This window comes from Rhizobium sp. WSM409, from assembly GCF_057653825.1.
This window is the reverse complement of the sequence record NZ_CM172794.1, coordinates 1,228,597-1,285,675: the sequence shown is the minus strand read 5'-3', so window position 1 is coordinate 1,285,675 and position 57,079 is coordinate 1,228,597. Positions and strand designations below refer to the sequence as shown.

Below are 57,079 nucleotides of genomic sequence, written 5' to 3'. Positions count from 1 at the left end.
CGGCGGCCTCGACGATAGGCGAGATCCTGAAGCGACACGGGCTGGTCGGGCGCCGGCGGCATCGCTGGCGGGCGGCTGGTTGCGGCCCGTTCGCGCCGGCCAACGGGCCCAATGCGGTGTGGAGCGCCGATTACAAGGGCTGGTTCAGGACCCGCGATGGGCGGCGCTGCGAGCCACTGACGGTGATGGATACGGCGAGCCGCTTTCTGCTGGCGCTGGAAGCCTGCGCGACGCCGGCCGAGGTAGAGGCCTGGCCGGTGTTCGAGCGGCTGTTTGCCGAGCACGGACTGCCGGAGCGCTTTCGCAGCGACAACGGTTCGCCCTTCGTGGCGATCGGCGTCACCGGGCTGACGACGCTTGCTGTACGGTTCATCAAGCTCGGCATCGGCCTGGAGCGCATCCAGCCGGGCAAACCGCAGCAGAACGGCCGCCACGAACGCTTCCATCTGACGATGCTGCCGCTGGCCATGGCGCCGGAGGTCGACCATGCCGCGCAGCAGGCGGTCTTTGACGCATTTCGCCAGAATTACAACGCCGAGCGTCCACACGAGGCGCTCGCTATGGACGTGCCTGCTGATCATTACCGACCATCACTGCGGCGCCTGCCCGACCGCCTGCCTGAACCGGACTATCCGGCCGAGGCGGCGGTGCGCCGGGTGCGCTCCAGTGGCGAGATCAAATGGAACGGTGACCTCGTCTATGTCGCAGCAGCGCTGGCCGGCGAGGTCGTGGCGATCGAGGAGAGTGAAGCGGGCATCTGGACGCTACGCTTCCATGCCCATCCGCTCGGCATCATCGACAAGAAGACCAAGCGGCTTGTCCGCCCCAGCGCCCTGCAACCCCGACCAGCCGGCGCAGGGGCGGACACTGGTTTACAAGGGGGAGAACTGTAACCCATCTATCCGGTTCAATCTGTTACCCATCTATCGGCTGGACACAGGCCAGAGGGGGGGGCACACACGGCACAACGGCCGCAAATCAGACCTACTCGAACCGAAACGCCAACCGCTTGTTCGTTAGCTTCGACAGCTGCTGCAGGCGGCCGTCCAGGCGTTCGCCTGCAAAGTCGCGATATTCGGGAGGCACGACGAATTCGAGGTCGAGGTCCGGGCTCGAGGATTTGCGGAAGGTCAGGTTCTTGACGATGCCGGGCATCGAGGCCGAGAAGAGGTAGACGACGCGCAGCATGCCGCCGAGCAGCTTGGCGCGCTCGATGAGCTGCGGCGTGGCGATCTGCGCCAGCTGACCGGTGGCGCCGTCGTCATGCAGGCCTTCGAAACGGTAATAGTTGGAAAGCGCGATGAAGGCGCGGCCGGGATGACTGATGCCGACGAAGGAAGAGTGGGCGATGACGTTCAGCGCCTGCAGGCCGCGATAGTCAGGATGGGCGCGCCAGCTGATATCGGCAAGCAGACAGGCGGCCTGGCGGTAGCGGCTTTCCTCTTCGGTTTCCTGGATGCCGAAGAGGGGCATCATGCGGCCGGTCCATTCCGCCAGCTCGCGGGCATGCTCCGGCGAACGGGCACGCAGGATCGCCAGTTCTCCGGCGGCGGCAAGCAGCGGATCGGCGCGGCGCTCGGCCTCCGACAGCAGCGAATAAAGATATCCCTCGCGCACACCCTGCGCCGAGAAGGAAATCAACGACGGCTTCATCGCGCTCAGCACTTCCTTCATGGCGACGGCGCCGAAAGGCAGCAGCGAACGGCGGTGCTTGGAAACGGCCTGCAGCGCCGGCTCCCTGGAGTCGCGCGCAGTCACCACCTGGTCGAGGAACTGCATCATTCCTTCGAACGACACCTCATACCCCTGCATCATGTGCAGCGGATAATGAGTGATTTCCATGTGCAGCTTGGCGATGTTTCGCCAGGTACCGCCGACAGCGTAGAAGGTTCGGCCCTCGCCTTTCGACAGCAGCTTTGCCGTCTTCAGCTGCTTTCGGGCAAAGCTCTGGGCTTTGGAGAGCGAACCGCCGGCATATTCCGATAGGCGCAGGCCGCCGAGCGGCAGCGTGATGCCCTTGCCGAACTCCTTGCCCTTGATATCGATCAGCTCCAGCGAGCCGCCGCCGAGATCGCCGGCAATGCCGTCAGGATTGTAAAAACCGCTGATGATGCCGAGCGAAGCGAATTTCGCCTCCTCCTCGCCGGAGAGCACGCGAACCTTGCGGTTAAGGATGGTTTCCGCCTGGTGGATGAAATCAGGACCGTTGCTCGCCTCGCGCGCGGCCGCCGTTGCCAGCACATACATGGTGGCAGCGCGCGCCTGATCGGACAAAGCCTTGAAACGGTGCAGCGCCGCCAAAGCCCGCGCGACGCTGTCTTCATCCATCTTGCCGGTAAGGGCGACGCCCTTGCCGAGGCCGCAGAGGACCTTTTCGTTGAAGAGGACGGTTGGCGAACGGGACATGCCTTCGTAGACGACAAGACGAATAGAATTCGATCCAATATCGACGACGGAGACCGGGGCGATCCCCGGAAGGCGCCCCTGGGCTTCAGATTCAACCATTTAGGTCCAGTTTTACTTGTTGTTGCGGCCTTCGAGCAGGCCGGCGATCAGCTTCGGCGCACTGGACTTCAGAGCTTCACCACGGCCCGACAGGCTCGGATTGGTCATGAAATACTGCTGCGCATTGAACGGTTCTTCGCCCCTGCGCACTTCCATGCGTCGCGACGTACCGTCGGGCAATATCTCGTAGCTTTGTTGATTGTCAATCACGTTGCCGAGCATAATCTGTGACAAGACCTGCTCGTGAACGGTCGGATTCGTCAGCGGAACCATGGTTTCGACGCGGCGATCGAGGTTTCTCGGCATCATGTCGGCCGAACCGATGTAAACCAGCGCCTTGTCGGATGGCAGGCCGTGACCATTGCCGAAGCAGAAGATGCGGCTGTGTTCGAGGAAGCGGCCGACGATCGACTTGACGCGGATCTTTTCCGAAAGGCCGGGCACCTGCGGGCGCAGGCAGCAGATGCCGCGCACGACGAGATCGATCTCGACGCCGGCATGGCTGGCGCGATAGAGCGCATCGATGATGTCGGGGTCGACAAGCGCGTTCATCTTCATCCAGATCGCGGCAGGCGCACCGTTCCTGGCGTGCTGGATCTCTTCCTCGATGTGGCGCAGGATGCGCGGGCGCATCGTATAGGGCGAGATGGCGAGCTGCATGCCCTGTTCGGGCTCGCCGTAGCCGGTGATGAAGTTGAAGATATTCGCCATGTCGTGGGCGATCACCGGATTGCAAGTGAAATAGGAGAGGTCTGTATAGATCTTCGCGGTGATCGGGTGGTAGTTGCCCGTTCCGAGGTGGCAATAGGTTCGCAGCTTGCCTTCCTCGCGCCGGACGACCATCGACATCTTGGCGTGGGTCTTGAGCTCGATGAAGCCGAAGACGACCTGCACGCCGGCGCGCTCGAGATCGCGCGCCCAGCGGATATTCGCCTCTTCGTCGAAGCGAGCCTTGAGCTCGACCAGCGCCGTCACCGACTTGCCGGCTTCGGCGGCGTCGATCAGCGCGCGGACAATCGGGCTGTCGTTGGAGGTGCGATAAAGCGTCTGCTTTATCGCCAGGACATCAGGATCGCGCGCAGCCTGGAGCAGAAACTGGACCACCACGTCGAAAGATTCGTAGGGGTGGTGGACGACCATGTCCTTTTCGCGAATGGCGGCGAAGCAGTCGCCGGCATGCTCGCGAACACGCTCGGGAAATCGCGCATTGTAGGGCGCATACCTGAGATCCTCGCGCGGCGCCTTGGTGATCTCGGACAGGGTGTTCAATGCCAGAAGGCCCGGCAAAACGGCGACGCGATTATCAGGGATATTGAGCGCCTGAACGACGAACTGACGCAGCGACGCCGGCATTTCCGAGTCGGTCTCGATGCGGATGACCTTGCCGCGACGGCGCCGCTTCAGCGCCGTTTCGAAGAAGCGGACGAGATCCTCGGCCTCTTCCTCGACTTCGATATCGCTGTCGCGGATGACGCGGAACGTACCGGAGCCCTGCACCTCGTAACCCGGGTAGAGCCGGTGGATGAAGATGTTGGCGACATCTTCGAGCGTGATGTAGCGGATGGTGTTTCCATCATCCGGCAGGCGGACGAAGCGGTCGAGTGCCACCGGCAGGCGCAGCAGCGCCGTCATCGGCTCGCGGCCATTCTTGCTGACCAGCTGCAGACCGATCGAGAAGCCGAGGTTCGGAATGAACGGGAACGGATGGGCGGGATCGATCGATAGCGGCGTTAAAACAGGGAAGATCGCCTGTTCGAATTCGGCGGCCAGCCATTGGCGGTCGGCATCGCTCAAGGCGCCGGGACGCACGATCAGGATGTCTTCTTTGGCGAGATATTGCTGCAGGACGGCGAGCGAGGCCTGCTGCTCCATCTGCAGATGGTCGATCTCCTGCAGGATCGAGTCGAGCTGCTCGGCCGGCGTCTTGCCGTCGGGGCTGCGGATGACGATGTTCTGGCGCACCTGACCCTCGAGGCCAGCGACACGCACCATGAAGAATTCATCGAGGTTGGCGGCGGAGATCGACAGGAAGCGGACGCGCTCGAGCAGCGGATGCTCGGTATTCAAAGTCTCTTCCAGAACACGGCGGTTGAACTGCAGCCAGGAGAACTCCCGGTTGATGAAGCGTTCGGGGCTCTTGAGCAGCTCTTCCAGCGGCGGGACGTTGTCGTTGATCTCAGGAGTAAGTTCCTGCTGTTCTGCGACTGCACTATCCATGGTCCGCTTACCCCGTTATCAACCGCAAAGGCAATTATATCAGTTTGACGACGGAACTGTGACAGTCAATCGGCCGGTTCCGAATTTCCCAATTCATTCAATACTTCGGCAGCAAGAGACCGGGTGATTTTCGTGCCCCGCGACAGGGCCAGCCGGTCAAGCCTTTCGACGATCGTCTGGGCCGCGTTCAGCGACCGCTCCATCCTGACAACGATATAGAGCACGAGTTTGTCATCTATATAAAGCTGCCGGTCGGCAAAGAGCTTGACGATCACCTGCGACAACAGCGCCTCATCGGGTTCGCCGATCTCGACGACGGTTGCCGCTTTCAGGCGCGAGCGCAGATCGGGCAGCAAAACCGGCCACGACATCGGCCAGAGGCGGCTGGTCATCAACAGGCTGGTGCCGTTTTCGCGGACGCTGTTGATGACGTGGAAGAGCGCGTTGTCGTCGAAGCCGAGGCGGTCGGCATCCTCGAACAGCACCGGGCCGGCGGCGGCAGCAATTGCGGCGTCGGAGCCAAGCTCGGGATGGATGTCGACGGCGCCGCTCAATTCCCGCCAGATGCGGGCGAGATGCGATTTTCCGGAGCCGACGGGGCCGGCGAGCACGACGACCGGCGACGGCCATGCCGGCCAGGCATCGACGATCGAAACGGCGGCGGCAAGACGCTCCGAAATCAGCAGGTCGTCGCGCCCGCTTGCGGCATCGTGCGAAAAGACCAGCGGCAGCTGCTCTCCGGCCTTGCGCTTCGGATCAGCGTTCTTCACGTCATTCATTGGGAACTGATTTCGTCTTCCGGGCGCGGCCACTGGGCGACCCGCCAAAATAAAGATCGCTCTGAAGGTAGCGCGAAAGCGCGAAACGAACAAGGACGCCGACGGCCGCAGCCGCCGGCACCGCAACCAGAAGCCCGACGAAACCGAAGAGCGCGCCGAAGGCAAACAGCGCAAACATCAGCCAGACCGGATGCAGGCCGACGCTGGAGCCGACGAGCTTCGGCTGCAGAATGTTGCCCTCGAGGAACTGACCGCTGAAGAAGACGACGAGCACCAGCCCGATCCACGGATAATCGGGCCAGAACTGCACAAGCGCCACGCCGATGGCGAGCACGAGGCCAACCATCGAGCCGACATAGGGAATGAAACTGATCATGCCGGCGAAGAGGCCGATCAGCAGGCCGAAATTCAGCCCGACGAGAGAAAGGCCGACGGCATAATAGATGCCGAGGATGAGGCAGAGCGAGCCCTGGCCGCGAATGAAACCGGCGATTGCCTGGTCAATCTCCTTGGCGATCTGGCGAACATCGCTGACATAATCGCGCGGGATCCACTGATCGACCTTGGCGACCATACGGTCCCAATCGAGCAGGATGTAGAAGGCGACGACGGGGGTGACCACAAGCAGCGATATGACGTCGACGATCGCCTTGCCGGAATTCCAGATCTGCGCAAAGAGCCCGGTGAGGAAGCCCATGCCCTCCGACAGGATGCCGGAGAGATTGTCCTTGATCGCGCCCATCTGGTTCTCGACCCAGTCCGGCAGCAGCGAATTCTGCGCCTGCGTGATGAACTGCTGCAATTGGCTGATATAACCCGGCAGACGTTGAGCGAAATCGTTGAACTGGCTGATCAGCACCGGAATGAGGATCATCAGCGCCAGCGCGAAGACGATGACGAAGGCAACGAGAATGCCGATGGTCGCCATCATGCGGCTCAGACCCAGCCGCTCCAGCCGGTCGGCCACCGGATCGAGGAAATAGGCGATCGCCATGCCGGCGATGAAGGGCAACAGGATCGAGCTGAAGACATAAAGGAAGGCGATGAAAAAGACGAGCGCCGCCAGCCAGAAGAAGATCTGACGCTTGAGAATGTTCCCACTGACTTGCTGTGGCATTGCCTTCCCCGCTGATCGCTCGCCGCCGCCGAACGCCGCATGCGATCCGAAGCGGCCATTCAGCACATAGGATGCAGGCGCAAAGATGGTCAACCCTGTCGCGCCAAATCCCGGAAAGGCCGGAAGAAGACGCGGGAAATTGGGGGCTTTTGCCATGCAGCGCTTGCATAAAAGCCCCTGTCATGCAATTGCGACCGGCAGATGACGCGGCACGTTTGCCGCCTGAAATAGCCATCGGAGACCAGCATGAGCCAGTCTGGGAAAAACGGCCTGACATATAGCGATGCGGGCGTCGACATCGATGCCGGCAACCTCCTCGTCGAGAAGATCAAGCCGGCGGTGCGCTCGACCCGCCGTCCCGGCGCCGACGGCGAGATCGGCGGCTTCGGCGGGCTTTTCGATCTCAAGGCGGCAGGTTTTACCGATCCGGTTCTCGTCGCCGCCAATGACGGCGTCGGCACCAAGCTGAAGATCGCGATCGATGCCGACTATCACGACACCGTCGGGATCGACCTCGTCGCCATGTGCGTCAACGATCTCGTGGTACAGGGCGCCGAGCCGCTGTTCTTCCTGGATTATTTCGCGACCGGCAAGCTCGACCCCGATCAGGGTGCGGCCATCGTCGGCGGCATTGCCGCCGGCTGCCGCGAGGCCGGCTGCGCGCTGATCGGCGGCGAGACGGCCGAAATGCCCGGCATGTATTCCTCCGGCGACTACGATCTCGCCGGCTTTGCTGTCGGTGCGGCCGAACGCGGCAAGCTCCTGCCATCCGGCGATATTGCCGAGGGTGACGTGATCCTCGGCCTTGCCTCCTCCGGCGTTCATTCCAACGGCTTCTCGCTGGTGCGCAAGATCGTCGAATTGTCCGGCCTCGATTGGGATGCACCGGCGCCGTTCGCCGAGGGCAAGAAGCTCGGCGAAGCCCTGCTCGAGCCGACACGCATCTATGTGAAGCCGCTTCTGAAGGCGATCCGCGAGACCGGCGCCATCAAGGCGCTGGCGCACATCACCGGCGGCGGCTTCCCGGAAAATATTCCGCGCGTGCTGCCGAAGCATCTGGCGGCCGAGATCGATCTTGCCGCCGTCAAGGTGCCGCCGGTGTTTTCATGGCTCGCCAAGACGGGCGGCGTCGAATCCAAGGAAATGCTGCGCACCTTCAACTGCGGTGTCGGCATGATCGCCGTTGTTGCCGGCGAGAATGTCGCGACGGTTTCCGCGGCTCTCGAAGCCGAGGGCGAGACAGTTATCACGCTCGGCCGCATGATCGCCCGCGAAGAAGGCGCTGCCGGCACGGTCTACAAGGGCACGCTTGCCATATGAGTTCGCCGCGCAAACGCGCCGTCGTCTTCATATCAGGCAGCGGCTCCAACATGATGGCGCTGGTTGCGGCGGCAAAGGCAGCCGACTATCCGGCCGAGATCGTCGGGGTGATTTCCGACAAGGCGGATGCCGGCGGGCTTGCCAAGGCCGCCGCCGAAGGCATTGCCACATTCGCTTTTCCCCGCAAGGACTACGCCAGCAAGGACGCGCATGAGGCGGCGATCTTTTCGGCGCTCGACGAGCTTAAACCCGATATTCTTTGCCTGGCAGGCTATATGCGGCTGCTGACGGCGACGTTCATCCAGCGTTATGAAGGCCGGATGCTCAACATCCACCCTTCCCTGCTGCCCTTATTTCCGGGCCTGCATACGCATCAGCGGGCGATCGACGCCGGCATGCGGATCGCCGGCTGCACGGTGCATTTCGTCACCGAAGGCATGGATGAGGGGCCGGTGATCGGCCAGGCGGCCGTACCTGTTTTTTCCGGTGACACGGCCGAAAGCCTTGCCGCGCGTGTGCTCACCATCGAACACCAGATTTACCCGCAAGCGCTGCGGCTCTTTGCCGAAGGCCGTGTGACGATGGAAGGCGGCAAGGCCGTCGGCGCGGAGGCTTCGACCGCCGCACCCAAGACCCAGCTTATTTCGCTGATCGGCGACCGCGCTTAAGCCGCCAGCGCCCTTAACGGATGCAGCGTGCCGTCGCTGTAGACGAAGCGGCCGGCGCGGAAGGTGGCGCGGATGCGATTGATATCACCCGGCTCGACCACGACCAGATCGGCGCGCTGGCCGATGGCGATCTCGCCGCGATCCGACAGGCCGGCGGAACGGGCCGCATTGCCGGTCGCCATGGCAACGGCTGCCGGCAGGCCGCCGTCCACCATGTCGGCAAGCTTGAAAATGCCAGGCACGAAGGCAGCTGGATGATAATCGGCGGCGATGACGCTCAGCAGGCCGGCCCTTGCGGCATCGAGCGCGCTGAGATTGCCCGACATCGACTGGCCGCGCAGCGCGTTCGGCGCGCCCATCAGCGTCCAGAGGCCGCGGCGGCGCGCCTCTTCGGCCGCAGGCGCGGTGACCGGAAACTCGCTGATTGTGACGCCAAGATCGTGCATCTCGGCGACTTTTTCGACGCTGTCATCGTCATGCGAGGCAAGCGACAGCTTGTGCTTCAGCGACAGCGCGACGATCTCCTTCAGCTTGGCCTCGATGTCAGCATTGTTGCGCATGGCAATGCGCTTGGCGACGATCTCCGCCGCCATTTCCTCGGAGATGGCGCGGCGCTCGGAGATGCTAAGGATGTAGCTTTGCAGGTTGTTGTACTGGCCCTGACCCGGCGTATGGTCGGTAAGCGAGACCATGTCGATCTGATCGGCATTCAGCAGGCGTTCGAGTGCAGGCGCTGCGCCGACATTGGTGATCTCGTAACGGGCGTGGACGCGGTGGTCGATCAGCAGATCATCACGCAGGCGGTTGATGCCTTCGATCACCGCCGATGTCGTCTCCAGCGAGCGGACGTGGCCGTAGACGCTTTCGGTCGCAAAAGAGACGGCGGCAAACGCTGTGGTGACACCGGCGGCGGCAAGCTTCTTGTCGAGTTCGTGGATGCCGAAATCGATCGGCATCGTCGCGTTCGGCCGCGGGGCGATCTCGCGCTCGATCATGTCGCCGTGGAGATCGACGAATCCCGGCATCAGCAGCCGCCTGCCGCCATCGATGGCAGCACCGGCGACCGGCTCCGGCCGGATCTCGGCGATGACGCCACCCTCAACACGCACGGAACCTTCACTCACCACCTCGTTTGGGAGAACGAGGGTGAAATTGCTGAGCCACATGGGCTTTCTCCTGACCGCATCCGATGATTGACAAACCGCAGCGCATAGAACTGCTACGTGACAGTCGTATGAAATTTCGCGCCGTATCATCTTAAAGCGGAAACTTGCGCTTTGGAAATGACCCGATGCGCTCGCTCCGCAGATTCACGCTGTCAGCTTTGCCCTGTTCAACAAGGCCCATTGCAGAAGCACGATCGTCTTGACGTCGAAGATCTCGCCGGTTTCGATCATCGTCGCCGCCTCGTCGAGCGGAATCTCGAGGACTTCGATATCCTCGTGCTCCTCGTCCAGGCCGCCGCCTTCGGCCACGCGGTCGGCGATGTCGACGAGGGCTGCGAAGAAGTGGACCACTTCGGTGACGGCACCCGGTGAGGTGTAGGATTTGAACAGGAAGCGCGCCTCGCGCAGGCGATAGCCGGTCTCCTCCATCGCCTCGCGACGGATCGCCGTTTCGGGATGGTCATCGTCGAGAAGGCCGGCCGGCACCTCGATTATCCAGCTGGGATCGCCGTTGAGATGAACGGCGAGGCGGAATTGGCGGACGAGAACGACGAGGTCGCGCCTGGGATCATAAAGCAGAATGCAGGCGGCGGGCGTGCGGTGGTAGACTTCCCGCTTCAACCGATGGGTTGCGCCCTTGCGGTCGATATAGTCGAGCAGATAGCTGCTCAGCCGCGTCCACCCATTCGACAGGGTTTCCTCGCCGGCGATTTTCACCCGGGATTTCGGCTGCATCATGCTGCGTCCCTGCGAAGCCAGACCTTGTTGTCGTGCACGGCCGCACCGCCATAAGGCGCGACGGGGTCGGCGCCGGTCAAGACGTTGATGCCCTCGCCGTCGACATGCGCCTTGTTCGGCCAAAGGCCCTCGGCAATCAGCACGCCTGATTTCACTTCAGTGGTGATGCGGGCGTGGATGCGCAGATCGCCGCGGCTGTTACCGATGCGGACGAGATCGCCATGGGTGATGCCGTTGGCTTCGGCGTCGGCCGGATTGATCATCACTTCAGGGCGGCCTTCTTTCTGCCGGGAGGTCTTGGTTTCCGAAAAGCTCGAATTCAGGAAGTTGCGCGCCGGCGACGTGGCGAGGCGGAAGGGATGCTCGGGATCGGCGACTTCGATGACATCGACCTGATCGGGGAAGTCTGGAAGCGCTGCGTGCGGACCGAGCGCGCCGATTGCCGCCGGCGGTTTGTTCGGCGCCGGCTGATTGATCCAGTCCGGGCGAAAGTGGAACTTGCCGTCCGGATGGGCAAAGCCGTTCAGATAATGCGCTTCCTCGAAAGCGGGCTGGCGATCGAACCATTTGTGTTCGAGGAAATGATCGTAATCCGGCAGGCCGCTCGATTCGAGGATGCGGTCGACCATCTCGCGGGCGGTAAAGCCGAAGCCTGGGCGATCGGCGACGCCGAGGCGTTTGGCCAGTTCCTCGATGACGAAGAGATTGGTGCGCACGGTGGGCGGTGGCTCGACCAGCTTCGGTCCCAGCAGGATATGGTTCTGGCCGCCGGCCCGGTAGATGTCGTCATGTTCGACGAACATCGTTGCCGGAATGACGATATTGGCGATCTCGGCCGTTTCGGTCAGGAACTGCTCGTGGACGGCAACGAAGAGGTCCTCACGGGCAAAGCCACGTCTGACGAGGCGCTGCTCGGGGGCGATGTTGGCGGGATTGGTGTTCTGGATCAGCATAGCCGTCACCGGGCCGCGATGGCGCAGCGCCACGGCATCGCCGGTCAGCACGCGGCCGATCTGCGACTGGTCGAGCATGCGGATATCGGCATCCTTCATCGACCGGCCGGTCAGTTCGGCGCTGTTCATGCGGAAGATATCGCTGTTCGAATGGAAGGCGCCGCCGCCCTCATATTGCCAGGAGCCGAGAACGGTGGCGACCGAGGCGGCCGCATGCATGGCGACCGCGCCGTTGCGCTGGCGGGTGAAGCCGTAACCCAGGCGGAAGAAGGTCTTCTTCGTCGTGCCGACGAGGCTGGCGAAGGCTTCGATCTCCTCGATCGAAAGGCCGGTGATAGCAGCGGCCCATTGCGGCGTCTTGGTTTTCAGATGCGCTTCGAGACCGGCGGGATCATCGGCGTATCTCGCCATGTAATCGCGGTCGGCGTAACCGTCGCGGAAGGCGATGTGCATGACGGCGCAGGCGAGCGCGGCGTCGGTACCCGGCCTGACGATCAGCGCCATGTCGGCCTGCTTCATCGTCGGATTGTCGTAGATGTCGATGACGACGATCTTCGCGCCGCGCTCCTTGCGCGACTTGATGGCGTGGGTCATCACATTGACCTGCGTCGACACCGCGTTGGTGCCCCAGATGACGACGCAATCGGTGCGGCCCATCTCGCGTGGATCGGGACCGCGCAGCGTGCCGGTCGCCATGGTGAAGCCGGTCCAGGCCGGGTTGGTGCAGATCGAAGAGAAGAAACCGGAGTAACGCTTGGCATGACGGAGGCGATCGATGGAATCGCGCTGCACCCAGCCCATCGTACCGGCGTAGAAATAGGGCCAGACCGCCTCGCTGCCGTCCCTTGCCTCGGCTTTCACAAAGGCTTCGGCGATCTCATCCAGCGCATCGTCCCAAGAAATCTGCTGCCACTGCCCTGCCCCCTTGGCGCCGGCGCGGCGCAACGGATGCATCAGGCGGTCGGGATGGTAGAGCCGCTCGGCATAACGGGCGACCTTGGCGCAGATGACGCCTGACGTGTAGGAATGGTCATTGGCGCCGCGCACGCGGCCGATGCGGCCATCCTCCGATATCTCGACCTCCAGTGCGCAGGTGGAGGGACAGTCATGCGGACAGGCCGTGTGGCCCACCCTGTTGTCCGGCTTTTCTGATTTGGCGTGGATGGGGGTCGCAATGTTCATGGCATTTGTATATTCCAAGGCTTGCACGGCCAAAAGCCACAAAAATTCCCCATGACGCGAATTCATACGGACATCAGCAAAAATGAACTACCGCCACATTTATCACGCGGGCAACTTTGCCGATGTGCTGAAACATGTCGTGCTGACGCGGCTGATCCGCTACATGCAGAAGAAGGATGGCGGGTTCCGCGTGCTCGACACGCATGCCGGCATCGGGCTCTACGACCTCTCCTTGGAAGAAGCGCAGAAAACCGGCGAATGGCTCGATGGCATCGGCAAGCTGATGGAGGCAGACCTCGGCCCTCAGGTTTCCGAACTGCTGGAACCCTACCTCTCCGCAATCCGCGAACTCAATCCGCAGGGCGGCATCCGTTTCTATCCCGGATCGCCGAAACTTGCGCGCATGCTGTTCCGGCCGCAAGATCGGCTGTCGGCGATGGAACTGCACCCCGAGGACTATGTCAGGCTGCACCGGCTGTTCGAGGGCGATCACCATGCCCGCATCACCGAGCTTGACGGCTGGCTGGCGCTCGGCGCGCATCTGCCGCCGAAGGAGAAGCGCGGCATCGTCCTCGTCGATCCGCCCTTCGAGGAAGAGGACGAATATCAGCGGCTGGCCGAGGGACTGGAAAAAGCCTACCGCCGCTTTCCCGGCGGCACCTATTGCCTGTGGTATCCGCTGAAAAAGGGCGCGCCGATCAAGGAATTCCACGAGACGCTGCAGGCGCTCGACATCCCGAAAATGCTCTGCGCCGAACTCGCCGTTCGCAGCGACCGCGGCATTACGGGACTGACGGGCTCAGGCCTCGTCATCGTCAACCCGCCCTTCACGCTGAAGGATGAGTTGCACCAATTGCTGCCCGCATTGAAGGATCATCTGGCGCAAGACCGTTTCGCCTCTCACCGCGCCTTCTGGCTGCGTGGCGAGAACAAGGCGGTCAAGGACGATTGACCGGGCAACTACAGCGCCGCGCGTCTTTTCAGACGCGCAAAGGACGCTGTAGCACTTTGAATTTGCGCATAATCCTTTCCGAAAATCGATTCCGATTTTCGGGGTTATGCGCTAGCTTCGGGAATAGTCCGCGCCGCAGCTCCACAATCTCATCAGGTGTCCCATGAAGCTCCTTTGTTCGCCCGCCTCACCCTATTCCAACAAGGTGCGGATGGCCGCGCATTTTCTAGGCCTGGAGTTGAACGCCATCCGGGTCGACACCAATACCGGACCTGCGATCCTGGTGGACAACAATCCGCTCGGCAAGATCCCGACGCTGCTGACCGATGACGAGGTCTCGATATACGATAGCGTGGCGATCATGCATTATTTCGACCGGCTGACGAAGGGCGGGCTCTACCCTTCCAAGAAGGGCAAGCGCACGGATGTGGAAATCCTCGAGGCGCTCTGCGACGGCATCTGCGATTGCCTGCTGGCGATCGTCTACGAGCGGCGCTTCCGCGACGAGGAAAAGGTCCATCAGCCGTGGATAGACCGGCAGTGGAAGAAGGCGACGAGCGGGCTCGCTCATCTCAGCGCCAATCCGCCGAAAACAGGCAAGAAGCTCCATGGCGGACATTTCGCGCTGGCGGCGACGCTCGATTATCTCGAACTGCGCTTCAAGGACCAGTGGGAAGCCGATCATGCGCCGCTGATCGACTGGCAGCTGCAGTTCGACAAGAAATTCCCGGCCCACAGCGAGCTCAAGTCCGAGGGCTGAGCGGGCTCAGCGTCTGGAGCAACGAGCAGACATCAAAAAGCCGGGCGACGTGCCCGGCTTTTCGATGTTCGGATATTCGACGAGCTTAGAACTTGACGCCGATACCGAGCTTGACGCTGTTCTCGTCGTAACCGCGCGAGAAGCTGCCGGAGTCGAGGTCGTAATCCTTGCTCTGGTAGTCGGTGTAGCGATATTCGAGGCGCGTCGTGATGTTGTTGGTCACGAAGGCTTCGACGCCGGCGCCGACCGTGTAGCCGAAGTTCGTCTTGCTTTCGTCCGAGGTGTCGTCGGAAACCTTGACGTCGCCGATGGCAAGACCGGCCGTGCCGTAGAGCAGGAAGGGGTTCATGTCGTAGCCGACGCGGCCACGGACGGAGCCGTTCCAACCATACTTGTTCTTGACGCCGCCCGAGGAGACGTCGTCGCCGCTGTAGCCGAGATCGGATTCAACACCGTAAACGATCTGGCCCTGCTGCCAGTTGTAACCGGTGAAGACCTGGCCGCCGAAACCGTAGGTGTGGCGGTCGGAACCGAAGTCACCCATGTTGTAGGTGCCGGCGCCGCCGAGGTAAAAGCCTTCCCAGTTGCCTGCCGGCTTGACTGGAGCGTCCTGGGCGACCGGTGCTTCCGGAATCTGGTCGACGGCATCGGCCGCCTGAGCTGCCGAGAGGCCGGCAATCGCAAAAACGGAGGCCATGAGGCCAGCAATGAGTACACGCATACTTAGTCTCCTTTCAGTCCCGCGCCGCTTGTCATCTGTCTATCAGTGAAGCATTGGCGGGATATTGCCAGATGTCCCTTCCGGATCGAGGCTGAAATTGGAACTCAAATGCGGATTTGAAAGAGCCAAATTGTGATATCATTGTGGCTTCCGCATGGCTGAAATTCGATGTTGCTTTGGCGCAACATACACTTCATTAACCATACTGAAGTGTTAAACTGAAAATACTTATTTTAAGAAATCGCATTCTTAAATAATACATAGAATATCCCTCTCCCCGAGGCAACCGCAACGGCCTATTTATATAATCACCGTCGGCGCCTATATAGTCTGCAGACAGACTCGCGGGATCAGAAGGCACGATTTTGAACCACAAAAGACTTCGCTCGGCCCTTATAACAGGGGCTGCTAAGAGAATAGGCCGAGCAATCGCCGAAGACCTTGCTGCAAATGGCTTTTCCGTTGCCATCCACGCGAACGGCTCGATCGGTGAGGCAGAAGAGCTGGTGGCGGAATTGCGGCGGAAGGGATATCGAGCGATCGCGCTGCAAGCCGATCTCACCGATATCGGCGAAACGGGCGCGTTGGTCGCGAAGGCGTCGGAAGCGCTCGGGCCGGTCGATCTGCTCATCAATAATGCGTCGGTTTTTCAGCATGATTCCGCGCGTAGTTTCAATGCCGCCACATGGGCATTGCACTTCGACCTGCATGTTCGTGCGCCCTCTATCCTTGCTGCGGCCTTCGCGCAGCAGATGCCGGCTGAGGCAGCGGGGCTGATCGTCAATATCATCGACCAGCGGGTCTGGGCGCTGAGGCCCAGCTTCTATTCCTATACCCTCTCCAAATCCGCGCTGTGGACGGCGACGCAGACACTTGCACAGGCATTGGCGCCACGCATCCGCGTCAATGCCATCGGCCCCGGCCCGTCGATGCCGAGCGAGCGGCAGGCGATGGAGGACTTCCAAGCGCAGGTCTCAGCCCTTATCTTGCAGCGAGGGCCGGCGCTGGAGGAATTCGGACAAACGATTCGCTTCCTTTACGACACGCCCTCGGTCACCGGCCAGATGATTGCCCTAGACGGCGGCCAGCACCTTGCCTGGCAGACGCCCGATGTGGCGGAGATTACGGAATGAACGGACGAAAGCTGCCGGATGGCGGCGTTCTCTACGACGAGACGGATGAGAGCGAAGACGATATCGAAGTGGAAGGCGACGCTTCCGTCGCCGTGCCGCTTGCGGCTGCTGTCGACTGGAATGCGGGCAGCCTCAATGAAACCGGGCTTCTCGGCGCGGAACTGATCGGCGAATTCGTCAAGCGGCTGCCGAACAGCCCCGGCGTCTACCGGATGTTCAATGCCGAGGGCGACGTGCTCTATGTCGGCAAGGCACGCAGCCTGAAGAAGCGCGTCAACAATTACGCCGTCGGCCGCGTGCATTCCAACCGCATCGCCCAGATGGTGCGCCAAACGGCGAACATGGAATTCGTGACGACGCGCACGGAAACCGAAGCGCTGCTCTTGGAAGCGAATCTGATCAAGCGCTTGCGGCCGCGCTTTAATGTGCTTTTGCGCGACGACAAGTCCTTTCCCTATATCCTCATCACCGGCGACCACCGGGCGCCGGCGATCTTCAAGCATCGCGGTGCGAGAGCGCGAAAGGGCGACTATTTCGGGCCCTTCGCTTCGGCCGGCGCGGTCGGGCGGACGATCAACTCGCTGCAGCGCGCCTTTCTGATCCGCACCTGCACCGACAGCGTCTTCGAAACGCGCACACGCCCCTGCCTGCTCTACCAGATCAAGCGCTGTTCCGGGCCGTGTACCCACGAGGTCAGCGATGGGGGGTACGGCGAACTGGTGCAGGAGGCGAAGGACTTCCTGTCCGGCAAGAGCCAGAAGGTGAAGTCGCATATGGCCGAGGCGATGAACCAGGCGGCCGAAGACCTCGACTTCGAGCGGGCGGCGATCTATCGCGATCGCCTCGCCGCACTGTCGCATGTGCAGAGCCATCAGGGCATCAATCCGGCCGGCGTCGAGGAGGCTGACGTTTTCGCCATCCATCATGAGGGCGGCATCTCCTGCATCCAGGTGTTCTTCTTCCGCACCGGCCAGAACTGGGGTAACCGCGCCTATTTCCCGAAGGCCGATCCGCAGCTTTCGAGCGCGGAAGTGCTGAATTCCTTCCTGGCGCAGTTCTACGACGACAAGCCGGTGCCGAAGCAGATCATGCTGTCGCAGACGGTCGAGGAACTGGAGCTGCTCGCCGCAGCACTCAGCGAAAAGGCCGGCCACAAGGTTTCCATCCTGGTGCCGCAGCGCGGCGAGAAGCGGGATCTGGTCGACCATGTCGTCGGCAATGCGCGCGAGGCGCATGGACGAAAGCTCGCCGAGACGGCGTCACAGTCGCGGCTGCTCGAAGGTTTCAAGGAAACGTTCGGGCTTGCCTACGCACCGCAGCGCATCGAGATCTACGACAACTCGCATATCATGGGCACCAATGCCGTCGGCGGCATGGTGGTCGCGGGGCCGGAAGGTTTCGTCAAGAACCAGTACCGCAAGTTCAACATCAAATCGACCGACATCACGCCCGGCGACGACTTCGGCATGATGAAGGAGGTGATGTCGCGGCGTTTCTCGCGGCTGATCAAGGAGGACGGCATTCCTGACCGGACGGCGCAGGTGGCCACACCCGACGCTGCCGACATGCCCTTCCCCACGTGGCCCGATGTGATCCTCATCGACGGCGGCCAGGGGCAGATGACGGCGGTGCGCGCCATCCTTGCCGAACTCGGCATCACCGACAGCGTGACGGCGATCGGCATCGCCAAGGGTGTCGACCGCGACGCCGGGCGTGAACGCTTCTTCCCGCCGGGACGCGAGAGCTTCACGCTGCCGCCGCGCGATCCGGTGCTCTACTTCATCCAGCGCATGCGCGACGAGGCGCACCGTTTCGCGATCGGCTCGCACCGGGCACGGCGCAAGAAGGAAATGATCAAGAACCCGCTCGACGAGATCGGAGGCATCGGCCCGTCGCGCAAACGCGCGCTGCTTCAGCATTTCGGCACGGCAAAGGCGGTTTCGCGCGCCGCCCTGTCCGACCTGATGGCGGTGGAAGGCATATCGGAAGCCGTCGCCAAGCAGGTCTATAACCATTTCCATGACGACGCCGCGAAATAACCGGCGTCCGTCGCAAATTCCACGCAAAGGCGGTGAAAAGACAGAAAGAATGTTGACGGTCCGCGGCCAAAGCCGTCATCTACCGCATCGGCCCGAAAATCGGAATCGACTTTCGGAAAGCTCGATGCGGATATTCTAAAGTGTTACAGCGTCCTTTGCGCGCCTGAAAAGACGCGCGGCGCTGCAGCGGCGCATCAATTCAGAGAAACGATCCCATGGCATCGCGTGCGTATAGCATTCCCAATCTTCTGACCTACGGCCGCATCCTCGCCGTACCGCTGATCGTTCTCTGCTTCTTCATCGAGGGCAGGCTGTCGATCAGCAATACGGCGCGCTGGGTGGCGCTGTGGATCTTCGTCATCGCCTCGCTCACCGATTTCCTCGATGGCTATCTCGCGCGCATCTGGAACCAGACGTCGAATATCGGCCGCATGCTCGACCCGATCGCCGACAAGCTGCTGGTCGCCTCGATCCTTCTCCTGGTCGCGGCCGACCAGACAATCGCCGGCTGGTCGATCTGGGCGGCGATCACCATTCTCTGCCGCGAGATCCTGGTGTCGGGACTGCGCGAATATCTGGCGGCGCTGAAAGTCAGCGTACCGGTGACGCGGATTGCCAAGTGGAAGACGACGCTGCAGCTCGTCGCCATCGCCTTCCTGCTCGCCGGCCCGGCCGGAGACGAGATTTTCCCCTATACGACGCAGACCGGCATCGCGTTGCTGTGGATCGCCGCACTGCTGACCATCTATACCGGTTACGACTATTTCCGCGCCGGGGTGAAACATATCGTGGATGACGAGGAATGACGCGGCTTGTCTATTTCGCCTGGGTGCGCGAGCGCATCGGCAAGGGCGAGGAGGAGATCGACCTCCCCTCCTCCGTCGTCACCGTCGCCGATCTGTTGAATCATTTGAAGACGCTGGGCGAAGAATATGAGACCGCACTTCAATATCCCGACGTGATCCGCGTGGCGCTCGACATGGAGCATGTCGAACATGACGAGCCGATATCAGGGGCGAAAGAGATCGGTATATTTCCGCCGATGACGGGTGGGTGATTACGATCATTCGGTCGGGCTTTGGAAGCTGACAATGGGTAGGACTGAGACTTCCTTTCTCTCCCGCATTCCTGTGCTTGTCACAGGAATCCAGCCATCGCGCGTCCGCGCGATGAATGACTCTTTCTTTTTGGCAATTGCTCCTCCCGCGCCCAAGGACTTGGGCGCACTGGATTCCTGTGACAAGCACAGGAATGAGGGCGGGTTGGGATGTGAATGCGCCTCACAGCAACAGGGGCGTTTGTCGTGATCATCACCCCCACCATCCGCGTCCAGCATGAAGACTTCGACCTGCAGGCCGAGGTCGATCTGCTCTCCAAAGGCAAACCCGGCATCGGCGCCGTCGTTACCTTTTCCGGCCTCTGCCGCGATGAAGGCGGCACGCTTGCTGCCCTCGAGCTCGAGCATTATCCCGGCATGGCCGAAGCGGAGATCCGGCGCATCGGCGATCTCGCCATCCAGCGCTTCGGACTTCTCGGCCTCACCGCTATCCACCGTTACGGAAAGATCGCAACTAGCGAGAATATCGTGCTCGTCGTCGCAGCGGCGCCACACCGGCAGGCGGCGTTCGACGGCGCGAATTTCGTCATGGATTTCCTGAAGACCGCAGCGCCCTTCTGGAAGAAGGAGCATGTGCGGGATGGCGCCACCGGCGACTGGGTCGCGGCGAAAGACGCCGACGATGCGGCGCGCGACAAGTGGAAATAATTAGAGCACTACTCGTTCTCTGCGGCTCATGACCAAGAGCAGGACGAGCAGCGAGAAGACGACCAGATCCCGCCAGACGAAGGGGCCGTAGGCGCCCCACATGGTTTCGACGACGGCAAGCCCGGCAGCGCCGCCTGCCGAGCGCAGCGGATCGGAATAGCCGCCGACGGCTGCGATCAGCAGCACCTTCAGCCCGAACATCAGGCCGGCACCGAAATCCATCGAGCCGTAATAGAAGGTGGCGAGGATGCCGCAGATGGTGGCGACAAGCGCCGCGGCCGTATAGGCGATGAGGAAGACGCGGTCGGCGCTGGTGCCGCAGAGTTCGGCGGCCAGCGGATCATCGGTGACGGCGCGCCAGACGCGGCCCCACGCCGTGCGCCTGAGGATCAGCGTACCCACCGCGACGATGGCGCACATCAGTACCGTGTTGATCAACTGGATATAAGTGAGTGTCACCTTGAACAGGCCATCGCTCCAGAAGACGACCGTGTCGTTCAGGAACGGCGGCAGCCAGATAGAGCGGGTATTGGCCGCAAGCCGGGCGGTCTCCATCAGCACGATCATGATGCCGAGGGCAGCGACGATGACCGTATTCGGCGATTTGTTGACCAGCGGCAGCATGATCGAGCGGCCGATCCATAGCCCCGCCGCCAGCGAATAGACGATGGAAGCGCAGGCGCCGACGGCAAGGGCGGCTGGCAGCACCAGCCAAAACCTGACATAGGCGAGTTCGGTGAAGAGCAGCAGGATCTGGCCCGCGAAGGCAAAGATCGCCCCATAGGTGATGTCGGCCCGCTTCGTCACGCCGAAGGCGACGGCATAACCGAAGGCAAGCGCGGCATAGAGAGCAGCGAGCGGAACCGCATTCGCCAGCTGCTGCAGAAGATAGGCCATTCACAGACACTCCGCGTCACCAAAATTATAACTGGTAAAAGTTATTTCACCAGTTATAATTTCATCATGAGCTTTTCCTGGACCCCTCACCGCTTTGCCGGCGGCGCACTGGCGCTCGATGTCGTCAACAGCGTCGTTTTGCGCCACGATGCAGTTCGGCGGATCGACCGCTTCGCAGTCAGGGACCAGATGCAGAGCTTTCCAAACGCTGCGGCCGAATTCTGCGCCGAACGCGCCCTTTTCGGCAACATCGCACCGGTGGCGGCGGAAAACGAAGCGGATTTCATCGTGCTGCGGGAAGCGATCGACCTCTATTTCCGCGAGCGTATACTGAATGGCGGCGACGACCAATTGCTGGCCAGGCTGCTGGAAGCGCTGGCGAAGGCGTTGCGCGACGCAAGCCCCGGCAGCCTGGCCGCGGCAACCGCCCATTCGGCACTGCGGCTGATCGCTATGCCCGATCCCCAGCGCATGAAGATCTGCGGCAATTGCGGCTGGCTGTTCATCGACCGCAGCAAGAACAGAAGCCGGGCCTGGTGCGACATGGCGGTCTGCGGCAACCGCGCCAAGGCGAACCGTCACTATCGCCGCAAGAAGGAGGAGACGCCATGAGAAAGCATTGGATCGTGATGGCGGCGGTGGCCGGGCTGATGCTGTCAGCCTGCCAGCGCCAGGCTGAAAACCTGGTCGAGGTCACCGGCCATCTCTTTGTCTTCAACTATCGGGTGGCGAGCGCCACCTATCTGCTGACGCTGAAGAAGACAGGGCCCATCCCCGACGGTTCGGTCATCATCGCCGAATTTGAAAATCCTGAAGGAGGCGATCCGCTGGTGCTGAACCAGAAAATCTACCCGATCGACGACAAGATCGCGCTGCAGAGCGAAAAACTGCACTGCGTGCGCAAGGACCGCCCCTATTCCGTGAGTGTCCGGCTGGTCGACAAGGACGGCAAGGTGCTGCAGGAATTGAAGACGCAGTTCCGGTCCGACCTCGACCAGACCGTCCTGCCGAGCAAGCCGCTCGTCCTCGGCGCGCTTTATGACAAGAACCCGGAGGTCTTCAAGCCTGATGGCAGCGTCGATTTCTCGAACACCGACAAATGCCCGGCATAGAAAAATGCATGGAAAAAGCCGGAGCAAGGCCCCGGCTTTCGAGAGTCAATTCAAAGCATTGCCGGCGAATGCCGAAGCGTGGCCTCAGCCGACGATTTCCGTATCGGAGAACCAGTACTTGATTTCCTGGGCAGCCGTCTCCGGAGCATCCGAGCCGTGAACGGAATTTTCGCCGATCGACAGAGCATGAACCTTGCGGATCGTGCCTTCGTCAGCGTTTGCCGGGTTGGTGGCACCCATGATCTCGCGGTTCTTGAGGATCGCGCCTTCGCCTTCCAGCACCTGGACGATGGTCGGGCCGGAGGTCATGCCTTCGACCAGTTCGCCGAAGAAGGGACGGTCCTTGTGAACGGCGTAGAAGCCTTCGGCTTCGCGACGGCTCATCCAGACGCGCTTGGAAGCGACGACACGCAGGCCGGCATCTTCGAGCATCTTGGTGATGGCGCCCGTCAGGTTGCGCTTCGTTGCGTCCGGCTTGATCATCGAGAAGGTGCGTTCAATCGCCATAGTCAAATCCTCTGTTTTCTCGGGAAAAGTGGGCGGTCTTTACCCGCCCCAACGCCCGAAAACAAGAGGTGGGCGGCAATTTCACGCCGCTGTCACAGTCCTGCCGCGGCTTTGGTGAAGATCGAGGCAGCGTTCGAACCAGGCCATGACGGGATCGTCGGTGGCTAGCATGGCGAGACCGGCGGAGACACGCAGCCATTGCAGCGCGCCGAAGACGATATAGTCGGCAAAGAGCGGCGTTTGCCCGCCGATGAAGGGCTGAAACTTCAGCATGTGCCGTAGCGGCTCCAGCTTGGCGCCGAAGGCGGCCTTCTCCGCCTCGCTGTCGGCGGCAACCACTTCCAACGGCTTGCCAAGCCGAGCCTCCCGGCTTTGACGGAAATAGGCCTTGTCTTCCTCGTCGAGGTTCGCATGGATATCGAGAAGGGCGATGCGCATGATCGCCGGATGGATGATCATTTGCGAATAGCCTTCCACCATCCTCGACAGAGACTTGCCGCCTTCGCCGTTGAACAGTGACGGCCGCTCGGGATAGGCCTCCTCCAGATAGAGGGCGATGTCGAAACTGTCGGGGATCAGCCGGCCATTGTCGTCGAGAACGGGCACGATCGACGAGACGCCGCCGCCGATCGCGCGGATGGGGGCGTAGGTCGTCGGAATCTCCTCGAAATCGAGCCCCTTATGCGCAAGCGCCATCACCGCCTTCCAGCAATGGGGCGAAAAGAAGCGCTGCTCGTCAGCGCCGCAGAGGGAATAGAGGGCTCTGGTCATGACAGTCCTTTCGAGATCGTAGCTCCATCCATTCCACGACAGAAAGCGGCTGCGATCAAATCAGGAAATTTCATGGGCGCATCACTGCGATTTCCGGGGAAAAGGGCTAGACTGCCGCGACCAATCCGGGAGGGTCTGAATGCTAAGACATTACAGGATGTTCGCCGCCTATAATCGTTGGGCCAACACGCAAGTTTATGCGGCTGCGGCCGAACTCAGCGACGCGGAATTCCGCAGCGACCACGGCGCTTTTTTCGGCTCGCTGCATCGCACGCTCAATCATCTGATCGTCGCCGACCGGATATGGATGAAGCGCTTCAGCGGTGCCGGCGAGGCACCGACGACACTCGATGCCCTGCTCTTCGAAGAACTGGATGCGCTTGCTGCCGCGCGCAAAGCCGAGGACGAGCGTATCATTGCCTGGATGGACACGCTGGACGAGGCAGCCCTTGCCGCCGACTTCACCTATGTGCCGGTGACGCAACCGGGCGAATTCACCCAGCCGCTGGCGCCAGCGCTCGCGCATCTCTTCAACCACCAGACCCATCATCGCGGCCAGTGCCACATGACGCTGACGGCGCTGGGCAAGCCGAGCCTCACGTTGGATCTCATCTACTTCCTCCGTAGCGAGGGCCGCGAGTGGATGTAAGACCTTCACCATCAAGACTGAATTAACCGCCTTCGCCGGTTCCACCCGTGAATCCCAGGCTTCCCGTCGAAAATTCAGCCTCTCTTAAACGCTTGCGGGCATAGCCTGATCTGAGAAATGAGGCCGGGTCGCGAGGGATCGTCATGCAGAATGGAAGCGCAAACGCACTGGTGCCGCGCGAGGCTGCGCGCCCGGCGCCGATGGCGGATATTCAGAAGATCGCCCAGCACATGGCGCGCCTGAACGTTGCGGCGCTCCCGCGCAATTACGAACTCTTTCATGAGGCGATCATCGGGCTCAATGCAGGCCTTGCGCAGGATATTGCAGCACTCGGCCCTCAGCCGCAGCAGCCGATGCTCGACGAACTCGGCCTGAAATACCGGCTCGTCGGCCATTGCGGGCTGGCGGGCGAGACGTCGCGGAACGAGGCGAGCCGGATGCTGCGCGACGTGGCGGATCGGCTTGCCGAAGGGCTGAAGCACAAGAACGCCTTTGCGCGCGCCTGCGGCGCCATCCTGAAATCCGTCTCCGGCCAAGACGACCAGAGCCTTGCCGCCTTCCTCAGCGAGGTCGATTATCTCACTGCCTCGCTTTCGACAGTTCTTGCAGCCGAGATGGAAATCGGCGCGAAGCTGCAGGACGATATCAAGACGCTGGAAACGCTGGAGCGCGGCATTTCGGCGATGCAATCGGCCGCGATCGCCGACAGGATCACCGGGCTTCCAAACCGCATCGCGCTGAACCGGACGATCGCCGATCTCTACAAGCGTGAAGAAGGTGCCGCCGGCAGCGCACTGATCATGGTCGATATCGACAATTTCACCGATCTCAACGACAAATACGGCACCCAGGCAGGCAACAAGCTCCTGAAGAAGCTTGCCGGCCTTTTCAGCAAGTCGGTCAAGAAAAACGATTTCGTCGCCCGCACCGAGGCCGACGAATTCGCCCTGTTGTTTTCCAATGTCGGCATGCAGGATGCGATTGCTATTGCCGAACGGCTGCGCGCCTCCGTCGAGGACAATCTGGTCTTCGCGACATCCGACAAGGCCGATCCCGGCAGGCTCACCATCTCGATCGGCGTGGCGCTCAGCACCGACGCGGCAACACCGGGACAATTGCAGGCCAATGCCCGCGTGGCGCTTCTCGCCGCGCAGTCGAACCCCCGACTGCCGGTGCAGGCTTTCGGCCGCTAGATCCGGCCGGAGGTCCGAAAACCACTCCCGCTTTTGGGCATCATGCTCCAGGACTGACAAGCGCTCTTGCCTTGGCGGGCGCTTTCGGCCAAAACGCCGGCCATGATCACGCTCACCGATATTTCCGCCCGCATCGCCGGGCGCCTGCTCCTCGACAATGCCAGCGTTTCGCTGCCTTCAGGCACGAAGGCGGGACTCGTCGGGCGCAACGGCGCCGGCAAGTCCACGCTTTTTCGCGTCATCACCGGCGATCTCGGTTCGGAGAGCGGAACGGTGTCGATCCCGAAGGCTGCACGCATCGGCCAGGTGGCGCAGGAAGCGCCGGCGACCGAAGACGCGCTGATCGAGATCGTGCTTGCCGCGGACAAGGAACGCACGGCCCTCGTTGCCGAGGCGGAAACGGCAACCGATCCGCACCGCATCGCAGAAATCCAGATGCGCCTTGTCGATATCGACGCGCATTCGGCCGAAGCGCGCGCGGCGAGCATTCTTGCCGGCCTCGGCTTCGACAAGGACGCGCAGGCCCGCCCCGCCTCCTCCTTCTCCGGCGGTTGGCGCATGCGCGTCGCACTTGCCGCCGTGCTGTTTTCCGAGCCGGATCTGCTTCTGCTCGACGAGCCGACCAACTATCTCGACCTCGAAGGCACGCTGTGGCTGGAAGATTATGTCAGGCGCTATCCGCACACTGTCATCATCATCAGCCACGATCGCGACCTTTTGAACAATGCCGTCAATGCGATCGTCCATCTCGACCAGAAGAAGCTCACCTTCTATCGCGGCGGTTACGACCAGTTCGAGCGACAGAAGGCGGAAGCCGACGAGCTGCAGACCAAGGCCAAGGCCAAGAACGACGCGGCGCGCAAACATCTGCAGGGCTTCATCGACCGGTTCAAGGCCAAGGCTTCCAAGGCCCGGCAGGCACAATCGCGCGTCAAGGCGCTGGAACGCATGGGAACGGTTGCCGCGGTGATCGAGGCCCACGTACAGCCGATCACTTTTCCCGAGCCGGAAAAGCAGCCGGCTTCGCCGATCGTCGCGATCCAGAGCGGCGCCGTTGGCTACGAGCCCGGCAATCCGATCCTGAAGAACCTCAATCTGCGCATCGACAATGACGACCGCATCGCCCTGCTCGGCTCGAACGGCAACGGCAAATCGACCTTCGCCAAATTCATCTCCGGCCGGCTGGCGCCGGAAAGCGGTGAAGTGAAGATCGCGCCGAGCCTGAAGATCGGCTTCTTCGCGCAGCACCAGCTCGACGACCTCATTCCCGAGCAATCGCCGGTGGAGCATGTGCGCCGCCTGATGCCCGGTGCGCCGGAAGCCAAGGTGCGCGCCCGCGTCGCCCAGATGGGGCTTGCGACCGAGAAGATGGCGACGGCCGCCAAGGATCTTTCCGGCGGCGAAAAAGCTCGCTTGCTAATGGGGCTTGCCGCCTTCAATGCGCCCAATCTGCTGATCCTCGACGAGCCGACCAACCACCTCGACATCGACAGCCGCCGCGCGCTGATCGAGGCGCTGAACGACTACGAAGGCGCCGTCATCCTGATCTCGCACGATCGCCATCTGATCGAAGCGACCGTCGATCGGCTGTGGCTGGTCAACGGCGGTACGGTGACGACCTTCGAAGGCGATATGGACGAGTATCGCGACCTCATCGTCAGTTCCGGTAAAAAAAAAGAAGAAAAGCCGCAGCTGACTGAAGATGCGACGTCGAAGGCCGACCAGCGCAAGCTCAATGCCGAACGCCGCGCCTCGCTAACGCCGCTCAGGAAAAAGATCAACGAAATCGAATCCTTGACGGCGAAGCTGGAGAAACAGATTCAGGCGTTTGATGCGGAACTTGCGGATCCGGCCCTTTACGAAAAGACGCCCGCCAAGGCCGCCGAAAAGGTGAAGCAACGCGGCGAGGCTGCGGCAAGACTCGCTGCTGCCGAGGAAGACTGGCTGATGCTGTCTGCCGAATACGAAGAAGCGATGGCGGGATAGCCACAGGCCTTAGAACAGGATGATTTTAGGCCGGATCGGCCTAAAATCTGAATCCTGTTCTAAATTAAACAGTTGGAGCATGATGTCGTCCGAAAACCGCTGACACTTTTCGGCATCATGCTCTATCGAAAGCGTGGCGAAGTGCCGCACATCAACGCAATTCCGGCCATTATCAACCGATCATTAACCATAATCCGAAAGGTTGTCTCAACATTCGTTACCGATTTGTTGAGCCCTTTCCATGTATCGTTTTTTCATTCTGTCCTGCATGGCCCTCACGGTCGCCCTCTCCGCCTGCAGCACCACCAGACAAGTAGCTCCCGATACCTCGATCAAGACCTCCTCGGTGATCGCGCCCGAGGGACGGGCGCTTGCCTATACCGGCGACGATGCGGCGCCGCGCCTTGCCGGCCCGCACCATCTCGCCGGACGGACGCTGGAGGTCTCCTCGCTCGCCGAGCTCAAGCTGCAGGACAAGGAAGTGATCCTGAGCTTCGACGATGGCCCGATCCCCGGCCGGACCGACAAGGTGCTGGCAATCCTCGACCAGTTCGGCGTCAAGGGCGCCTTCATGATGGTCGGCGAAATGGCCGAGATGCATCCGGCGCTCGCCCGCAAGGTCGCCCAGGACGGCAACACGATCGGCAGTCACACCTATGACCACGCCAACCTCGCTTCGCTGAGTTTCGACGCGGCGATGGCCGAGGTGATCAAGGGCGAATTGACGGTGACCAAGGCGACCGGAACCGATGTCTCCTTCTTCCGCTTCCCCTATCTTGCCGAGAGCCACAGGCTGCGTGCTGCGATCGCCATGCGCGACATGGTGGTCATGGATGTCGACATCGACAGCAAAGACTATTTCACCACGACGCGGGTCTCCGCGACGCAGCGGACGATGAACCTCTTACACAAGCGCGGCCGCGGCATCATCCTGATGCACGACATCCACAAACGCACGGTGGCGATGCTGCCGAGCCTGCTCTCGAGGCTCGAAGCCGAAGGCTACAAGGTGGTGACGCTGAAATTCAAGAAGACTGAGGTGCCGAACACCGTCGTTGCCTCAGCCGATTTCGTGACGATCCGCTAAGGCGGGTTGCCAAGCCCGGGTTGGCTGCCTAGATCAGTGCGACGTCAACGGAAGCCGGCAGGTCAGATATGAACCTTCATCTCGAAACGGACGACGATCCGCGCACCCGCCAGTTCATTGACGAGCACAACCGGGTTTCCGACGCGGCACTGAGAACACCTGAATTCGAGAGGGATCGCGACGCGATCAAGGCGCTGATCGAGCGGCAGGACAGGCTGATCGTTCCGATGCGCCGAGACGAGTGGCTGTTCGATTTCCGGCAGAGCAAGGACAATCCTCTCGGCATCTGGCTCCGCCTGCCGGCAGACCAGCAGCCGCTGCCGGACGCCGCCTGGGAGCCGGTCTTCGATCTCGACGCCTTCTGCGTCAGGGAAGGCAAGCGCTGGAACTGGCGCGGCGCCGTCACCTGCCCATGGGAGCCGACGCGGGTGCTGCTCACGCTTTCGGACGGCGGCTCCGACCTTCTCCGGTTGCTCGAATTCGACGCCGAACCGAAACAGGTCGTCGAGGGCGGCTTCGATACACCGGCCGCGCGATCGCATGCCACCTGGCTGAGCCGCGACGAAATCTGCTATTTCGGTTCCATCGACCGATTTTCGGCGACCCGCTCGGGATGGCCGCGCGTCGGACGGCGATTGAAGCGCGGGCAGCGACCGGAAGATGCCGCCGTCATGTTCGAAGCAGCAGACGAGGACGTCTATGGCTTCAATCTCGTCATCGACCCTGCCTTATCAGGCGCTTCAGCGGATCGCGGATTGATCGATATTTTCGTCGCCGCCCACGAGATCGGCGTCGCGAGCGCTTTCCTGATCGCCGATAACGGCACACAGCGACGCATCGATCTGCCTAAGGAAGCCGATTTCCAGTTCAATCATGATCATTGCCTTTGGCGGGCAAAGACCGATGAGCGCGTTGCGACCGGCAGCCTCGTGCTGCAGCGCTTCGATCCCGCCTCGGAGACGGCCCTGCTCGGGCCGGAGCGGATCCTGTTTGAGCCTGGCGAGGGCCAGTCGATCGCGCAGATGATGCTGATGCAGGAGTGGTGTGTCTTCATCATCTCCGATCGGCTGCGTCCGCGTCTCATGGTGCTAGACCTGACAAGGCCCGATGCCAAACAGCGCGAGATCGCGCTGCCGGCGGACATGCAGACGGCTCATTTCAGGCCGCTTCATGCGGATCTGCATCTTGGCGACGATACGCTCTACATCGTCGGCCAGGGCTTCCTGCAGCCTCCCGTCTGTTACCGCCTCGAGCTGTCGGATCGCAGCAAGCAAGCCGAGCCGATTTTCGTCGCCACGGCGCCGAGCTATTTCGATGCGACCGATATGTCATCCGAACTGCTGGAGGCTGTTTCCGAGGATGGAACGAAGGTTGCTTACCGGCTGGTCCTGCCGAAGCAGTGGACCAAGGGCGCGCTGCCGGTGCTGCTTTACGGCTATGGCGGCTTCGATGTTTCGCTATCGCCGAACTATTCCGGCGTGACGGGACGCTGGCTGGAACAAGGCGGCGCCTATGTGCAGGCCTATATCCGCGGCGGTGGCGAATTCGGGCCCGACTGGTATCGCAGCGCCAAGCGGCAGGGGCGAGACCGGGCGTTTGCCGACTTCGTCGCCATCGCCCGCGATCTCGTCGCCCGCGGCTATACAGTGCCGTCGCGGATCGCCTGCCAGGGCGGCAGCAATGGCGGACTGCTGACCGGCGTGATGCTGACGCGCTATCCCGACGATTTCGGCGCCGTCTGGTGCCAGGTGCCGGTCCTCGACATGACACGTTTCCACCTGTTCAGCGCAGGGCAAGCCTGGATGGACGAATATGGCGACCCGGAGACGCCGGCGGACCGGGACTTCATGCTCGGCTATTCGCCGCTTCACAATGTCGGGCCGGCGACCAAGGTCAGCTATCCGCCGATCTACATCGAAAGCTCCGCCAATGACGACCGCGTGCACCCCTCGCATGCGCGCCGCTTTGCCGCACGGCTGGAGGAAGACGGACACCGGCCGCTCTTCCATGAATTCGGCTCCGGCGGGCATGGCGGCGACGGCAATTCCGAAGAGCGCGCCGCCCGCGCGGCGATGGGTTACAGCTTCCTTCGCCAAACTATCATGCGGTAGAATGGAGGAGGAGAGCTTGTCGGCGCGCCTCTTTCTGATACAAACAGGTCAATAAATCATACTTTTATACAGGCTCGGAAAACACAATGTCTCCTATCAATCTCGCCATCGTCGGCGTCGGCAAGATCGTCCGCGACCAGCACCTTCCCTCCATCGCCAAGAACCCGGATTTCCAGCTCGTCGCCACGGCAAGCCGGCACGGCACGGTCGAAGGCGTCAAGAGTTATACGACGATCGAAGCGATGCTCGACGCCGAGCCGTCGATCGATGCCGTTTCGCTCTGCATGCCGCCGCAATATCGCTACGAGGCAGCCTATAAGGCGCTTGTCGCCGGCAAGCATGTCTTCCTGGAAAAGCCGCCCGGCGCGACGCTGAGCGAAGTGGCCGATCTCGAAGCGCTGGCAAACAAGCAGGGCGCGTCGCTCTTTGCCAGCTGGCATTCGCGCTATGCGCCGGGCGTCGAAGCTGCCAAGGCGTTTCTTGCCTCGACGACGATCAAAAGCGTGCATGTGATCTGGAAGGAGGATGTCCGCCATTGGCATCCGAACCAGGAATGGATCTGGCAGGCCGGCGGCCTCGGCGTTTTCGATCCCGGCATCAACGCACTGTCGATCGTCACCCATATCCTGCCGCGGCCGATCTTCATCACCGAGGCCGTGCTCGAATTTCCCGAGAATCGCGATGCGCCGATCGCGGCTGATATTCACTTCCGCAATGCCGACGGCATGCCGGTTCACGCCGAATTCGACTGGCGCCAGACCGGCAAGCAGAGCTGGGACATCGTCGCGGAGACGGCAGCCGGCCAGATGGTACTCGCCGAGGGCGGTGCCAAGCTTTTGATCGACGGCACGCTGAGGTTCGCCGAGCCGGAGCAGGAATATCCCTCGCTCTACCGTCGCTTCGCCGAAATCATCAAGGCCGGCAAATCGGATGTCGATCTCGCGCCGCTGCGCCACGTCGCCGATGCCTTCATGCTCGGCAAGCGGAAATTCGTCGACGCCTTCCACGACTGAGCGTCGCAATAACGTCATAGAAACCGGCAAGATTTGCCGGCCTATGGCAATAGTGTTCGGGGGCAGCCGCTCATGAGCAATAAAATTGGCCGCAAGGGCCGATTTTTCCGCGTGTTGAAGATTGGCATCCTTGTGGTACCGCTTCTCGGCCTTGCGGCATGTTGGAGCGAACAGGTCGCCATGCCGCCTGATGCACCGGGCCTTTCCCGATCCGAGGAATATTCCTTCGGATCGGCGACCCAGGCAGAGGATTGGCAGGCCACTCGCAGGGTGTTGGGCCAACTGGAAGGGCGGTTCGGAGAGAAGTCCATGCGCATCCTGGCGCGCAATCTCGCCAGCACCACCGAACCGCAGACCATCAAAGCCTATTATGCCGAACGCCTTGTCCATCAAGCCGGCTGGGCGGAAATGCCGGTCAGCACCTTTGCCGACAAGGCGTGGGCATTCGCTTTTGTCAGTCCGAATGGAAAGCATGTTTTGGCAGTCGAGGCGCTCGACGCGTCGGAAAGTGCTGGCGGGATCGTCCCCCTCAACATCCTGACGAACCTCGACGAGGACAAAGGGTCGAAAGGATAACGGCTACCGCCAGCCGGTGAGAGCGAAGCTGGACGGCTTCATGCAGCAATTCAAAGTGTTACAGTGTCCTGGCGCGTCTAAAAAGACGCGCCATGCTCTGGTGTCGGTAAAACGCTCAGGCCTTCTTCTCCCAACGCCCCTCTGACGTCTGCTGCCAATAGGTGAGGTTGTGCCCCTCGCCTTTCAGCTTCTTCCACTGCGCACGGGCGGCCTCCAGTTGCTCCTGGTCATGACCGTCGAACATGAAGACGATGCGCTCATAGGCATCGGCCGGCGGCGGCTCGGCGCCGTCGACGATGAAACGCACGGTCGCCGCATTGGCATTGTCCGGCGTCACCGTCAAAAGCACCGGCTGGCTTTCGGCGAAATCCGCCTCGTCGGTGCCGTGCGGCAGGAAGCTCTCCTCGCGGAAAGTCCACAGATGCTGATCGAGAGCATCACGCCGCGCCGGCTCGCGCGTCTGGACGGCAACGCGCCAGCCGCGCTCGACGCTTTTGTCGATGAGCGGCGGAAGCGCGTCCTCCAGCCTGGTTTCAGTCAGATGATAGAAGAGAACGTCCGTCATCAGGATTCATAATGGGCGCGAACGAGTTCGTCGAGCAGGCGCACGCCGAAGCCGGAACCCCAGGACTGGTTGATCTCGTCCTGCGGCGAGCCCATCGCCGTGCCGGCAATATCGAGATGCGCCCAAGGCGTGTCCTGCACGAACCGCTTGAGGAAATGTGCGGCGGTGATCGAGCCCGCCTGTCGGCCGCCGGTGTTCTTCATATCGGCGAACTTGCTGTCGATCAGCTTGTCGTAATCCCTGCCGAGCGGCATGCGCCAGAGTTTTTCGTTGCTCGACAGGCCGGCTGCCGTCAGTTGGGCGGATAGCTGGTCGTCATTGGAGAACAAGCCGGCATGCACGTTGCCGAGAGCCACGACGATCGCACCGGTCAGCGTGGCGAGATTGATCATGAACTGCGGCTTGAAGCGGTCGTTGCAATACCAGAGCGCATCGCAGAGCACGAGGCGGCCCTCGGCATCGGTGTTGATCACCTCGATCGTCTGGCCGGACATCGAGGTGACGATATCACCAGGACGCTGGGCGTTGCCGTCAGGCATGTTCTCGACCAGGCCGATGATGCCGATGGCGTTGACGGCGGCCTTGCGGGAGGCGAGCACATGCATGAGGCCGGTGACGGCTGCCGCACCGCCCATATCGCCTTTCATATCTTCCATGCCGGCCGCCGGCTTGATCGAAATGCCGCCGGTATCGAAGACGACGCCCTTGCCGATGAAGGCGACGGGACGATCCTTGCCCTTGCCGCCCTTCCACTGCATGACCGCCAGGCGCGGCGGGCGCACGGAGCCCTGGGCGACGCCGAGAAGAGCGCCCATGCCGAGGCGGCGCATTTCGCGCTCCGTCAGGATTTCGACTTCGACGCCGAGCTTTTCCAGTTCCTTCGCCTTGGCGGCGAACTCCACGGGACCGAGCACGTTCGGCGGTTCATTGACGAGGTCACGGGCCAGATTGACGCCGCCGGCGATCGCTTCGGAATCGGAAAACGCCTTCTTGGCACCAGCCGGATCGGCGGTGACGATCGTCACCTTGACGGACTTCGCCGGTTTTTCCTCCTCATCGCCCTTCTTCGTCTTGTAGGTATCGAAGCTATAGGTGCGCAGCAGCATGCCGAGCGCGAAATCGGCGGCTGCCCGCGCGCTGGTCGCGAGGCCAGGCACGTCGATGAAGACGGCGGCCTTGTCGGTGTTCTTGATTCTCGATGCCGCAGCACCGCCGGCCTTCAGCCAGTCATGGGCGGTGAGTTCGGCGGCCTTGCCGAGCCCGATGACGACGATGCGCTCGACGGGCGCGCCCTCGGGGGCGACAATATCGAGCCCGCTCATGGATTTCGCGGAGAATCGGGCGATCCTAGCAGCCTTGACGATCACGCCTGCCGGGTCGACCGTATCGGCGCCGGCAGCGCTGTCGGCCTCCGCAGTCTTCAACAGGATCGCCAGGCCGCCATTGGGCTTTGCCGACTTCGAGAATGAAACTTCCAACTTTGCTGACATGTCTTCTCCGCTGGGATTCTTTGAAATCCGTCCGTCGCGGATAATTTCGCCTTTGGCGGGTCTGTCAATGGCTTGCGACAATTGTTATGGTCGCCCGCAGCCATCAGGGCTCTCATGTTTTCGTCAGTTTCGTAGATATTAGCGTTGACAGTTTTTTCGAAAAATCGATGGCGGGACCTGGCAATCCGCCTGCCGAAAACGACTTTCGGTGCATTCATGCTGCTGTTTTGGACGTGGTGGGCGCTGCTTGCCGTCTTCCGGGCCTTCCCCGCAATAGACATCTATTTTTCCCAGCTTTTTTTCGTGGGCGCAGATTGCGACGCGGCTGCTGCTGCCGGGAGCATCTGCGGCGGCTTTCCCTATCGCGACGTCGCGGCCTTCGACCTGCTGCGCACCCTCTTCTTCCGCCTGCCCTATGTGGTGGCGATCGTGATGGTGTGGAAACTCGTCGAGTGCTACCGGCAGCATGGCGCGACCTTCAACGCTGCGCGGGCGCAAAAGCTCAAAGTCGCGCTCGGAACGCTGCTGATCGGGCCGGTGCTGCTCGTCAATGTCGTCCTGAAGGAACATTGGGGCCGGCCGCGGCCGATACAGACGGATATTTTCGGCGGTGCGCTGCATTTCGCCGAGGCAGGTTCGCTTGCCGGTAAATGCGTTTCGAACTGCTCATTCATCTCAGGCGAGGCTGCAAGCGCCGGCTGGCTCTTCTGCCTTCTGCTCTTCGTTCCGAAATCCCTGCGTTATGCGCTGGCGCCGCCCGTGGCGGCGATCTCGATCCTCACCCCGGCGATGCGGCTATCCTTCGGCGCGCACTACCTTTCCGACGTCGTTCTCGGATGGCTTTCCTCGCTTGTCGTCTTCGCCGCATTGCTGGCGTTAACTGAGTCGCAACAGCATCAAAAAAATTCTGAAATTTGAATGAATTTTTGACACCAGCTTGTCGCAAAAGCGCGACAAAGAGCGTAGAGGGATTCTCCTGCAAAGCCGTTTGGGCGTGCAGGTGCTTTCAAGGGCAGGCATGAAACTACTCGAGACATACATATTGCGGCGCGTCGGCCAGATGTTTCTCGTGGCGCTCCTGCCCGTTCTGGCGATCATTTGGACGACTCAGGTTCTGCAGCGCATCAATCTGGTTACCGACAGCGGCCAGTCGATCGGCTCGTTCGCCAAGCTGGCGACGATGATCCTGCCGTCGATCATTCCCGTCGTGCTGCCCTTCGCTCTCGTTATCGCGATCACCCAGACGCTGACGACGATGAACAATGATTCCGAGCTGACCGTCATCGATGCGGCCGGGGCGCGGCGCAGCGTGCTGATCCGTCCGATCCTGCTGCTTGCCGCCGCCATCAGCGTCTTTTCATTCTTCGTCGACAACGTCGTCGAGCCGCGCGCAAAGACCGTCGTGCGCCAGATGATCGCCGAGACCTATGCTGACCTCCTCTCTTCGGTGATTGAGGAAAAGACCTTCCGCAAGCTCGATGAAGGCCTGTATGTGCAGATCTCGAAGCGGATGGCCGGCCGCATGCTGAAGGGCCTTTTCGTCGCCGACGAGCGCGACCCGGCCTACGAACTGATCTATTATGCGAAGGAAGGCGCCGTCGACGATACGGGCACGACGCTGATCATGCATGAGGGCGAAGTGCACCGCAAAACGCCCGATGGCAACGTCTCAGTCATCAATTTCGATTCCTATTCCTTCGACCTCTCGGACATGACGGAGAATCGCGGTCAGGCGACGCTGCGCGCCAGCGACCGTGACCTGTGGTTCCTGATCAATCCGGATCCGGCCGACAAGGACTATACGATCCGGCCGCAGAGCTACCGCGCCGAACTGCATCGGCGGCTGACCGACTGGATCCTGCCCGTCGTCTTTGCGCTGTTTTCGCTGGCGATCGCCGGCGATGCGCGCTCGCACCGCGAAGCGCGGCTGCATCCGATGGTGAGCGCTCTCGCCTATGCCTTCGCGATGCGATGGGCGGCCTTCTACGCGGCCAATCAGATCGATACCGACCCTGAATATATCGCCGTCCTCTACGCCATCCCGATCGTCAGCAGCATCGTCTCGATCGTCTTCCTCGGCCTGCACAAACGACTGGTCATGCCGTCGTTCATCCGGGACCGGATTTCGTCCTTCTGGAGAGGGATGCAGGAAAGGCTGCTTGCCGTGACCGGCAGGACCGGCGGGGGCGCTGCCCAATGATGTTCGGGACATTGTCGCGTTATTTCTTTCGCCGCTATCTGGTGACGACGGGCTGGTTCCTGATCGGCGTCTCGGCGATCTCCTTCCTCCTCGATTTCAGCGAGACGGCGGGCCGCATGTCCGGCCTCCCCGGCTACACGATCGGCGGCGGCGTCCTGATGACCGCCGTGCGCCTGCCGCTCATCCTGCAGCAGACGGTGCCGTTCATAGCTCTCTTCGTCGGCATGACGGTGCTGATCGGCCTCAACCGCAAATATGAACTCGTCGTCACGCGCGCAGCCGGCATTTCGGTCTGGCAGTTCATGTTCCCCTTCATCGCCGGCTCGCTGGTGCTCGGCCTGTTGACGATGGCGGCGCTGAACCCACTTGCCGCCTGGGGACAGCGCCAGGCGCTGCTGGTCGAATCCGACTGGCGCGGCGAGAACGCGGTTCTGCGCAAGGCACCGCAGATTCCGTGGCTGCGCCAGATCAGCGGCCGGGACGATGTCATCATCGGCGCCCAAACGGTCCAAGAGAGCGGAACCAAGCTGATCGACGCGGTGCTGATCCATTTCGATTCAAGCGGTCAGGTCATTCTGAGACAGGACGCCGCCACGGCAAAGTTGGAAGATGGTTACTGGCAACTTAACAATGTTGTCGAGCGCAAGCCTGGCGAAATCCCCGTGCGTAAAGCTTCGGTTCAACTTCGCACCAATCTGAAACAGGACTTTGTCCAGGAGCGGCTGACAGCGCCGGAAACAATTGGTTTCTTTGACCTTTCCAACCGGATTGCGGCGGCCAAATCCTTCGGCATCTCGACCAAGGCGCTGGAGACGCAATTCAACTCCCTGTTGTCCCAGCCATTGCTGCTGGTGGCCATGACTTTCATAGCCGCAACAGTGTCCCTAAAATTTAGCCGGTTCAACCAATCCCGCTCCGTGATTCTGGGTGGCATCCTTTCGGGCTTCATGCTTTATGTCATCACCGTGCTTGTAAAGGCATTCGGAAGCAGTGGAGTTGTGCCCCCCTTCGTGGCGACGTGGATACCGGTGGTCGTCGCGCTGGCCTTGGGTGCGACTATTCTGCTTCATCAGGAGGACGGCTAGTGGCGGCAGGCGACCGCAAGTATTTTATTAGTAAACAGCTGGTTGCCCTGCTTGTCGGCGCGACTCTATGTTCCTATTTCGGCAGCGTCCCGGCCTCTTACGGCCAGGCCAGCGCGCCTGAACAAAATATCGAGACGAAGATCCCCGAAGGGGCCAAGCTTCTGCTTTCGGCCAATGAACTGGTCTATAACCGTGACGCCGATCTGGTGTCGGCGGTCGGCGGCGTGCAGATCAACTATGGCGGCTATAAAATGGTCGCGCAGAAGGTCGAGTACAATCAGAAGACCGGCCGGATGATGGCGCTTGGCAATGTCGAGCTGGTCAGCCCGGACGGCAACCGTATCTATGCCGACAACCTTGATGTGACCGACAATTTTGCCGACGGGTTCCTGAACTCGTTGCGCATCGAGACCGCCGACAATACCCGCATCGTCGCCGAAAGCGGCGAGCGCGTCGGCGGCACGAAGATGATTCTCAACAAGGGCGTCTACACGGCCTGCCTTCCCTGCGCCGAAGATCCGAAGCGCGCGCCCTTCTGGCAGGTCAAGGCCCAGCGGGTGATCCAGAACGGCGAGACGCATACGATCCGTCTGGAGAGAGCGCGCTTCGAGTTGCTCGGCCATCCGATCGCCTTCCTGCCGTTCATCGAAGTTCCCGACAATACGGTGAAGCGCAAGTCGGGCTTTCTCTTCCCGACGATGAGCCTGTCGCAAAATCTCGGCTTCGGTCTTTCCGTTCCTTATTATTATGTGATCTCGCCGAGCATGGACGCGACGGTCACCGCGACGGGCTACACGGCCCAGGGCTTCCTCATCGAAGGCGAATTCCGCCAGCGCTTCGAAAATGGCACACATATCCTGCGCGTTGCCGGCATCGACCAGGCAAAGCCGGGCAATTTCAGCTCCGGCACCACCGATGCCGAAGCTGAGCAGCGTGGCATGGTGGCATCGAAGGCCGAATTCCGCATCAATCCGCGCTGGACGTTCGGCTGGGACGTCATGATGCAGAGCGACAACAATTTCTCGAAAACGTACAAGCTGCGCGGCCTGACCGGTACCGATCGTACCAACCAGATCTACCTGACAGGGCTCGGGAAACGCAATTATTTCGACATGCGGGCGTTCTATTTCGACGTCCAGGATGCCGACCGGACGAATACCGCCGAAAAGCAGCAGGCGATCGTCTATCCGTCGCTCGACTATCACTATGTGGCGCCGCAGCCGCTTGCCGGCGGCGAGCTTTCGGCGGATGTCAACCTGACGAATATTTCGCGCACCCATGACGACTTCTATACCGTCGACGGCTTCGACCGCTTCCGCGGCCTGAAGGGCCAGACCTCGCGGCTGACTGCCGAGCTGCAATGGAAGCGCACCTATGTCACGCCGACCGGCCTGGTGATCACGCCGCTGCTGGCTGCGCGCGGCGATGCCTTCGCGCTGAATATGGATGATCCCACCGGCTACACCGGCAACTATGTCGACGGCAATTCCGCCACCCGCTCGATGTTCACGGCCGGACTGGAGATGCGTTATCCGATACTGATGACGACCGACAATAGCACCCATATCCTCGAGCCGATCGCACAGATCTATGCCCGCCCCGACGAGCAGCTCGCAGGGCGCCTGCCGAACGAGGATGCGCAGAGCTTCGTCTTCGACGCCACCTCGCTGTTCGACCGTGACAAGTTCTCGGGCTACGACCGGATCGAAGGCGGTACCCGCGCCAATGTCGGTATCCAGTACACCGGTACATTCGACAGCGGCTACAAGCTGCACGGCATCTTCGGCCAATCCTATCAGATCGCCGGCCAGAATTCGTTTGCGACCGATGACCTCGTCAATGTCGGTGCGGATTCGGGCCTTGAAACCGACCGCTCCGATTATGTCGGCCTTGGCGGCGTCGAAACACCGTACGGCGTTTCCGTCGCGGCCTCCTACCGCCTCGACGAGAAGGACTTCGAATTCCGCCGCGGCGACCTGACGACGGCCTACCAGAACGACACCTTCTCGACGCAGCTGACCTACACCCATCTCAGCGCTCAGCCGGCATATGGCTTCGCCGAGGACAATGACGAGATCCAGACCAACAGCAGGGTCAAGTTCAAGGATTACTGGTCGATCTTCGGCGGCATTGCCTGGGATCTGAACAATGATGTGATCAGCCGCCGGACGCTCGGCCTCTCTTATGAAGACGAATGCACGATCTTCACGATCGCCTATACGGACAGCAGGGATTCCGACGACGAGACGGCAAGCGACTGGACGATCGGCGCTCGACTGACCTTCCGCACGCTCGGCGACATCAAGATCGGCTCCGACACCCTGGAATGACGGGCGGACGGCGCAAAGATGGGCTGAAGCCATTCTTTCGCCGTAAGCCTATGCAGGACATTGCCGCCAGTCGATATCTGAGGCATAGGGGTTTCGCGCCGTGACGGAAGCGATTTCCGCGTGTCTCGCACTGTGGTAAGAACGCCGCGAACAACGTCTCGCGACGCTATCGGGAGGTCAACAGATGATTGACGCGAAAAAAGCCATAACCAAGTTCCTCGCCGGGGCAGCGCTTGCATTGCTGACAGGCTTTGCCGGTTCAGCGCTTGCGGCCAGTGAAGTCAAGGCCGTGGTGAACGGCACGGCCATCACCAGCGGCGATGTCGCCAAGCGTCAGGCCTTCCTGCGCCTGCAGCATACGAAGGCCGATGCCAAGGCCGCCGAGGAGCAATTGATCGACGAGGCGCTCAAGCGGCAGGAAGTCACCCGCGTCCATATGTCGGTTTCGCAGCAGGACGTCGATGCGTCTTTCGCGCGTTTTTCGAGCGGCAACAAGCTGTCCCCTGAGCAGATGTCGCAGATCCTCGATCGCGCCGGCGTCGGCGTCGATCATTTCAAGGGTTTCATCGCCGTGCAGATGAGCTGGCCGCGTGTCGTCAACGCCCGCTACGGCTCGACCTCACGGCTGTCGAACTATGATCTCGTCTCGCGCATGATGCAGAACAACAAGCAGAAGCCGGTGACGACGGAATATATGCTGCAGCAGGTCATCTTCGTCATTCCGCAAGCCAAGCGCGGCGCCATCACCGGCAAGCGCAAGGGCGAGGCCGAGGCGTCGCGCTCCAAATTTCCGGGCTGCGATCAGGCAAAGGTGTTTGCTGCGACGATGCGCGACGTTTCCGTGCGCGATCTCGGCCGCATGCTCGCCCCCGAGATCCCGCCGGATTGGAAGCCGCTGGTCGAGCAGGCCAAGGGCAACACGACAGGGACCCGCGTCACCGACAAGGGCGTCGAATATCTGGCAATCTGCAGCCAGCGGCAGGTCTCCGACGACCAGGCCGCCGAGATGGTTTTCCGCCAGGAAGATCTCGACAAGTCCAAGGGTGGCAAGGACGCCAGCCCGGAAAACGAAAACAGCAAGAAATACCTGGATGAACTGCGCAAAAAGGCGCAGATCGCCTATCGCTGACCGACAATGGCGATACCGTTTTCGCGACCGCTTGCGCTGAGCCAGGGCGACCCCGCCGGCATCGGGCCGGATATTACTTTGACGGCCTGGCTGAGGCGGCGTGAACTCGGGCTGCCACCTTTCTTCCTGATCGGCGACCCCGATGTTCTGGCGCTGAGAGCCCGCCAGCTCAATCTGGCGGTTTCGATTCGCGAGACCGATAAAGCCAGCGAAGCCGCTGGGATATTTGCCGACGCGCTGCCCGTCATGACCATACCTGCTGGTATCGAGGTCGTGGCCGGCGAACCGCATGAGGCGACCGCGAAAGGCACGATCGCGTCGATCGAGAAAGCCGTGTCGCTTGTCATCAGCGGCGAAGCGCTCGCGGTCGTCACCAATCCGATCGCCAAGGCCGTGCTTTACGAGGCAGGTTTCCGGTTTCCCGGCCATACCGAATTTCTCGCCGATCTCGCCGCCAGGGCGACCGGCCGGCCGGTGACACCTGTCATGATGCTGTCCGGACCGAAGCTCCGGGCCATACCCGTCACCATCCACATTCCGATCCGGGACGTGCCGGCGGCGCTGACGGGCGAACTGATCATGGAAACCTGCCGGATCGCCCATGAAGACCTGAAGCAGCGCTTCGGCATCGAGGCACCGCGGCTCGCCGTTGCCGGCCTCAACCCGCATGCGGGCGAAGGCGGAGCGATCGGCACGGAGGACGAAGACGTCATCCGCCCGGCGATCGAGCGCCTGCGCGACGAGGGCATCGATGCGATCGGCCCCCTGCCCGCCGATACGATGTTTCATGACGAGGCGCGGTCGCGATACGACGTCGCCATCTGCATGTATCACGATCAGGCGTTGATTCCGGCCAAGGCACTTGGTTTCGACGACAGCGTCAACGTGACGCTCGGGCTTCCCTTCGTGCGCACCTCGCCGGATCACGGCACCGCTTTCGGCATTGCCGGCAAGGGACTGGCGCGCGAGCACAGCCTCGTCGCAGCGCTGAAGCTCGCCGCGCAACTCGGCCGCAGTGTGGAAAGCCGTCGCTGATGGCACCACTCGATGGCCTGCCGCCGCTTCGCGACGTCATCCAGCGTCACGGCCTCGATGCGCGCAAGGCGCTCGGGCAGAATTTCCTGCTCGACCTCAACCTGACGCAGAAGATCGCCCGCACGGCGGGCACACTCGATGAGGCGACCATCGTTGAGGTCGGCCCCGGCCCTGGCGGATTGACGCGGGCGATCCTGGCGCTCGGCGCCAGAAAGGTCATCGCCATCGAGCGGGATCCCCGCTGCCTGCCGGCACTCGCCGAGATCGCCGATCATTATCCCGGCCGGCTGGAGGTGATCGAAGGCGATGCGCTGAAGATTGATTTCGAGACCTTGGTCCCGGAAGGCCCGGTCAAGACCATCGCCAACCTGCCCTACAATGTCGGCACGCAGTTGCTGGTCAATTGGCTGCTGCCGAAAGCCTGGCCGCCGTTCTGGCAGTCGCTGACGCTGATGTTTCAGAAGGAAGTCGGCGAGCGTATCGTCGCCAACGAAGACGATGACCATTACGGCCGCCTGGGCGTGCTCTGCGGCTGGCGGACGGAGGCACGCATGGCCTTCGACGTGCCGCCGCAAGCCTTCACGCCGCCGCCGAAAGTGACGTCGACGGTCGTGCATCTCATACCCCGCGACACCCCCATCCCCTGCGCCGTCGCCAACCTGGAAAAGGTGACGCAGGCCGCCTTCGGCCAGCGCCGCAAGATGCTCCGTCAAAGCCTGAAACCGCTCGGCGGCGAGAGCCTGCTCGTCAAGGCCGGGATCGATCCGGCGCGGCGGGCTGAAACCTTGTCCGTCGAGGAATTCTGCCTTCTCGCGAACAGCCTGTAGGGCAACTCCAGCGAGGTGCGAAGCGGTTTTCACAGGAGTTTACTCTAAAGCGACGGCGTCTCTTCCAGCAACTCGCGGACGAAGTCGAACATGCCGTGGCGGCGGTCGCGACGCAGGCGTTCGGCCTTGACGATCGACTGGACGGCGTCGAGGGCGGCGTTGAGATCGTCATTGACGATGACATAGTCGTATTCGCGCCAGTGGGCGATCTCGGCGCGGCTGTTGGCGAGGCGCGTCTGGATGACCTCCTCGGAATCCTCGGCACGGCGATGCAGCCGCGACTGAAGCTCGGTCATGGTCGGCGGCAGCACGAAGATCGAGACGACGTCGGCCGACATCTTCTCCTGCAATTGCTGGGCGCCCTGCCAATCGATGTCGAAGAGCATGTCGCGGCCTTCGCCCATGGCCTGCTCGACCGGCTCGCGCGGCGTGCCGTAGAAATTGCCATGCACCTCGGCCCATTCGAGCAGCGCGTCGCTATCGCGCAGCCGCTCGAACTCGCGCACACTCTTGAAGTGGTAGTGCACATCCTCGACTTCGCTCGGGCGGCGCTGGCGCGTGGTGACGCTGACGGAAAGGCCGATTTGCCTGTCGGTCTCCAGCAGCGTGCGCGCGATGGTGGACTTGCCGGCGCCTGACGGCGACGAGATGACAAGCATCAAACCGCGGCGGGCGATCTGCACGGGCGAGGATTTCGCCGGTTTCATGTCTTACTCCAAATTCTGGACCTGCTCGCGGAACTGGTCGATCACGACTTTCAGCTCGATGCCGGCAGCGGTGACCGCCGAGGCATTCGACTTCGAGCAGATGGTATTCGATTCGCGGTTAAATTCCTGTGCAAGGAAGTCCAGCCGGCGCCCGGCGGGGCCACCTTTCACCAGGAGATCGCGCGCTGCGGCGACATGAGCCTTCAGACGATCGATTTCCTCGCGCAGATCTGCCTTGGTCGCCAGCAGCGCGGCTTCGGCATGCAGCCTGTCGCGGTCGAGCGCGGCCATGCCGTCCATCAACAAGGCGACCTGCGCGGCAAGCCGCGCTGCGATCTCCTGCGCCGAGCGCGAGGGGTCGGCCTCGATCGTCCGTGTCAGGCCTTCGATCGTCGTGACGTGGTCGTGAAGAATGCGGGCCAGCGCCGACCCTTCCTGTTCGCGCATTGCTCTCAGATCGGCAAGCGCGGCCAGCAGGCCGGCAGCGATATCGGCGTCACGGGCGGCAAGCGCCTCCTCGCCATCCTCGCTTTCGCGGAATTCGACGATGCCGCGCACCAGAAGCAGCGTATCGAGCTTCAGCGGCGCCGGATCGATGACACCGTCCAACTGCTCGCGCATGGCCAGCACGGCGGCGAGCGCTTGTCTGTTCAGCACCGCCTCGAAACGGTTCTCGTCGGCGCTGACGGATAGCGATGCCTGCAGGTTGCCACGGCTGAAGCTTTCGCCGGCGAGGCGGCGGACGTCTGCCTCCATGCGTTCGAGGCCGGGCGGCAGGCGCAAGCGCAGGTCGAGGCCCTTGCCGTTGACCGAGCGCAATTCCCATGCCCAGCGCCAGCGGCCGCTCGTTCCCTCGCGCCGCGCAAAACCGGTCATGGACTGCAAAGCCATGCGTGCCTCCCGAAAGTCTCAGTTGATCTTCTTTTTCTTCGGCGGCGCGACGGTCGTGCCACTATCCGCCGGCTGCTCTTCCGGCTGGCCGTCGACTGCGATGTTCGGGTCCGACCCCTTGTCGGCTTCGAGCTTGCGCCAGCGCTTGACGTTGGCATTGTGCTCCTCGAGCGTCGCAGCGAAAACATGGCCACCGGAGCCGTCGGCGACGAAATAGAGGTCCTGCGTCTTCCAGGGATTGGCGACGGCTTCCAGCGCATCCTTGCCGGGATTGGCGATCGGCGTCGGCGGCAGACCCTTGATGACATAGGTGTTGTAAGGTGTATCCCGCTTCAGGTCCGACTGGTAGATCGGCCGGTCGGCCGGTTTGCCCTCGCCGCCGAAGAGGCCGTAGATGATCGTCGGGTCGGACTGCAGGCGCATGCCCTTGCCGAGCCGGTTCAGGAAAACGGAGGCGACGTGGGCTCGCTCGTCGGGAACGCCGGTTTCCTTTTCGACGATCGAGGCGAGTGTCACGAATTCTTCCTTGGACCGCAGCGGCAGCGACGAGTCGCGCTTGTCCCAGATCTGATCGACGAGCTTCTGCTGCGCAGCCGCCATCTGTTCGATGATTTCCGAGCGCTTGGTGCCGCGCGAGAATTTGTAGGTATCCGGACGCAGGCTACCCTCGGTCGGCAATGCCGCCGGCAAGTCGCCTTCCAGCACGGTATCCTGCAGCATGCGGTCGAACATCTGTCGGACCGTCAGTCCCTCAGGGAAGGAAACGGAATAGAGAATGGACTTGCCCGATTTCAGCAGCTCCATGATATCTCTCATGGATGCCCTCGCCTTGATCTCGTATTCGCCCGCCTTGAGGCTCTCACCGGCAGAAAGATGCGTTGCCGTGAGATAGCGGAAGATGCGGGCATCGCTGATGATCGCGTTGCGCTCGAGGTTCGAGGCGATTTCGGTCAGACCAGCGCCGTTGCGGACGATAAAATTGGTGTTGGTCTGCAGCGGACCGGGATTCCGATAGGTCGATGTGGCGTAGTAGAAGCCGATGATGGCGACGACACAGACCAGAACCGCCAACGTCATGATGAAGTTCAGGAAAAGAACGACCTGGCCGCGGGCTTTCTTGGACCGCTTCGGCGGCTCCGGAACGCGTTCCGGACGCAGGGCTTCGCTCGGCGACTTCGGGATGATCGGTCCCTTCTGCGCCTGGGTATCGTTGCTCTGGTTCGTCGTATCGCTCACCGGCAATCCTCTAAAACTTGACCCTCACTTCGCTATTTCGCGAAGCAATGCGGCAAAAGCAGGTTCTGCCGCCGTTCAACGACGCCGCTGCCGGTCGTTATGCTTTCGCACGCCCTGCCACGCAACGTAGAGGACGGCCGGCCTGCGGTGCAAGGGAGACCCATTACACCGCTTGCAGGACTCTTATTGCGCGTAACGGCGCAGTACGAGCGACGCGTTCGTGCCGCCGAATCCGAACGAGTTGGACAGCGCCACATTGATTTCCCGCTCACGCGCCTTGTGCGGGACAAGGTCGATCGCCGTCTCACGTTCGGGATTGTCGAGATTGAGCGTCGGCGGCGCGATATTGTCGCGAATGGCGAGCGTGGTGAAGATCGCCTCGATGGCGCCTGCAGCACCGAGAAGGTGTCCTGTCGCCGACTTAGTCGAGGACATGGAGATCTTCGACGCCGCATTGCCGACCAGCCGCTCGACGGCGCCGAGTTCGATCGTGTCGGCCATGGTCGAGGTACCGTGGGCATTGATGTAGTCGATATCGGCCGGCGTCAGCCCGGCGCGCTTCAGCGCCATCGCCATGCAGCGACCGGCGCCCTCGCCGTCTTCGGACGGCGCGGTGATGTGATAGGCATCGCCCGACAGGCCGTAGCCGACGATTTCGGCGTAGATCCTGGCGCCGCGCGCCTTGGCATGTTCCAGTTCCTCAAGCACGACAATGCCGGCACCCTCGCCCATGACGAAGCCGTCGCGGTCGCGATCATAGGGGCGCGACGCTTTCTTCGGGTCGTCATTGTGTTGGGTCGACAGCGCCTTGCAGGCGGCAAAACCTGCAAGCGAAATGCGGCTGACAGGGGATTCCGTGCCGCCGGCGACCATGACGTCGGCATCACCCAGCGCAATCAGCCGCGCTGCATCGCCGATCGCATGCGCACCCGTCGAGCAGGCGGTGACGACCGAATGATTGGGTCCGCGCAGCTTGTGGCGGATCGAGACCTGGCCGGAGACGAGGTTGATCAGGCGGCCGGGAATGAAGAAAGGGGAGATACGGCGCGGGCCCTTGTCGCGCAGGGTGTAACCCGCCTCGACGATGCCTTCGATGCCGCCGATGCCGGAGCCGATCAGCACGCCGGTGGCGATCTGGTCCTCATCGGTTTCAGGATGCCAGCCGGCATCGGCAAGCGCCATGTCGGCGGCGGCCATGCCGTAGATGATGAAGGGATCGACCTTGCGCTGCTCCTTCGGCTCCATCCACTGATCGACATTGAAGGTGCCGTCGGTGCCGTCACCGATAGGAATACGGCAGGCGATCTTGGCGGGAAGGTCATCGACCTCGAATTCGGTGACGAGGCGGGCGCCGTTCTGACCGGCAAGCAGCCGGGACCACGTCACCTCGGTTCCGCATCCCAAGGGTGATACCATGCCGGTACCGGTGATGACGACACGTCTCATCGCGTGCTTCCCCCCGTCTCTTATGTTCTATGGAGAAATATGCCGAAAAGAAAAGGGCGGACTCCAGGCCCGCCCTTTCTCAAATTCACAGGATCAGGCCTGGGCCTTCTCAATGAACTTCACTGCATCGCCGACCGTCAGGATCGAGTCGGCAGCGTCGTCAGGAATTTCAACGCCGAATTCTTCTTCGAAAGCCATGACAAGTTCGACCGTGTCGAGCGAGTCAGCGCCCAGATCGTCGATAAAGCTGGCGCTCTCGACGACCTTGTCGGCATCAACGCCAAGATGATCAATAACAATTTTCTTTACGCGTTCTGCGATATCGCTCATGTCGGTTTCCTCGACCTTATGTCCTGATCGGAATGCCATCGCGGCACCCCTACCCTGTTTCAGCCTGCGATGTTTTCAGACATCCTCGGCAAACTCGTTTACCCGGCTTCAGAGATGTCCCAGGCTTGCAAAAAGCCCGCCGGTCCGTCTGCTTTCTCGGGACGACTGTTCACAGTCATGGCCCGCTTAACATGCTTTATGTCTGCCGCAAAGCCAGAAAATCAACGGTTCGTGATTGCTCAACATGCTATTGGCGGAAATATTCCCATGCCAGCGGTTTGTCGTTTCAGATCATCGCCATGCCGCCGTTTACGTGCAGCGTCTGGCCCGTCATATAGGCAGCCTCGGAGGACGCAAGGTAAGCAACCGCCGAAGCCACCTCGCCACCCGTGCCCATGCGCTTCATTGGGATCGCCCCCATGATCGCTTCCTTCTGCTTGTCGTTCAGCTTGCCGGTCATGGCGCTCTCGATGAAGCCGGGTGCGACGCAATTGACCGTCACGTTGCGGGTGGCAATTTCCTGCGCCAAAGACTTGGTGAAGCCGATCATGCCGGCCTTGGAGGCGCAGTAATTGGCCTGGCCTGGATTGCCGGTGACGCCGACGACGGAGGTGATGTTGATGATGCGACCATAGCGGCGGCGCATCATCGGATGCGTCAATTCGCGCGTCAGGCGGAAGGTCGACGTCAGGTTCACTTCGATGACGCTGTCCCAGTCCTCGTCGCTCATGCGCACGAAGAGGCCGTCGCGGGTGATGCCGGCATTGTTGACGAGGATGTCGACGCCTTCGAGGTCGGCCTCGGCTTTCTGGCCGAGCGCCTTGACCTCATCGCGGTCGGAGAGGTTGGCCGGGAAGATCTTGACGCGCTCGCCGAGATCGGCGGCTAGCGCTTCCAGTTTCTCGACGCGGGTGCCGTGCAGGCCGACGACGGCGCCCTGCTTATGAAGAAGGCGGGCGATTTCCTCGCCGATACCGCCCGATGCGCCGGTGACGAGAGCCTTGCGGCCGGAAAGATCGAACATGGAAACGTTCCTTATAACAGGGACACCAAATCCGGTGTCCGGGGATACCAATCAGGCCATGAGGGCGGCGACGGCCGCGTCGATATCCGCCGGACCGTTGACGGAGATGCCGTTGATCGTCTTGTCGATGCGGCGGGCAAGGCCGGTCAGCACCTTGCCGGAACCGAGTTCATAAAGCGTCGTGACGCCGTTTCCGGCGAACCATTCCACCGTCTCACGCCAGCGGACCTGACCGGTCACCTGCTCGACCAGCAGGCTGGCGATCTCGTCGGCGCCGGTCACCGGCGCGGCACGGACATTGGCGATGACAGGCACGACCGGATCGGATTTGGCGACCGTTGCCAGCGCCTCGCGCATGGCCTCAGCGGCAGGCGCCATCAGCGTCGAATGGAACGGAGCGGAGACCGGCAGCAGAATGGCGCGCTTGGCGCCCTTGTCGGTCGCAAGGCCGGCCGCCTTTTCAACAGCTGCCTTCTCGCCTGAGATGACGATCTGGCCGCCGCCATTGTCGTTGGCGATCTGGCAGGCACCGATAGCGGCGGCTGCCTCACAGACGGCAGCGACGTCGGCATGTTCGAGGCCGATGATCGCGGCCATGGCGCCGACGCCGACGGGAACGGCCGCCTGCATGGCATTGCCGCGGATACGCAGCAGCCGCGCGGTGTCGGCGAGCGAAAAGGTGCCGGCGGCGCAAAGTGCCGAATATTCGCCGAGCGAGTGGCCGGCGACGTAAGCGACCTTCGACTTCAGATCCAACCCTTTGGCTTCAAGAACGCGGACGACGGCGATCGAGACGGCCATCAGCGCCGGCTGGGCGTTCGCCGTCAAGGTCAACGTATCCTCGGGACCGTTGAACATGACGTCTGAAAGCTTTTCACCGAGTGCCTCATCGACCTCTTGGAAAACGGCGCGGGCTTCGGCAAAATTCTCGGCGAGATCCTTGCCCATACCGACGGCCTGACTGCCCTGACCGGGAAAAGTGAAAGCAATGGTCATTCTCATATTCCCTGGCTCATGCCCCTGAATACGCCCCTTGAGGCTGTTTTGCCTCCAATTGACATTCTTTCCGGCAGAGTCAAGTGGCGGCTCATTCTGCGCAAAGCCTTTCGCACTGGCGCAAATGCCCGGTTTTTGCTCTTGCGCTCCGCCAAATCCAGCCTAGATTTGCGCGAACCCTCCCAAGGCTGTCACCTCTCTCCCAAGGTTTTTCCATGAAGTACAATTCGCTAGGCCGCACCGAGATTTCCGTTTCAGAGATTTGCCTTGGCACCATGACCTGGGGTTCGCAGAACAGCGAAGCCGATGCTCATGCGCAGATGGACTACGCCGTCGAAAAGGGCGTCAATTTCTTCGATACGGCCGAACTTTATCCGACCACCCCGATTTCGGCCGCTACGCAGGGCTGGACGGAAGACTATATCGGCAGCTGGTTCAAGAAGACCGGCAAGCGCGGCGATATCGTGCTCGCCACCAAGGTCGCCGGCCGCGGCCGCGACTATATACGTGGTGGCGAAGGTGCCGATGCAAAGAATATCCGCCTGGCGCTCGAAGCCAGCCTGGCGCGGCTGAAGACGGATTACGTCGACCTCTACCAGATCCACTGGCCGAACCGCGGCCATTTCCATTTCCGTCAGAATTGGAGCTACAATCCCTTCAACCAGAACCGCGACGAGGCCGTCGCCAATATGCTCGACATCCTGGAAACGCTTGGCGTGCTGGTGAAGGAAGGCAAGATCCGCGCGATCGGCCTTTCCAACGAAACCACCTGGGGCATACAGAAATATCTGACGCTCGCCGAACAGAAGAGCCTGCCGCGGGTCGCCTGCGTCCAGAACGAATACAACTTGCTCTACCGCCATTTCGACCTCGATCTCGCCGAACTCTCGCATCATGAGGATGTCGGGCTGCTCGCCTATTCTCCGCTCGCCGGCGGCATCCTCTCCGGAAAATATGTCGATGGCGGCAGGCCGAAGGGTTCGCGCGGCTCGATCAACCACGATATCGGCGGTCGCCTGCAGCCGCTACAGGAGCCGGCGACCAAAGCCTATCTGGAGATCGCTGCAACATACCGCCTCGACCCGGCAGCAATGGCGCTCGCCTTCTGCCTTTCCAGGCCCTTCATGGCCTCGGCCATCATCGGCGCGACCTCGATGGAGCAGTTGAAAATCGATATCGGCGCGGCCGACATTACGCTTTCGAACGAGATCCTGGCGGAAATCGCCAAGGTGCACCGGCAGTATCCGCTGACGCTTTGATCCTATTTGTTTGGCGCCTGCCCGATGCCGACCATTGGCCGGCATCGGGTTCGGGTGTCCGATTGCGCTTGCCTTTGCCCAAAAAATCCGTATAAGCCGCCCTGTTCGTTAACCCGGTCTTCTGGCTGGTGGCTGAACGGAGGGCCGGTTTCTTCACGGAAATCGTTCGGAACGGAAGCGTTCCAGCCTCCCGTGTCTCCGCTCTCGACCGTCTCGGAAACGCTTTCTTGCCTGGGTCCGCCCAATCAGGAGCAGTCGTTGAGGCTTAGCCGCCGAATATCGGGTTGAACCAAACGCAAGAAAGGCAAAGCTGTCATGGCTCTTTATGAACATGTATTCCTTGCCCGGCAGGATATTTCCGCTCAGCAGGTCGATGCCCTCGTAGAACAGTACAAGGGTGTGATCGAAGCGAATGGCGGTAAGGTCGGGCGTATCGAGAACTGGGGCCTCAAGTCCCTCACCTACCGCATCAAGAAGAACCGCAAGGCGCACTACGCCCTGATGGACATCGATGCACCGGCTGCTGCCGTCCAGGAAATGGAACGTCAGATGCGCATCAGCGAAGACGTTCTTCGCTACATGACGATCGCCGTCGAGAAGCATGAAGAAGGTCCGTCTGCCATGATGCAGAAGCGCGACCGTGACGACCGTCCGCGCGAAGGCGGCCGTGGCCCGCGTGAAGGCGGCTTCGGTGATCGTGACCGCGGCCCGCGTCCGCCGCGTGAAGGTGGCTTCGGCGACCGTGACGACCGTCCGCGCCGTCCGCGCGAAGACCGTGTATAAGGGAGATCTGAGATATGTCTGAAACTTCCTCCGCTCCGGTCCGCCGCCCGTTCCATCGCCGCCGCAAGACCTGCCCGTTCTCCGGCGCCAACGCACCGCGGATCGACTACAAGGACGTACGCCTGCTGCAGCGCTACATTTCTGAGCGCGGCAAGATCGTTCCGTCCCGCATCACGGCCGTTTCCCAGAAGAAGCAGCGCGAACTCGCTCAGGCGATCAAGCGCGCCCGTTTCCTCGGCCTGCTGCCCTACGTCGTCGCCTAATCGGTCGACGCCGACACCTTTGAGGGAAGGCATTCGTGCCTTCCCTTCTCCCTTCTGCGATGGGCGCGGATCGGAACTCTTAAAACCCATGTTGAGACGTTTCTGAATTTGATTCAGCAACATCCTCTAACTGCTTGATGAAGCAGGACAGCGACCTTGAAACGACCGAACATTAAAACGCTGCTGATCGGCGCACTCGCCGGATTGACCGCCGCCCTGCTGGTGCTGGGCGCGAGCATGCAGCCGTCGTTTTTCAGCGCGCTTCTTTATACGGCCTCGGCTCTGCCGATCCTGATCGTCGGGCTCGGCTGGGGCAATGCAGCCGCAGTCTCGGCCGTCGTCACCGCCGCGGCGCTGGGCGCGATCTTGATCTCGCCATCCTTCGCGCTGATCATGACGATGGTGACGCTGCTGCCGGCCGGTTGGCTCAGCCATCTCGCCAATCTGGCGCGTCCGGCCGCCGAACTCGGTGGGCCCGACCATCTGCTTGCCTGGTATCCGCTCTCCGATATCCTGCTGCATCTCTGCGGTCTGGTGACGCTCGCCGTCATCGTCATCGGTGTGATCATCGGCTACGGCCCGGAGATCACCGATCCGATCGTCGATCTGCTGATCACCTCGCTCAAGCAGCAGCAGCCGGAATTCATGCCCGATCCGGCAGCGACCGCGCAGACCAAGTCGCTGATCCTGCTGATGCTGCCGGCTTTGCAGGGCGGCATGTGGGTCAGCATGCTGTTTGCTGCCTATTATTTCGCCGTACGCATCGTTGCAGCCTCCGGCCGCGGCCTTCGTCCGCGCGAGGATATTCCCTCGTCGCTGCGGATGAACCGCAACTCGATCTTCATCTTCCTGGCCGGGCTTGCCGCCTGCTTTTTCGGCGGCGTTCCGGCGCTGGTCGGTGCGACCGTGATCGGCGCCTTCGGCGCCGGCTTCATGCTTTCCGGTTTCGCCTCGCTGCATTTCCGCACCCGCGGCAAGGACTGGCGCATACCGGCCCTCATCCTCTGCTATCTGGCCTCGATGCTCATGCTGCTGCCAGCTCTCCTCATCCTCGTCCTCGGTCTCAGCGATACGCGCAAGGCGATCGCACTGACCCCGACGAAAGATGCTGATGCCCCCAAACAATCCGATACGAAAATCTGAGACACAAGAAAGGAAAAAGAAAATGCAAGTCATCCTTCTCGAACGCATTTCCAAGCTCGGCCAGATGGGCGAAACCGTAAAGGTTCGCGACGGCTTTGCCCGCAACTACCTGCTGCCGCTCGGCAAGGCGCTGCGCGCCAACGCCGCCAACAAGACCCGCTTCGAAGCCGAGCGCGCGACGCTCGAAGCCCGCAACCTCGAGCGCAAGTCGGAAGCCCAGACGGTCGCCGACGTTCTCGACGGCAAGTCCTTCATCGTCGTGCGCTCCGCCGGCGAAACCGGCCAGCTCTACGGTTCGGTTGCTGCCCGTGACGTCGTCGATATTCTCGGCGCCGAAGGCTTCAACATCGGCCGCAACCAGGTTCACCTCAACACGCCGATCAAGTCGATCGGCCTGCACAAGGTCGAGCTGCAGCTGCATGCCGAAGTCGAAATCCACGTCGAGCTGAACGTTGCCCGTTCTGCCGACGAGGCAGAGCGCCAGTCCAAGGGCGAAGAACTCACCTCGGTCGACGCGATCTACGGCGTCGACGAAGACGCGCTGCGTCCGGAAGACTTCTTCGATCCGGAAGCTGACGGCGTCGACGAAGACGAAGCATAATTTCGTCGGAGCGATCCGCGAGAGAGAAGCCCGGCCACCGCGCCGGGCTTTTTCGTTTCCACCCCTTCGATGTGAGCTGCCGAGCGGTTCGCTTTTTTAAGGGGATCTTCCGGATGTTTTTGCTGCGTGCCTTATCGCATCGCGCTAAAATAACATTCTCCGAAGCGGATGGGCTGAGTCGGCGCCATACCGTGTCGTGCGGGTGACACTGCCAGTATTTCTCCTTTGTGTCGCCCAAGACTGTGGAGAAGTCGAACAACGTGCACAGCGTTCAGGATTTAGGCGAAGCGAGCCCCCGCTCCTTTCGTAGCCTCTTGATTTTCGCGTCCGGAATTGCAAATCCGGAGCTGGAAAAAGACAGAACGGATGATGATGAACGACGCCGCTCGAAAGATTGCAGCTGTTGCCCCGTCGGAGCAGCATTATCGCGAAGCACCCAACAATATCGAAGCCGAGCAAGCGCTTCTGGGTGCGATCCTGATGAACAACGACGCCTATTATCGGGTGTCGGACTTCCTGAAGCCGATCCATCTCTATGAACCGCTGCATCGGAAGATCTTCGAGGTTGCCGGCGATATCATCCGCATGGGCAAGATCGCCAATCCGGTGACGATCAAGACCTTCCTGAAAGCCGACGAGAAGGTCGGCGACATGACGGTTTCGCAATATCTGGCGAGCCTGGTCAGCAATGCCGTCACCGTCATCAATGCCGAGGATTACGGCCGGGCGATCTACGACCTGGCGCTGCGCCGGGCGCTGATTACCATCGGCGAGGACGTCGTCAACATCGCCTATGACGCGCCGCTCGACATGCCGCCGCAGTCGCAGATCGAGGATACCGAACGCCGCCTCTTCGAACTGGCGGAAAACGGCCGCTACGACGGCGGCTTCCAGGCCTTCAACGATGCGGTCGCGCTGGCGATCGACATGGCGGCCGTCGCCAAGGAACGTGACGGCGGGCTTTCCGGCATTTCCACCGGCATCCATTCGCTGGATTCCAAGATGGGCGGTTTGCAGCGGTCGGACTTGATCGTGCTTGCCGGACGCCCCGGCATGGGCAAGACCTCACTTGCTACAAACATCGCCTACAATATCGCCGCCGCCTACGAAGGCGAAGTCCAGTCGGACGGCAGCATGAAGGCAAAGAACGGCGGCGTCGTCGGTTTCTACTCGCTCGAAATGTCGTCGGAACAGCTCGCCACCCGTATCATCTCCGAGCAGACGGAAGTCTCCTCCTCGAAGATCCGCCGCGGCGACATCAACGATGCCGATTTCGAAAAGCTCGTCGCCTGCTCGATGATGATGCAGAAGGTGCCGCTCTTTATCGACCAGACCGGCGGCATCTCGATCGCCCAGCTTTCGGCCCGCGCGCGCCGTCTGAAGCGCCAGCGCGGCCTCGATGTGCTTGTGGTCGACTACATTCAGCTGATGACCGGCTCGGGCAAATCCAGCGACAACCGCGTGCAGGAAATCACCCAAATCACCACCGGCCTCAAGGCGCTCGGCAAGGAGCTCAACGTTCCGATCATCGCACTGTCGCAGCTCTCGCGTCAGGTCGAAAGCCGCGACGACAAGCGGCCGCAGCTGTCCGACCTTCGCGAATCCGGCTCGATCGAGCAGGACGCCGACGTCGTGCTCTTCGTGTTCCGCGAGGAATATTACGTCAAGAATTCGGAGCCGCGCGACATCCACGATCCGAAATATCCGGAATGGGAGGCGCTGTTCGACAAGGTCAAGGGCACGGCCGACGTGATCATCGCCAAGCAGCGCCACGGGCCGACAGGCACGGTGAAGCTCGCCTTCCAGGCGGAATTCACGCGTTTTGCCGATCTCGCCGATCCCTCCTTCACCCAATATGAAGAGCACTGATCGCGCGGATGCTGGGTGCAACGCCGGGCTTTCCCTTGACATAGTTGACCTTTAAACTGGCCGGAGAATCCTTCTCCGGCCTCTTTTCGATGCGGATCATGAGCGAATTTTTCGACGCCCCCGAAGATGACAATTTTGCCTCGGCAGGCCTGCGGCTGACCGTCGACCTGACCGCCCTGACGGAGAACTGGCGCGACATGGCGCGCCGCTCCGGTGCGGCGCGCGCCTCGGCGGTCGTCAAGGCGGATGCCTATGGCATGGGCATCGAGGATACCGGCGAAGCGCTCTATATGGCAGGCGCGCGCGACTTCTTCGTCGCGACCGTCGACGAGGGCGTGACGCTTCGCCTCTATGCGCCCGAGGCGCGCATCTTCGTGCTCTCAGGCATATGGCCGGGCACCGAGCGGCGCTTCTTCGACAATGATCTGGTGCCGGTGATTTCCTCCGACGAGCAGCTCGCCTTCTGGATGGCGGTGCTTGCCGATTACGGCGACTATCCCTGCGCGCTGCATGTCGATACCGGCTTCAATCGGCTCGGACTGCATATTGACGATGCGATCGCACTCGCCGACGACGTCTCACGGCCTGCGAGCTTCGCGCCTGTGCTTGTCATGAGCCACCTCGCCTGCGCCGACGATCCCAGCCATGCGATGAACCGGCAGCAGCTCGAATCATTCCACAGGGTTAGCACCGCTTATGAAGGCATCGATTCAAGTCTTGCAGCATCGGCCGGCATCTTTCTCGGTGAGGATTATCACTTCGACCTGACCCGCCCCGGCATCGCGCTCTATGGCGGCGAAGCGGTCAGTGGCATGGCGAACCCGATGCGGCCGGTGGCGACGGCGGAAGCGCGCATCATCCAGGTGCGCAGCGTCGAAGCCGGCGAGACCGTCAGCTATGGGCGGGCGCTGCAGCTTCGCCGCGAAAGCCGGCTGGCGATCGCCTCGGCCGGCTATGCCGACGGCTACATGCGCAGCCAGTCGAGCGGCGGCGTGCCACTGCGCCAGGTGGTGCCGCAAGGCGGGCAAGGTTTCATCGCCGGACACAAGGTTCCGGTTGCCGGCCGGATCACCATGGACCTGACGATCTTCGATATCACCGACCTGCCTGACAATGCCGTGCGCGCCGGGGATTATGTCGAACTGTTCGGGAAGAACATGCCGGTGGACGATGTGGCGCGGGCATCCGGCACGATCGGATACGAGATCCTGACCAGCATGGGGCTCCGCCACGAGCGGCGCTACGTGGCCGAAGAATAGCCTTCCTACTCAGCGGCTGCTGAGGGCGAGACGGACACCGAGCGCCACGAAAAGCGCACCGAGGCCGCGGTCGAGCCAGAGTCCGACTTTTTGATTATGCCTGATTGCATCCGCAAGGCGCCCGCCGAGAAGGACGAGCGGCGGTTCGATGAAGGCAGCGACGACGATGATGAGCGCGCCATGCAGCATGAGTTGCGCCCATGCCGGCCCTGCCCCTTCGACGACGAACTGCGGCAGGAAGGCCAGGAAGAATATCGCCACTTTGGGATTGAGCAGCGACACCAGAATTCCCTGCCGGTAGATCCTTGCCACCGGCAAACTTTCACCAGCAGCCTTTATCAGGCCATCGCCGCCACCGGAGCGCAAAGCCTGAATGCCGAGCCAGACGAGATAGGCGGCGCCGATCCATTTGACTGTCGAGAAGGCGACGGCGGAAGCGGCAAGTATGGCCGAGAGGCCGAGTGCGGCCATCAGCACATGCAGGCAGGCGCCGGACCAGACGCCGAACAGCGCGGAAAAACCGGCACGTTTTCCGCTTTTCATCGTGTGACCGAGGATGAAAGCGATGTCGGGACCGGGCGAGAGATTGAGCAGAACCGCCGCCGACAGAAATGCAAGCCAGTGCGCAAACGAATAATCGAACATTTTCCACCGTTCCGAATGAGGAGCAAAGGATAGGCATGGGTGCGCTGAT

At 61.6% G+C, this 57,079-nt stretch carries 54 protein-coding genes (1 of these 54 cut by a window edge); 33 read left to right on the top strand and 21 right to left on the bottom strand.

What is annotated here, in order from left to right:
• Positions 1-893, top strand: the 3' portion of a protein-coding gene (locus AC25BC_RS06490) for a helix-turn-helix domain-containing protein (protein ID WP_012756868.1). The gene continues 316 nt to the left of window position 1, outside the view; only the last 893 of its 1,209 coding nucleotides appear in the window; its start codon lies beyond the left edge, outside the window; the stop codon is at positions 891-893.
• 91 nt (positions 894-984) lie between these two features.
• Here the strand turns inward: AC25BC_RS06490 and ppx are convergent, their stop codons facing one another.
• From ppx to AC25BC_RS06470, 4 genes are all read right to left on the bottom strand, one after another.
• The gene (ppx, locus tag AC25BC_RS06485; protein ID WP_012756867.1) at positions 985-2,505 is read right to left on the bottom strand and encodes an exopolyphosphatase; all 1,521 of its coding nucleotides are present in this window, start codon (positions 2,503-2,505) and stop codon (positions 985-987) included.
• A gap of 12 nt (positions 2,506-2,517) precedes the next feature.
• The gene (locus AC25BC_RS06480) at positions 2,518-4,722 is read right to left on the bottom strand and encodes an RNA degradosome polyphosphate kinase (RefSeq protein ID WP_012756866.1); all 2,205 of its coding nucleotides are present in this window, start codon (positions 4,720-4,722) and stop codon (positions 2,518-2,520) included.
• A 65-nt stretch (positions 4,723-4,787) separates the two neighbouring features.
• Positions 4,788-5,501: a DnaA regulatory inactivator HdaA gene (gene hdaA / locus AC25BC_RS06475; RefSeq protein WP_012756865.1), complete on the bottom strand. Its 714-nt coding sequence runs from the start codon at positions 5,499-5,501 to the stop codon at positions 4,788-4,790.
• Positions 5,494-6,618, bottom strand: coding sequence for an AI-2E family transporter (locus AC25BC_RS06470; protein ID WP_012756864.1), 1,125 nt, complete (start codon positions 6,616-6,618; stop codon positions 5,494-5,496). The genes hdaA and AC25BC_RS06470 overlap by 8 nt, the downstream gene beginning before the upstream one ends.
• Positions 6,619-6,864: 246 nt before the next feature.
• On the opposite strand from AC25BC_RS06470, the gene purM reads away from it, so the two are divergent.
• Both purM and purN read left to right on the top strand, forming a co-directional pair.
• Complete coding sequence (purM, locus tag AC25BC_RS06465) at positions 6,865-7,938, top strand: phosphoribosylformylglycinamidine cyclo-ligase (protein WP_012756863.1); 1,074 nt, start codon at positions 6,865-6,867, stop codon at positions 7,936-7,938.
• The gene (gene purN, locus AC25BC_RS06460) at positions 7,935-8,606 is read left to right on the top strand and encodes a phosphoribosylglycinamide formyltransferase (protein WP_012756862.1); all 672 of its coding nucleotides are present in this window, start codon (positions 7,935-7,937) and stop codon (positions 8,604-8,606) included. Before purM ends, purN begins: the two co-directional genes overlap by 4 nt.
• On the opposite strand, the gene AC25BC_RS06455 is transcribed toward purN, so the two are convergent.
• From AC25BC_RS06455 to AC25BC_RS06445, 3 genes are all read right to left on the bottom strand, one after another.
• The gene (locus AC25BC_RS06455) at positions 8,603-9,772 is read right to left on the bottom strand and encodes an alpha-D-ribose 1-methylphosphonate 5-triphosphate diphosphatase (RefSeq protein WP_012756861.1); all 1,170 of its coding nucleotides are present in this window, start codon (positions 9,770-9,772) and stop codon (positions 8,603-8,605) included. The genes purN and AC25BC_RS06455 overlap by 4 nt on opposite strands.
• Positions 9,773-9,916: 144 nt before the next feature.
• Positions 9,917-10,510, bottom strand: a complete 594-nt coding sequence (locus AC25BC_RS06450) for an NUDIX domain-containing protein (protein WP_012756860.1) — start codon at positions 10,508-10,510, stop codon at positions 9,917-9,919.
• Positions 10,507-12,711, bottom strand: coding sequence for a molybdopterin-containing oxidoreductase family protein (locus AC25BC_RS06445; RefSeq protein ID WP_012756859.1), 2,205 nt, complete (start codon positions 12,709-12,711; stop codon positions 10,507-10,509). Before AC25BC_RS06445 ends, AC25BC_RS06450 begins: the two co-directional genes overlap by 4 nt.
• 16 nt (positions 12,712-12,727) lie before the next feature.
• On the opposite strand from AC25BC_RS06445, the gene AC25BC_RS06440 reads away from it, so the two are divergent.
• Together AC25BC_RS06440 and AC25BC_RS06435 are read left to right on the top strand one after the other, a co-directional pair.
• Complete coding sequence (locus AC25BC_RS06440) at positions 12,728-13,597, top strand: 23S rRNA (adenine(2030)-N(6))-methyltransferase RlmJ (protein WP_003547108.1); 870 nt, start codon at positions 12,728-12,730, stop codon at positions 13,595-13,597.
• A gap of 163 nt (positions 13,598-13,760) precedes the next feature.
• Entirely contained in the window at positions 13,761-14,357 is a 597-nt protein-coding gene (locus tag AC25BC_RS06435) for a glutathione S-transferase family protein (protein ID WP_017993546.1), read from the top strand.
• Positions 14,358-14,442: 85 nt separating this feature from the next.
• On the opposite strand, the gene AC25BC_RS06430 is transcribed toward AC25BC_RS06435, so the two are convergent.
• Positions 14,443-15,078: an outer membrane protein gene (locus AC25BC_RS06430; RefSeq protein WP_012756858.1), complete on the bottom strand. Its 636-nt coding sequence runs from the start codon at positions 15,076-15,078 to the stop codon at positions 14,443-14,445.
• A gap of 365 nt (positions 15,079-15,443) precedes the next feature.
• On the opposite strand from AC25BC_RS06430, the gene AC25BC_RS06425 reads away from it, so the two are divergent.
• From AC25BC_RS06425 to AC25BC_RS06405, 5 genes are all read left to right on the top strand, one after another.
• Positions 15,444-16,211, top strand: coding sequence for an SDR family oxidoreductase (locus AC25BC_RS06425; protein WP_012756857.1), 768 nt, complete (start codon positions 15,444-15,446; stop codon positions 16,209-16,211).
• Positions 16,208-18,250, top strand: coding sequence for an excinuclease ABC subunit UvrC (uvrC, locus tag AC25BC_RS06420; protein ID WP_012756856.1), 2,043 nt, complete (start codon positions 16,208-16,210; stop codon positions 18,248-18,250). The genes AC25BC_RS06425 and uvrC overlap by 4 nt, the downstream gene beginning before the upstream one ends.
• 215 nt (positions 18,251-18,465) lie before the next feature.
• Entirely contained in the window at positions 18,466-19,056 is a 591-nt protein-coding gene (gene pgsA, locus AC25BC_RS06415) for a CDP-diacylglycerol--glycerol-3-phosphate 3-phosphatidyltransferase (protein ID WP_003547103.1), read from the top strand.
• Entirely contained in the window at positions 19,053-19,307 is a 255-nt protein-coding gene (moaD, locus tag AC25BC_RS06410) for a molybdopterin converting factor subunit 1 (protein WP_012756855.1), read from the top strand. Before pgsA ends, moaD begins: the two co-directional genes overlap by 4 nt.
• A gap of 246 nt (positions 19,308-19,553) precedes the next feature.
• Positions 19,554-20,015 (top strand): molybdenum cofactor biosynthesis protein MoaE, encoded by a 462-nt coding sequence (locus AC25BC_RS06405; protein ID WP_026157305.1) that lies wholly within the window; start codon positions 19,554-19,556, stop codon positions 20,013-20,015.
• On the opposite strand, the gene AC25BC_RS06400 is transcribed toward AC25BC_RS06405, so the two are convergent.
• Positions 20,016-20,912, bottom strand: coding sequence for a branched-chain amino acid ABC transporter permease (locus AC25BC_RS06400; protein WP_012756853.1), 897 nt, complete (start codon positions 20,910-20,912; stop codon positions 20,016-20,018).
• Between the two features lie 66 nt (positions 20,913-20,978).
• Here AC25BC_RS06400 and AC25BC_RS06395 point away from each other — a divergent pair, with 66 nt between their 5' ends.
• Together AC25BC_RS06395 and AC25BC_RS06390 are read left to right on the top strand one after the other, a co-directional pair.
• Positions 20,979-21,524 carry a CGNR zinc finger domain-containing protein gene (locus tag AC25BC_RS06395; protein WP_012756852.1) on the top strand — a complete coding sequence of 182 codons (546 nt, stop codon included), beginning with the start codon at positions 20,979-20,981 and terminating at the stop codon, positions 21,522-21,524.
• The gene (locus AC25BC_RS06390) at positions 21,521-22,024 is read left to right on the top strand and encodes a hypothetical protein (protein ID WP_012756851.1); all 504 of its coding nucleotides are present in this window, start codon (positions 21,521-21,523) and stop codon (positions 22,022-22,024) included. Before AC25BC_RS06395 ends, AC25BC_RS06390 begins: the two co-directional genes overlap by 4 nt.
• 84 nt (positions 22,025-22,108) lie before the next feature.
• Here the strand turns inward: AC25BC_RS06390 and ndk are convergent, their stop codons facing one another.
• On the bottom strand, positions 22,109-22,531 hold the full coding sequence (gene ndk, locus AC25BC_RS06385; RefSeq protein WP_003547097.1) for a nucleoside-diphosphate kinase: 423 nt from the start codon (positions 22,529-22,531) through the stop codon (positions 22,109-22,111).
• A gap of 81 nt (positions 22,532-22,612) precedes the next feature.
• Positions 22,613-23,302, bottom strand: coding sequence for a glutathione S-transferase family protein (locus AC25BC_RS06380; RefSeq protein ID WP_012756850.1), 690 nt, complete (start codon positions 23,300-23,302; stop codon positions 22,613-22,615).
• Positions 23,303-23,441: 139 nt separating this feature from the next.
• Here AC25BC_RS06380 and AC25BC_RS06375 point away from each other — a divergent pair, with 139 nt between their 5' ends.
• From AC25BC_RS06375 to AC25BC_RS06345, 7 genes are all read left to right on the top strand, one after another.
• Positions 23,442-23,951 (top strand): DinB family protein, encoded by a 510-nt coding sequence (locus AC25BC_RS06375; protein WP_012756849.1) that lies wholly within the window; start codon positions 23,442-23,444, stop codon positions 23,949-23,951.
• Between the two features lie 143 nt (positions 23,952-24,094).
• A complete protein-coding gene (locus tag AC25BC_RS06370) occupies positions 24,095-25,144 on the top strand; it encodes a GGDEF domain-containing protein (protein WP_113547968.1) in 1,050 nt (349 codons plus the stop codon).
• Between the two features lie 102 nt (positions 25,145-25,246).
• Positions 25,247-27,130, top strand: a complete 1,884-nt coding sequence (locus AC25BC_RS06365) for an ABC-F family ATP-binding cassette domain-containing protein (protein ID WP_012756847.1) — start codon at positions 25,247-25,249, stop codon at positions 27,128-27,130.
• 241 nt (positions 27,131-27,371) lie between these two features.
• Positions 27,372-28,217 carry a polysaccharide deacetylase family protein gene (locus AC25BC_RS06360; RefSeq protein WP_012756846.1) on the top strand — a complete coding sequence of 282 codons (846 nt, stop codon included), beginning with the start codon at positions 27,372-27,374 and terminating at the stop codon, positions 28,215-28,217.
• 68 nt (positions 28,218-28,285) lie between these two features.
• Complete coding sequence (locus AC25BC_RS06355; protein ID WP_012756845.1) at positions 28,286-30,328, top strand: prolyl oligopeptidase family serine peptidase; 2,043 nt, start codon at positions 28,286-28,288, stop codon at positions 30,326-30,328.
• Between the two features lie 86 nt (positions 30,329-30,414).
• Positions 30,415-31,341 (top strand): Gfo/Idh/MocA family protein, encoded by a 927-nt coding sequence (locus AC25BC_RS06350; RefSeq protein ID WP_012756844.1) that lies wholly within the window; start codon positions 30,415-30,417, stop codon positions 31,339-31,341.
• A 72-nt stretch (positions 31,342-31,413) separates the two neighbouring features.
• A complete protein-coding gene (locus AC25BC_RS06345; protein WP_012756843.1) occupies positions 31,414-31,917 on the top strand; it encodes a hypothetical protein in 504 nt (167 codons plus the stop codon).
• A gap of 115 nt (positions 31,918-32,032) precedes the next feature.
• Here AC25BC_RS06345 and AC25BC_RS06340 read toward each other — a convergent pair whose 3' ends face one another.
• Positions 32,033-32,482, bottom strand: a complete 450-nt coding sequence (locus AC25BC_RS06340) for a DNA polymerase III subunit chi (RefSeq protein WP_012756842.1) — start codon at positions 32,480-32,482, stop codon at positions 32,033-32,035.
• The gene (locus tag AC25BC_RS06335) at positions 32,482-33,972 is read right to left on the bottom strand and encodes a leucyl aminopeptidase (protein WP_012756841.1); all 1,491 of its coding nucleotides are present in this window, start codon (positions 33,970-33,972) and stop codon (positions 32,482-32,484) included. Before AC25BC_RS06335 ends, AC25BC_RS06340 begins: the two co-directional genes overlap by 1 nt.
• A 144-nt stretch (positions 33,973-34,116) precedes the next feature.
• Here AC25BC_RS06335 and AC25BC_RS06330 point away from each other — a divergent pair, with 144 nt between their 5' ends.
• The 7 genes from AC25BC_RS06330 (at position 34,117) to rsmA (ending at position 42,578) form a co-directional block, all read left to right on the top strand.
• The gene (locus AC25BC_RS06330; protein WP_012756840.1) at positions 34,117-34,890 is read left to right on the top strand and encodes a phosphatase PAP2 family protein; all 774 of its coding nucleotides are present in this window, start codon (positions 34,117-34,119) and stop codon (positions 34,888-34,890) included.
• Positions 34,891-34,990: 100 nt separating this feature from the next.
• Positions 34,991-36,172 carry an LPS export ABC transporter permease LptF gene (gene lptF / locus AC25BC_RS06325; RefSeq protein WP_012756839.1) on the top strand — a complete coding sequence of 394 codons (1,182 nt, stop codon included), beginning with the start codon at positions 34,991-34,993 and terminating at the stop codon, positions 36,170-36,172.
• Complete coding sequence (gene lptG, locus AC25BC_RS06320; protein ID WP_012756838.1) at positions 36,169-37,257, top strand: LPS export ABC transporter permease LptG; 1,089 nt, start codon at positions 36,169-36,171, stop codon at positions 37,255-37,257. The genes lptF and lptG overlap by 4 nt, the downstream gene beginning before the upstream one ends.
• The gene (locus tag AC25BC_RS06315; RefSeq protein ID WP_012756837.1) at positions 37,257-39,587 is read left to right on the top strand and encodes an LPS-assembly protein LptD; all 2,331 of its coding nucleotides are present in this window, start codon (positions 37,257-37,259) and stop codon (positions 39,585-39,587) included. Before lptG ends, AC25BC_RS06315 begins: the two co-directional genes overlap by 1 nt.
• A gap of 184 nt (positions 39,588-39,771) precedes the next feature.
• On the top strand, positions 39,772-40,716 hold the full coding sequence (locus AC25BC_RS06310) for a SurA N-terminal domain-containing protein (protein WP_012756836.1): 945 nt from the start codon (positions 39,772-39,774) through the stop codon (positions 40,714-40,716).
• A 6-nt stretch (positions 40,717-40,722) separates the two neighbouring features.
• Positions 40,723-41,751, top strand: a complete 1,029-nt coding sequence (gene pdxA, locus AC25BC_RS06305; protein WP_012756835.1) for a 4-hydroxythreonine-4-phosphate dehydrogenase PdxA — start codon at positions 40,723-40,725, stop codon at positions 41,749-41,751.
• Positions 41,751-42,578, top strand: a complete 828-nt coding sequence (rsmA, locus tag AC25BC_RS06300; protein WP_128439166.1) for a 16S rRNA (adenine(1518)-N(6)/adenine(1519)-N(6))-dimethyltransferase RsmA — start codon at positions 41,751-41,753, stop codon at positions 42,576-42,578. Before pdxA ends, rsmA begins: the two co-directional genes overlap by 1 nt.
• A 44-nt stretch (positions 42,579-42,622) precedes the next feature.
• Here rsmA and gmk read toward each other — a convergent pair whose 3' ends face one another.
• From gmk to fabD, 7 genes are all read right to left on the bottom strand, one after another.
• Positions 42,623-43,285: a guanylate kinase gene (gmk, locus tag AC25BC_RS06295; protein WP_003547062.1), complete on the bottom strand. Its 663-nt coding sequence runs from the start codon at positions 43,283-43,285 to the stop codon at positions 42,623-42,625.
• Between the two features lie 3 nt (positions 43,286-43,288).
• The gene (locus AC25BC_RS06290; protein ID WP_012756833.1) at positions 43,289-44,176 is read right to left on the bottom strand and encodes a YicC/YloC family endoribonuclease; all 888 of its coding nucleotides are present in this window, start codon (positions 44,174-44,176) and stop codon (positions 43,289-43,291) included.
• Between the two features lie 18 nt (positions 44,177-44,194).
• On the bottom strand, positions 44,195-45,412 hold the full coding sequence (mltG, locus tag AC25BC_RS06285; RefSeq protein WP_012756832.1) for an endolytic transglycosylase MltG: 1,218 nt from the start codon (positions 45,410-45,412) through the stop codon (positions 44,195-44,197).
• A gap of 183 nt (positions 45,413-45,595) precedes the next feature.
• Positions 45,596-46,858, bottom strand: coding sequence for a beta-ketoacyl-ACP synthase II (gene fabF / locus AC25BC_RS06280; protein WP_003558188.1), 1,263 nt, complete (start codon positions 46,856-46,858; stop codon positions 45,596-45,598).
• A gap of 93 nt (positions 46,859-46,951) precedes the next feature.
• Positions 46,952-47,188: an acyl carrier protein gene (locus AC25BC_RS06275; RefSeq protein WP_003547058.1), complete on the bottom strand. Its 237-nt coding sequence runs from the start codon at positions 47,186-47,188 to the stop codon at positions 46,952-46,954.
• A 286-nt stretch (positions 47,189-47,474) separates the two neighbouring features.
• Positions 47,475-48,212: a 3-oxoacyl-[acyl-carrier-protein] reductase gene (fabG, locus tag AC25BC_RS06270; protein WP_003558186.1), complete on the bottom strand. Its 738-nt coding sequence runs from the start codon at positions 48,210-48,212 to the stop codon at positions 47,475-47,477.
• Positions 48,213-48,263: 51 nt separating this feature from the next.
• Entirely contained in the window at positions 48,264-49,208 is a 945-nt protein-coding gene (fabD, locus tag AC25BC_RS06265; protein WP_012756831.1) for an ACP S-malonyltransferase, read from the bottom strand.
• A gap of 215 nt (positions 49,209-49,423) precedes the next feature.
• Here fabD and AC25BC_RS06260 point away from each other — a divergent pair, with 215 nt between their 5' ends.
• The 7 genes from AC25BC_RS06260 to alr all read left to right on the top strand — a co-directional run bounded on the left by AC25BC_RS06260 (position 49,424) and on the right by alr (position 56,385).
• The gene (locus AC25BC_RS06260) at positions 49,424-50,467 is read left to right on the top strand and encodes an aldo/keto reductase (protein ID WP_012756830.1); all 1,044 of its coding nucleotides are present in this window, start codon (positions 49,424-49,426) and stop codon (positions 50,465-50,467) included.
• A 315-nt stretch (positions 50,468-50,782) separates the two neighbouring features.
• Complete coding sequence (gene rpsF / locus AC25BC_RS06255; protein ID WP_003547040.1) at positions 50,783-51,250, top strand: 30S ribosomal protein S6; 468 nt, start codon at positions 50,783-50,785, stop codon at positions 51,248-51,250.
• Positions 51,251-51,264: 14 nt separating this feature from the next.
• On the top strand, positions 51,265-51,513 hold the full coding sequence (gene rpsR / locus AC25BC_RS06250) for a 30S ribosomal protein S18 (RefSeq protein WP_003547038.1): 249 nt from the start codon (positions 51,265-51,267) through the stop codon (positions 51,511-51,513).
• A 156-nt stretch (positions 51,514-51,669) separates the two neighbouring features.
• A complete protein-coding gene (locus AC25BC_RS06245; RefSeq protein ID WP_012756829.1) occupies positions 51,670-52,656 on the top strand; it encodes a hypothetical protein in 987 nt (328 codons plus the stop codon).
• A gap of 22 nt (positions 52,657-52,678) precedes the next feature.
• Positions 52,679-53,257, top strand: coding sequence for a 50S ribosomal protein L9 (gene rplI / locus AC25BC_RS06240; protein WP_012756828.1), 579 nt, complete (start codon positions 52,679-52,681; stop codon positions 53,255-53,257).
• A gap of 372 nt (positions 53,258-53,629) precedes the next feature.
• Positions 53,630-55,126: a replicative DNA helicase gene (locus AC25BC_RS06235; RefSeq protein WP_012756827.1), complete on the top strand. Its 1,497-nt coding sequence runs from the start codon at positions 53,630-53,632 to the stop codon at positions 55,124-55,126.
• Between the two features lie 89 nt (positions 55,127-55,215).
• Entirely contained in the window at positions 55,216-56,385 is a 1,170-nt protein-coding gene (gene alr / locus AC25BC_RS06230; protein WP_206642388.1) for an alanine racemase, read from the top strand.
• Positions 56,386-56,394: 9 nt separating this feature from the next.
• Here alr and AC25BC_RS06225 read toward each other — a convergent pair whose 3' ends face one another.
• A complete protein-coding gene (locus tag AC25BC_RS06225; RefSeq protein ID WP_012756825.1) occupies positions 56,395-57,030 on the bottom strand; it encodes a LysE family translocator in 636 nt (211 codons plus the stop codon).
• Positions 57,031-57,079: the final 49 nt, after the last annotated feature.

Coding starts and splice junctions, on each gene's coding strand:
- AC25BC_RS06400 (WP_012756853.1), bottom strand. CDS start 20,912: ATGGCCTATCTTCTGCAGCAGCTGGCGAATGCGGTTCCGCTCGCTGCT.
- AC25BC_RS06340 (WP_012756842.1), bottom strand. CDS start 32,482: ATGACGGACGTTCTCTTCTATCATCTGACTGAAACCAGGCTGGAGGAC.
- AC25BC_RS06235 (WP_012756827.1), top strand. CDS start 53,630: ATGAACGACGCCGCTCGAAAGATTGCAGCTGTTGCCCCGTCGGAGCAG.
- rpsF (WP_003547040.1), top strand. CDS start 50,783: ATGGCTCTTTATGAACATGTATTCCTTGCCCGGCAGGATATTTCCGCT.
- uvrC (WP_012756856.1), top strand. CDS start 16,208: ATGAACGGACGAAAGCTGCCGGATGGCGGCGTTCTCTACGACGAGACG.
- AC25BC_RS06365 (WP_012756847.1), top strand. CDS start 25,247: ATGATCACGCTCACCGATATTTCCGCCCGCATCGCCGGGCGCCTGCTC.
- AC25BC_RS06470 (WP_012756864.1), bottom strand. CDS start 6,618: ATGCCACAGCAAGTCAGTGGGAACATTCTCAAGCGTCAGATCTTCTTC.
- gmk (WP_003547062.1), bottom strand. CDS start 43,285: ATGAAACCGGCGAAATCCTCGCCCGTGCAGATCGCCCGCCGCGGTTTG.
- AC25BC_RS06440 (WP_003547108.1), top strand. CDS start 12,728: ATGAACTACCGCCACATTTATCACGCGGGCAACTTTGCCGATGTGCTG.
- AC25BC_RS06260 (WP_012756830.1), top strand. CDS start 49,424: ATGAAGTACAATTCGCTAGGCCGCACCGAGATTTCCGTTTCAGAGATT.
- alr (WP_206642388.1), top strand. CDS start 55,216: ATGCGGATCATGAGCGAATTTTTCGACGCCCCCGAAGATGACAATTTT.
- AC25BC_RS06375 (WP_012756849.1), top strand. CDS start 23,442: ATGCTAAGACATTACAGGATGTTCGCCGCCTATAATCGTTGGGCCAAC.
- AC25BC_RS06350 (WP_012756844.1), top strand. CDS start 30,415: ATGTCTCCTATCAATCTCGCCATCGTCGGCGTCGGCAAGATCGTCCGC.
- AC25BC_RS06435 (WP_017993546.1), top strand. CDS start 13,761: ATGAAGCTCCTTTGTTCGCCCGCCTCACCCTATTCCAACAAGGTGCGG.
- AC25BC_RS06275 (WP_003547058.1), bottom strand. CDS start 47,188: ATGAGCGATATCGCAGAACGCGTAAAGAAAATTGTTATTGATCATCTT.
- AC25BC_RS06370 (WP_113547968.1), top strand. CDS start 24,095: ATGCAGAATGGAAGCGCAAACGCACTGGTGCCGCGCGAGGCTGCGCGC.
- pgsA (WP_003547103.1), top strand. CDS start 18,466: ATGGCATCGCGTGCGTATAGCATTCCCAATCTTCTGACCTACGGCCGC.
- moaD (WP_012756855.1), top strand. CDS start 19,053: ATGACGCGGCTTGTCTATTTCGCCTGGGTGCGCGAGCGCATCGGCAAG.
- lptF (WP_012756839.1), top strand. CDS start 34,991: ATGAAACTACTCGAGACATACATATTGCGGCGCGTCGGCCAGATGTTT.
- purM (WP_012756863.1), top strand. CDS start 6,865: ATGAGCCAGTCTGGGAAAAACGGCCTGACATATAGCGATGCGGGCGTC.
- hdaA (WP_012756865.1), bottom strand. CDS start 5,501: ATGAATGACGTGAAGAACGCTGATCCGAAGCGCAAGGCCGGAGAGCAG.
- pdxA (WP_012756835.1), top strand. CDS start 40,723: ATGGCGATACCGTTTTCGCGACCGCTTGCGCTGAGCCAGGGCGACCCC.
- rplI (WP_012756828.1), top strand. CDS start 52,679: ATGCAAGTCATCCTTCTCGAACGCATTTCCAAGCTCGGCCAGATGGGC.
- AC25BC_RS06345 (WP_012756843.1), top strand. CDS start 31,414: ATGAGCAATAAAATTGGCCGCAAGGGCCGATTTTTCCGCGTGTTGAAG.
- AC25BC_RS06450 (WP_012756860.1), bottom strand. CDS start 10,510: ATGATGCAGCCGAAATCCCGGGTGAAAATCGCCGGCGAGGAAACCCTG.
- AC25BC_RS06355 (WP_012756845.1), top strand. CDS start 28,286: ATGAACCTTCATCTCGAAACGGACGACGATCCGCGCACCCGCCAGTTC.
- AC25BC_RS06290 (WP_012756833.1), bottom strand. CDS start 44,176: ATGGCTTTGCAGTCCATGACCGGTTTTGCGCGGCGCGAGGGAACGAGC.
- AC25BC_RS06225 (WP_012756825.1), bottom strand. CDS start 57,030: ATGTTCGATTATTCGTTTGCGCACTGGCTTGCATTTCTGTCGGCGGCG.
- AC25BC_RS06430 (WP_012756858.1), bottom strand. CDS start 15,078: ATGCGTGTACTCATTGCTGGCCTCATGGCCTCCGTTTTTGCGATTGCC.
- AC25BC_RS06455 (WP_012756861.1), bottom strand. CDS start 9,772: ATGTGGCTCAGCAATTTCACCCTCGTTCTCCCAAACGAGGTGGTGAGT.
- AC25BC_RS06395 (WP_012756852.1), top strand. CDS start 20,979: ATGAGCTTTTCCTGGACCCCTCACCGCTTTGCCGGCGGCGCACTGGCG.
- fabD (WP_012756831.1), bottom strand. CDS start 49,208: ATGACCATTGCTTTCACTTTTCCCGGTCAGGGCAGTCAGGCCGTCGGT.
- AC25BC_RS06390 (WP_012756851.1), top strand. CDS start 21,521: ATGAGAAAGCATTGGATCGTGATGGCGGCGGTGGCCGGGCTGATGCTG.
- fabG (WP_003558186.1), bottom strand. CDS start 48,212: ATGTTCGATCTTTCCGGCCGCAAGGCTCTCGTCACCGGCGCATCGGGC.
- fabF (WP_003558188.1), bottom strand. CDS start 46,858: ATGAGACGTGTCGTCATCACCGGTACCGGCATGGTATCACCCTTGGGA.
- lptG (WP_012756838.1), top strand. CDS start 36,169: ATGATGTTCGGGACATTGTCGCGTTATTTCTTTCGCCGCTATCTGGTG.
- AC25BC_RS06445 (WP_012756859.1), bottom strand. CDS start 12,711: ATGAATTCGCGTCATGGGGAATTTTTGTGGCTTTTGGCCGTGCAAGCC.
- AC25BC_RS06360 (WP_012756846.1), top strand. CDS start 27,372: ATGTATCGTTTTTTCATTCTGTCCTGCATGGCCCTCACGGTCGCCCTC.
- purN (WP_012756862.1), top strand. CDS start 7,935: ATGAGTTCGCCGCGCAAACGCGCCGTCGTCTTCATATCAGGCAGCGGC.
- rsmA (WP_128439166.1), top strand. CDS start 41,751: ATGGCACCACTCGATGGCCTGCCGCCGCTTCGCGACGTCATCCAGCGT.
- AC25BC_RS06310 (WP_012756836.1), top strand. CDS start 39,772: ATGATTGACGCGAAAAAAGCCATAACCAAGTTCCTCGCCGGGGCAGCG.
- AC25BC_RS06380 (WP_012756850.1), bottom strand. CDS start 23,302: ATGACCAGAGCCCTCTATTCCCTCTGCGGCGCTGACGAGCAGCGCTTC.
- rpsR (WP_003547038.1), top strand. CDS start 51,265: ATGTCTGAAACTTCCTCCGCTCCGGTCCGCCGCCCGTTCCATCGCCGC.
- ndk (WP_003547097.1), bottom strand. CDS start 22,531: ATGGCGATTGAACGCACCTTCTCGATGATCAAGCCGGACGCAACGAAG.
- ppx (WP_012756867.1), bottom strand. CDS start 2,505: ATGGTTGAATCTGAAGCCCAGGGGCGCCTTCCGGGGATCGCCCCGGTC.
- AC25BC_RS06480 (WP_012756866.1), bottom strand. CDS start 4,722: ATGGATAGTGCAGTCGCAGAACAGCAGGAACTTACTCCTGAGATCAAC.
- AC25BC_RS06335 (WP_012756841.1), bottom strand. CDS start 33,972: ATGTCAGCAAAGTTGGAAGTTTCATTCTCGAAGTCGGCAAAGCCCAAT.